Genomic DNA, 55,598 nt, shown 5'->3' with positions numbered 1-55,598 from the left:
CGCGCTGGCCAGGCCAGCTTTGGCGTTCTGCGGGGTGTAATCGCGGTCGGCGTTGATCACCTTGGCGGGGTACTTCTGCCCGGCGGCGTAACCGGCCAGGGTCTTGAAGGCGGCGGGCCCAAAGCGCGGGTTGCATTCCACAACGTAGTTGATGCTGCCGTCCACGACCATCTGCACGGCTTCCTTGCCGCCGTCAATAGACAGCACGATGATGTCCACGCCGGGGCGTTTGCCCGCCGCCCGGATGGCCGACACAGCGCCAATCGCCATTTCGTCGTTGTGGGCGTAGATCACGTTGGCGGTGGGGTTGGCCTGCAGCAGCGTTTCGGCGACCTGTCGGCCCGTGTCGCGGGCAAAGTTGCCGGTCTGGCTGGCCAGAATCTTGAACTGCGGGTTCTTACGAATCACGTCGTCAAAGCCCTTCTTGCGGTCGTTGGCGGGGCTGGAGCCGGTGGTGCCTTCCAGCTCAATGATGTTGGTCTTGCCCTTGGCGTTCTTGACCAGCCAGTTGGCGACGCGCTGCCCTTCCTGAACAAAGTCCGACCCGATAAAGGTGACGTAGTCGGTGCCGGCTTTTGCCAGCGCGGGGTCAATGTTGCGGTCGAGCAGAATCACCGGAATGCCTGCTTTGGCGGCCTCTTTGACCACGGGGGCCAGCGGCTTGTCTTCACGCGGCGACAGGAAGATGGCGTCCACCTTCTGCGCGATCATGGAGCGCACGTCGGCCACTTGCTTGGCCGTAGAACCAGCGGCGTCGGTGTACACCAGCTGATGGCCCAGGCGCCGGGCCTCGTCCTGCATGCTCTTGGTCTGGGCCAGGCGCCAGGGGTTGTTGCTCTCGGTCTGGGCAAAGCCCACGCGGTAGGTCTTCTTGACCGCCAGTTTGGGCAAGCCCTGGGCCAGCACCGTGCCGGTCAGGAGGAGGGCCACGCCGCCCAGCACCATGGTGGTTCGTTTCATATGTCCTCCGGGCAGGGGCACGCCGAAGCCGTCAACAGATGCACGCCAGCTGCGCGTCCTGCGATTACAGATTGTGGAACAATAAAAACGTACCAAAACAGCTGATAAGAGTCAAATAAATTGGTGGGTTGTCTAAGTGTGCTGGAAGCCCTGTAGCTTTGATGTGTCCAGCCCAACGCGATTTGCCCATCAGGCCGCTCTTGAAAACCCACCACTAAACTTGTAGTTTTGGTGGGTATTTTCTGGAGGTTTCATGCCTATTGCCGGACGCCGCACCCTGATTGTCGAGGGCGAGGAAGCCCTGCGCGTGGCCCGCGCGGTGGACAGCGAGACCCGCATGTCCATGTTGAGCCTGCTCTCGCACAGCCCCATGAACGTGACCGCGCTGACGGCCGCGATGGGCCTGCCAGCCTCGACCGTTAACTTCAATATCAAGACCTTAGAAGACGCGGGCCTGCTGGACGTGCAGTTCATGCCGGGAACGCGCGGGCGGCAGAAGCTGATCAGCAAGCGCTACGAGGAGATTCTGATTAAGCTGCCGGGCGCAGCGGTCAGCGCCCAGAGCAACGTCGTCGAGATTTCCATGCCGATTGGCAATTACCGCCGTTCGGACGTGCAGCCCACCTGCGGCCTGGCCACCGAAGCCAAGCTCATTGGCATGGTGGACGATCCGCGCTCGTTTTTCGAGCCTGAGCACGTCTTCGCGCAGATTATCTGGATGCGGCACGGCACCCTGGGCTACGACTTTCCCAACAACCTGCCCCACGGCGCCGAGGCCACCGAGCTGGAAGTTTCGATGGAACTGTGCTCTGAAGCCCCGGAACACGACCTGGACTGGCCCTCAGACATCACGGTGTGGGTCAATGGCACCGAACTGGGGACCTGGACCAGCCCCGCCGACTTTGGTGGCGTGCCGGGCAAAGTTACGCCGCGTTGGTGGCCACTCAACCACACCCAGTACGGGGTTCTCAAACGCTTCAAGATCAGCCGCGAAGGGACGTTTATCGATGGGCGGCAGGTCAGCGCCACCACGACCATCGACCAGCTGGCTCTGGGCGCCCAGCCTCTGATTGAACTGCGGGTCGGCGTCAAGGACGACGCGCGCCACAAAGGCGGCATGAACCTGTTTGGCCGCCGCTTTGGTAACACCGAGCAGGACATCGTCATGCGCGTGTGGTACGAGTTCCGGGAAGGCGAGCGGCCCTACGTCATCAAGTAGAGGGCGCGGGAAGAGGTCATGAGCACTCCGGCAAACGCTGAAATCTAAGCGGGGCGAGAGAGCAAGCGGACGAGCGGGCGTAGAGGTGACCCAGCCTTGACCTCCCAATTTGTCAGCGGTGCAGCTGGATTCTGTCTGATGCGAACTCCGATTGAATTGTTTACAAAAACGATTCAATTCGAGCGGAGCGAGTGGGAGAAAAACGGGTTCCGGGCGTGGAGTTGGCAACCCAGTGGGATGCTGGGTTGTTGGCGTTACAGAGGGAATCCGTATGAGGCGCGAGTCTCGTTCTCTCGTCTACCGAAGAGAAAAGTCCCCAGCCAATTGGTCTGGGGACGAAGGCGAGCTGCCTCTCAGCGGTTCATGATGTGAATGGCCTGCTTGTGGACGGCCTCGGCCGCTTCCAGCACGCTCTCGCCCAGGGTGGGGTGCGCGTGGATGGTCAGGGCAATGTCGGACGCGGTGGCGGCCATTTCCAGCGCCAGGCCCGCCTCGCCCAGCAGGTCGCTGGCATGTGGCCCCACAATGTGCACGCCCAACAGCAGGTCCGTGTCTTTTTCCACGACCATTTTCACGAAGCCGTCGGTCTGCTGCAGCGTCATGGCGCGGCCCGAGGCCGACAGGGGGAACACGCCGGTCTTGACCTCATAGCCCTTGTCTTTCGCTTCCTGCTCGGTCAGGCCCACCCAGGCCAGTTCGGGGCTGGTGTATACCACGCCGGGAATAGCCACGGCGTCCTGCTCAGCGGGCTTGCCGGCAATTACTTCAGCCGCCACCAGTCCTTCTTTCATGGCCTTGTGCGCCAGCATGGGATTGCTGGCCACGTCGCCGATGGAGTAGATGTGCGGCACGTTGGTGCGTTGCCGGCTGTCGGCGGGAATAAAGCCGCGCTCGGTCACGGTGACGCCCGCTGCCTGGGCGTTCAGGCCGTCGGTGCGCGGGCGGCGGCCTACGGCGACCAGCACGCGGTCAAAGACCTCCACGGTCTTGGCGCCGGTCTTGACGTCTTCCAGTTCGACATGAATGCCGTCGGCCTTTTTCTCGGCTTTGTTGGCCTTGGTCTGCACGGCAATCTCGATGCCCTGCTTTTTCATGGCCTTCTGAAATTCCTTGACGGCGTCGGCGTCGGCGCCCGGAATGATGGCGGGCAGGAACTCGATGACTTTGACCTTGGTGCCCATGTTGTTGTACACATGCGCGAACTCAAAACCAATGACCCCGCCGCCCACGCACAGCATGCGGGCGGGCACCGGGTCCGGCATGACCAGGGCGCCCGTAGAATCCACGATGGCCTGCTGGTCCACCTCCAGCCCCGGCAGTTTGGCGGGTTCTGAGCCGGTGGCGATGATGATGCTGCCCGCCGTGTAGGTTTTGTCCCCGACCTTGACGGTGTGGTCGTCCACGAAGCTGGCCTGGCCCTGCAGGTGCGCGACCTTGTTGGCCTTGAACAGGCCGCCCACGCCGCCCGTGAGCTTCTTGACGATGCCGTCCTTCCAGCCGTTCAGCTTGGCAATATCCAGCTTCTGTTCGCCGAAGGTCAGGCCGAAGTCGGCGGCGTGGCGAGCGGCGGCAATCTGCTCGCCCGCGTGCAGCAGCGCCTTGGTGGGAATACAGCCCACGTTCAGACACACGCCGCCCACGGCCTCGCGCTCGGCGCAGGCCACTTTCAGCCCCAGCTGAGCGGCGCGGATGGCCGCGTGGTATCCGCCCGGCCCCGCACCGATGACCAGCACGTCGTAGTCATAGGATGTCGTCATGGGGCCAGTCTAGCGTCCAGCTGACCCACCTGCCCGCATAGCTGGACGCGGGCGATTCACAATTCCCGGTGGTCAGTGATTAGGGGCTGCCTCTAGGAAGTCCGTCACCACGCGGTTCAGCACCCACCAGCCCTGCGGTGTGGCCCGCAACTGGGAGCCGTCCAGGGTCAGCAGGCCACGCGCCACATTGGCCGCCAGAGGCGCGGCGTACAGCCCAGCCACATCCACCCCGCTGCGCCGCGAAAGGTCGGCCAGATTGAGGCCATCCCGCAACCGTAAGCCCATGAACAGAGCGTCGGTCACGTAGTCGTGTGGGTGAATCGGCTCGGCCTCGCCCGTCTCGCCCGCCAGCCAGTCGTGCAGGTGGGGAGTGGTGCGGCGCAGGGTGAGGGGGGAGTGGTGAGTGGGAAATGGTGAATGGGACGTGGACTTTGGAGAAGCCCGTCCCTCCCCGGTTCCTTGGCCCCTTGGCCCCTCAACCCGCACTTCGCCATCCGCCACCCCGCCCCTTCCATCACCCATCAACCTGCGACCATCAACCCCCGGCAAAGCCGGGTAATGCCCCGCCGCCCCCGGCCCCAGCCCCAGATACGTGCGGCCCTGCCAGTAGGCGAGGTTGTGCTGCGATTCCTGCCCAGGGCGCGCGTAATTGCTGATCTCGTAGCGGGTCAGGCCGGCGGCGGTCAGCAGCGCCTCGGTGCGTTCAAAGCCGGCGCGCTCGTCATCCTCGTGCACCGTGACGCCCCGGCGGGCAAACTCGGTGCCAGGTTCTATGGTCAGGGTGTAGGCGCTGACATGGCCCACCCCCAGGTCCAGTAGGCCCTGGATATCGGCGTCCAGCGGTTGTCCGGGCACCGCCGTAATCAGGTCGCCGCTGACCCGCATTCCCCGGCCCACCAGGGTGCAGACGGCCTCTCTGGCCTGCGCGGCGTCGTGCTGGCGGCCCAGGAACTTCAGGGTGGGGTCATGTAGGCTCTGCACGCCCACACTGGCGCGGTCAAAGCCCAGCGCCTGCCAGTGGGCCGCGCGGGCGGGCGTCACGGTGCCGGGGTTGACTTCCAAGGTGTTTTCCCGCCGGCCCCAGCCCAGGTGCCGTCTCACGCTGCCCACCAGCGCGCGCAGTTCCTCGTCCCGCAGAAAGCTGGGGGTGCCGCCCCCCAGGTACACCGTGTCCAGGTCCACGGCGTAGGTGCCGGCGAGGCGCGCGGCGTCCTCGTCCAGTTTCGCCAGGTACTGTTCCACCAGCCCGGCCCGCCGCGTCAGGACATGAAAGTCGCAGTAGGGGCAGATGGTGGGGCAAAACGGCACGTGCACGTACAGGTGGCGCACCACCGGGTCCAGATGGGCAGGGGAGGGGCCGGGCGAACTCACGCGCGGCAGTGTAAAACGCGGCGCGCACGCCAACTGTTCCGGGCGGTCCTCTGCCGATGGCGTCGGTTACGCCACTCCATCGGGAACGGGCTGGCGTGCATACGCTCCGCCCAGAGGAGCGCTGTTCTCCTCTTGGCCACTGGTGGGCTCGGGGGCCTTCTTACCGGCCGTGCGGGGTGCGGTCCATCCAGGCCATCAGGGTCTGGGCCACCTGGGCCGGTGTGGTCACCACCACCGGCAGGCCCAGCAGGGCGGCGGCACTGGCTGGGGCACATTCGCTCTGAGGGCCCTCGGTGCCGGTGTCGCCCGTCCAGGCCGGAAACTCGCCTCCTTCCTGGTAGGCCGCGCCGTCGCCCGCTACATAGCGTTCGGGCACCGTCATCGCTGGCCCGCCGGCCAACGCCTGCCCAGCCACCACGACCACGCCGCGCGGCTGTTCTTCATTCAGCGCGGCCAGCAGGGGCGTCAGACCGTCGTGGACCACCAGCGCCACGCGGCCCTTGCCGTCCACACGCGCCAGGGCCTCGGCTAGCGGGGCGGCCAGGTCGGGGGGCGCGGCGACCAGCCAGGCGTGCCCCCCGGCGCGGCCTTCAAACAGGGCGCGGGCGCTGCCATACACGTCAGACCAGGTGCGGGTGTGCTGCATAAGGTGCAGCATAGCGGCCCCATGCGGCAGACTGGGGCCCATGACCGCCCCCGAACCGCATCCCCTGGACGCCCCCAAGCGGGAGGCGGCGACCGCCGACCTGGCCGCCGTGCGCCGCGCCTTGGCCGACTTGCCGCCCGCGCCCCTAGACCCGCAGGGCTGGGCCGCCGGCGCCGAGGAGACCCTGCGCGCCGCCATTGGCATGGAGCGCAAGATCCAGATGGAGATGCGAATTGGTCTGGAAGGCCGGCTGGACGGCCTGCCCCTGCGCACCACGGCGCCTCTGGCCGGGATGACCCTGCCCGAGCTGCTGGCCGAACATCAGGCGGGCCGCGCCATGCTGCTGCGGGTGCTCGACCAGCTGCTGGCGGGCGAGCAGGGCGGGGTGCGGGCCTGGACCTACGGTGAGGAGGTCCCGCCGCCCGTCTACCTGCTGGCACTGCGGGGCCGCCTGGAACGGCTGTCAGGCCTGATTGCCGCGCAGCGCCTTTAATCGGTGAACCGCAGCAGGTAGCCGTCGGGGTCCTGAACCAGTAGCTGCCGCACGGTGTGCAGGGTGTCGCCCTCGGCGTAGGTGGCGGTGTGCAGGGGCTGGAACAGCGGGTAGCTGGCCGCCGTCAGCCGCTCATGGAGGGCGCCCAAGTCCGGCGCCTGAATCTGAAAATTGATGCCGCGTCCGTAAGGCCTCTCTAGCGGGCCTGTCTGCCACGCCTTGTCCGGCTCCGCCTGTTCCAGCATCCACTGCACCCGACCCAGGCTTAGGTAGGCAAAGCCGGGCCGGGTGTAGTGCAGGGTGAAGCCAAAGAGGCGCGTATAGAGGTCCAGGCTGCGGGCCAGGTCGCTGGTCATCAATTCGGGCACCAGCGGGGCCCATTCGGTGACGGGCACCAGCGAGACGGGGTCGGTGGTCACAGGGTCACCCTACCGGCCGCTCCCTCTGGTCCACATGCGCCGGGTGGCTTGCTCTACGCCCCGCGCCGGTGCGGCTTGGGAACGCGCACCTTGATCCGGCCCGTGCGCCCGCCATTGCAGCGATTGCCGTACTTGACCCGCCATTCCACCTTCGCCTGCCGGAGACTCCGAAAGCCAGGGATTCGCATTGCCTCTAGTGTGTACCGGCGTTCTGACAGCGGCCTGTCAGGCCCGCAAGCTGACCAAAATAAAAAACCCGCCTTCTTCGGCGGTGATAAAACTAAGATAGCGCGGTATGCAGCCGGGGTCAAGTCCAGCCAGACAACCTGAAAAAGCGTGTCCAGCAAGGCATTGAACTGACTGTTGAGCAAGAAGTGTATGCAGGCTGCTTCTATGGCAGGTTCCTGTCCAAGCTGGCCGCCAGAGACCCATAACGAAAAAGCCGCCCTTCTCGGACGGTGATAAGAAAAGAATAGCGCGGTATGCAGCGCACGTCAAGACTCAACCAAGGGGTCGGAAAACCCTGTGCTGGACGGCCATCCTCAGTTCTCTGCGGCGCGCTTATGCATTGCTTTTCAGTTCAGGCGGGGCAGCAGGGCCACCACCCCGGCCACAGTGGGGAGACTCAGTAGGGTACTCAAAAAGGCGGCGCGCGCCACCGTTTCGGCGTCGCTGCCATATTCGCGGGCCATCAGCAGGGCATTGACCGCCGTGGGCATACTGGCCGACAGCACCAAGACCGCCAGCGCCTGACCATCCAGGCCACACAGCCAGCCGGCCCCCAGCGCCAGCAGCGGCCCGCCCACCAGCCGCGCCGCGACTGCCAGCCACACACGGCGGGTCAAGCGGGGCCAACCTCCCGCGCCCAGTTGCAGGCCCAATGACAGCAGGACCACCGGCAGCGTAGCCTGGGCCAGCAGTTCGACGCTGCGGGCCAGACCCGTAGGCAGGGTCACGTTCAGGGCCCGCAGCACCACCCCCAGGCCGACCATCCAGACCGCCGGCAAGCGCACCATATTCAGCAGCCCGGCGCCCAGCCCAGCGCGCGGCTGACCCTCGGTCCGCACGCCAGCGCTGTACACCAGTGGCGCGACCAGATACACCGTCACAAAGGACATCAGAAACAGGAGGGTCGCTTGGGCAAAGCCAGTCTGGCCAAAGGCAAACAGGGCGATAGGCAGGCCCATGTTGCCGCTGTTCCAGAGGCTGACACTTGCCATCAGGCCGCGCCGCTCGGCTTGCGGCGCACCCAGACCGCACAGCCAGCCCAGCGCCAGGCACCCGGCCACCGTCAGGGCGTAGGCCGCGCCTAGGGCCAGGATTTCGCCCGCCTGGATGGGCGTGGTGAGTAGCACGTTCAGCACCAGCGCCGGAGACAGCAGATACAGCGTCAGGCGGGCCACCGTGGCCTGGTCTATGGGCAGCCGGCTGGACAGCAGCGCCCCCAGCCCCGCCACCACGAAGACGGGCAGCAAGACGGTTCCCAGGGCGTTCAGCATCCGGCCCATGCTGGCACGGGGTCGCGTGCTGGGGCACTAGAGCGTGCAGGCAAGTGGCACTGATCAAGGACGGCGCAGACGGTCACCTCCCGGTTGCGCCGTCATATCGCGGCATCCCTACGCTCTCTCACTCGCTCGGCGGGTCTGTCTCAGCCGGCTGCGGCCAGCTTTAAGCGGGTGGGACAGGGGGTGCCCACCAGCCCGGCCCAGTCGCGCATCACGGCGGCCTCGTCAGCGCGGCGTTCCAGCAGGAATTCCTGCACGCGGGCCATGCTCAGCAGCCCGCCCGGCACGCGTGCGGCCAGGGCGTCCACCTGTTCGGCGCTCCAAGCGGGCCAGAAGCGGCGCAGCATCCCGGCCACCTGGGCGGGCGAGGCGTTGCCCAAGTGCAGATGCCGGTCGGCGCGGCCGGGCCGAATCAGGGCCGGGTCCAGTCCGGCGAGGTCGTTGGTGGTCATAAAGGTCACGCGGCCCTCGCCCGCCGCTACGCCGTCGAGGGCATTGAGGAGGCCATTGAAAGACAGTTTGACGGTCGGCGCGCGTGCCTCGCGGCCCAGGAACACGGCGTCAATGTCTTCCAGCAGCAGCAGGGCGCGGCGGGGCAGGTTTCCCAGCAGGGTGTTCAGGCGGTCGTCGGTCAGCTCTGGGGTGGCCAGATTGAGCACGCAGACGTTCAGGCCGTAAGTGCCGGCCAGTGCCGCCACCAGGCTGCTTTTGCCGTTGCCGGGCGGGCCGTGCAGCAGGTAGCCGCGCCGGTAAGGAATCCCCATATCGGCGTACCACTCGCGGTCCTGAAAAAAGCTGTGCAGGTCGCCCTGCAGGCTCTCCAGCAGCGTGCCGTCGTACATCAGGCTCCCCAGCGGCCGGGCCAGGCGGCGTTCGGCCAGGCTCCAGCTGTCGTAGCTGGGCACGTGGATCTCAATGCGGCCGTCGCCCTGCCCGGCGGTGGCCTGGTAGGCGTCGCGCAGCAGGTCGGGGATGAGGTGGCGCGCGCCCGACAGCAGCCGGAAGGTCAGGCTGTGGTCAAAGCCACCGGATGCTCGGCCCTGCGCCTGGCGCTGGGTGCGGGCTGGGCGCGCCAGCAGCCAGTGGCCCCGGTAGCGCAGCAGCACCTGGCCGCTCAGCGGCACCAGGCGCACGTTGACCTCGTCGCCGTCGCGGTCGGTGCCCAGGCAGAGGTTCTGGCCGCCCATCTGCTCGTTGAAGCGGGTCACAACGCCCAGATGGCGCAGGTGCCGCCCCACCGGCTGCGCCGCCAGCCAGGCGGCCAGCCACGGAAAGGCGGGGTCGTCGCCCTGCACGTCCAGCGTGACGGTAAAGCGGCCCTTGAGCCACCCAACCGTCTGTGCCGGCACGCTGCGGGCCTGCACGGCAACGGCGCTGAGCAGAGCGATCAGCAAGCCGCCCTGAGCCAGTTCATTGTGGGTGAGGGTGTGGCGGACGGCGGCCTCCAGCTCTCGCCAGAGGGTCAGCGGGTCGGGGATGTTCATGGCAGGCCGGAAGACAGGGGCGTGGGGCGGCGGCGCCTGTCCGGGCAGGCGAATCAGCGGAGGCCGCGCAGGGGCTGGAGCGAGCCGGGTCGGTTCGCCAATTGAACCTCGGGGAGGTCGTATGTTCAGCATAGTGACGCTCTGCGCGCCCGTCCTGCGCCAATTGGCCCAGAGGTGCCCCGCCCACTGGCCTGTTTGCAGCGCACCGAGGAACGATTCAGACACCCACCTGCTGGCTCTGTGAAGGCCATGCACCCGGCTCTGGTGCATGGTTCCCGCTTCATCCACAACACACAGAAGCTGGATTGAACAGCGTCGTGTTCGTACTGACCTATTGCCCGTTCGGTCTGCTGTTCTTCAGCAGTACCTGCCTATTCATTTGCCGCAACAAACAACGCGGCCAGTCCGCCGCGTGTCTGTTCCATATGCTTGCCGCGCTTAACTCAGGTGAAGGGGCAGGGTAGGCGCCAGCCACACCCGGCCGGTGCCCCGGTAGGCCTGGACAAAACCCTCGCCGGTTTTGCCGCTGCCCAGCAGGCCGCGCGCGCTGCGTTCCACCTTGAACTCCAGGCCATCGGTATAAGCCACCACCAGATTGCCGTCCACCTTCAGGGTCTCGTTGTTCAGCTCCAGCACCTGAAATTCTTCGGGCGGCACGGGGCTTTTCAGGGCAAACAGGCCGCTGCCGGTCAACTTGGGCTGCACCCGGCCCTCGCCGCTGCCCACCGCCTGAGCAAAACCGTGGTTGATGTGGCGGCCCACCTGCACGTCGCCCACACAGGCCACGAAGGCGCCGTCATCCACGATCAGCGACTCGCCGCGCAGTTCGCCCAGCAAAAGGTGCAGGCGCGTGGGCTCGGTGTACAGGATGCCGCTACCCTTATACGCGGTCTTGTACAGCCCTTCGCCGGTGGCGGCGGCCGTTACCGCCCCGCGCAGGAACCCACCCAGACCGCTGCCGCCGCCTGCGTTGACCGCCTGTATGTCGAGGTCGCCACGCAGGTATTGCAGCGCGCCGGGTTCCAGCACGGCGCTCCCAGGTTGTCCTGTCACATGCACGGCCAGCTGGCGCCAGCGTCCGGGGCGCGAAAGGGGCTGATGGTAGCCGTTCACTGGCGACTCCATCGGCGCGGCGCTGTACTCCAGCACTTGCAGCTTGGACCCTTGTGCGTCCAGTTCCCGTTCCGTGCTGGCTGTCCAGGTAAATTCCATGCGGCCAGGTACGAAACCCTCTAGTCAGAAGTTCCCTGGCCGCCTTTTTCAGCGGGGCCGCAGGGGGTGTAGACCCTGGCAGGTGGCAGGGTGTTGACCCTCAGGCCAGGGTCTGGATCTGCACTTCATGCAGCTGAGGCACGCTCAGTTCGGCGCGGTCACGGCCACTGCTCTTGGCGACATACAGCCGGGCGTCAGCAAGTTTCAGCAGTTCGCCCACGGTGCCCACCTCGCGCAGCGCCGCGCCGCCCAGGCTGACGGTCACGGTCACGCCGCCGGCCATGGGCGCGGCCCGCACTGCCTGACGCAGCGCCTGTCCGGTGGCCTGGGCCGACGCGGCGCCGTCCAGCAGAACCAGAAATTCCTCGCCGCCCCAGCGGGCCACCGCGCCGTGCGTGCCCACGGCCGCGCGCAGCCGCCGGCCCACCTCGCGCAGCACCTCGTCCCCCACATCGTGTCCCAGGCGGTCATTGATGCCCTTAAAGCGGTCAATATCCAGCAGCAGCGCCGTGACCGGCTGCCCGGTGTGCGCGGCTTTCTGAAGGCGGGCCATCATGGCGCGGCGGTTGTCCAGCCCCGTCAGGGGGTCGGTCAGAGCCAGGCGCTCGAAGGCCTCGGCCTCGGCCCGCTCGGCCGAGATGGTACGGCCAAAGGCCGACAGGTACGCGCTGAGGAGCCCGGCCAGGCCCAGCTGCCACAGGGCCGTCAGGTCACCGCTGCGCAGCAGGACGGCGCTGTAGACTGCCAGCACGCCCCCGGCATACAGTGCCCCCCAGCCCACCGGCAGCACGATAAATCCAGTCAGGAACAGAAAGACGCCAGCAAACTGCACGCTGGGGGGCAGCGGCGCGCCCGTGTCATGCGTTAGCAGCTGGCCCCCCACGCTCAGGGTGGCGGCCACCAACAGCCCGATATCCACCCAGCGCCACGGAATGCGCGAACTGGCCACCAGCGCGCAGGCCACGGCACACAGGACCCCGCCCAGCAGCGGTTCCCATATCTGCCCCGACCCAGCGCGGCTGAGCAGCAGGGCCGCGCCGAGTTGACCGGCGCTGGCCAGCCCGGTAATCCACAGCCGTGCGCGGCGCCGCCCACTTTCGGTCAGGCGCCAGCGGGCCGGGTCAGGGGTCGCCATACCTGATGCTACGGCGGCGCGCCTTCCAGTTTCCTCACGGGGTTAGTCAGGCCCGCGCGTGAAGAGTCAATCACAATAAAAAAGCCGCCCTTCTTGGACGGTGATAAGAAAAGGATACCCCGATATGCACGCGGCGTCAAGCCCAGTCGACCGGGCACGGTGTGTTCCTCTGGGACGGCGCTGGGCGCCGCTTTTGACGTGGCTCTCCTGGCCATGTGCGTCACGCCTTTGCATAAAGCACAGCGCCCCCAGTGCTGGAGGCGCTGTGCTGAAGAGCGGGGGTTAAACCGCCAGCACCTGACGGCCGTCGTAGTAGCCGCAGCTGGGGCAGATGTGGTGGCTGAGCTTCTTGGCGTGGCACTGGGGGCACTCGCTCAGGTTGGGGGCCACCAGGGCATGGTGGCTGCGGCGCATGTCGCGCTTGCTCTTGCTGGTCTTCTTCTTGGGAACGGGGTGCTTGGCCATTTTGGTCTCTCCTGGGCCGCACGGCGTTTCTCGCCGGGGCGCGATTCTCGGACCGCCCCCACTACTGGGACAGGCGCGAGACAACAGCCGGGAGTATATCACACTGGACGCTGTAGGGCTTCAGGCCACCTGATCCTGCCTGGACTGGCGCGCGCCAGGGCTACAGTGGGCAGCGTGCATGAGCTGGAATGGTCACCTGTGACCCTGGAAGCGGGGCTGCGCGCCCTGGACCTGATTGGGGTGCTGGCGTTTGCGCTGTCCGGCGCCTTGCTGGGGATTCGCAAGCGCTTTGACCTGCTGGGTGTGATGGTCCTAGGTTGCGTCACGGCGGTGGGCGGCGGGGCCATCCGCGACACCCTGACTGGACAGACGCCGCCCCTATTTCTGCGCGATGAAACGTACCTGTGGGCGGCGCTGCTCGGGTCCGGGCTGGCCTTCCTGTTTGGCGCGCGCCTGGCCCGCTTTGAACGCACCCTGAGGGTGTTTGATACGGCGGGGTTGGCGCTCTTTGCTGCGTCGGGGGCCCTGGGGGCCATCAACATCGGGCTGGGGCCGCTGGGCGTGGTGTTTGCGGGCATGCTGTCGGGCGTGGGCGGCGGCGTGATTCGGGACCTGATTGCCAACGAGGTGCCGGAAATCATGTACCGCAGCGAGCAGCTGTATGCCACGGCAGCGGCGGCGGGCGCGCTGACGGTCTGGGCGCTTCACCCGCATGTCACGCCGTTTCAGGCGCAGTGTGGCGGCGCGCTGGTGGTCGTGGCGCTGCGCTGGCTCTCGCGCCGGGGCTGGGTCAAGCTGCCGGTGCGCCAGTTGCCCGACAATTAGGGGGCGCTGATGCGGCGGGGCAGCCTCGGGCCAGTGATGGCGTTTTGAAGAGAAAACTCTGTACGAGAGCCTAGAGCGGCGCTGAGGGAGGTGGTGTCCAGCGCCGCAGCGTGGGTCTTTGCTACAGCCGTTTGCAGGGAACATCGGAGCACGGTTGCGGACCTCCAGAGTCCAGCCACAACACCAAAACGAGGCCGCCCACCGGAGAAGGTGGGCGGCTGGCGTGTGGGGTTCAGCAGTGGGAGAGAGGCCCAGCACCTGTGCCGTTCACGCTGAAGTTGCGTTGGTTTAGAAGTCCATCCCGCCCATGTCGGGGCCACCGGCCGGCGTAGGGGCGGCCTTCTCGGGCTTGTCGCTGACGATGGCTTCGGTGGTCAGGATCAGCGCGCCGATGCTGGCGGCGTTCTGCAGCGCGGTGCGGGTCACCTTGGCGGGGTCCACGATACCAGCGGCGACCATGTCGTCCACGTACTCACCGGTCGCGGCGTTAAAGCCGTAGCGGGGCTTATCGCTGTTGATCACGGCGTTCACGATGACGCTGCCTTCTTCGCCGGCGTTGGCGGCGATCTGGCGGGCGGGCTCTTCCAGAGCGCGGATCAGGATGCGCGCGCCGGTCGCTTCGTCGCCGCTGAGGCTTTCCGCAGCCTTACGGACAGCGGGGATGATGCGCAGCAGCGTGGTGCCGCCGCCGGCCACGATGCCTTCTTCCACAGCCGAGCGGGCGGTGGAGAGGGCGTCCTCGTAGCGGTGCTTCTTCTCTTTCAGTTCGGTTTCGGTGGCGGCCCCGACGCGGATCACGGCCACGCCGCCGGCCAGCTTGGCCAGGCGCTCCTGGAGTTTTTCCTTGGCGTAGTCGCTGTCGGTGGTGTCCAGTTCGCCCTTGATGGCGTTGACGCGGGCGTCAATGCCGCTCTGCTCGCCTTTGCCGTCCACAATGGTGGTTTCGTCCTTGGTGATGCGGATGCGCGCGGCGCGGCCCAGCATGTCCATGGTGACGTTTTCCAGCTTGTGGCCCAGGTCTTCGCTGACGACTTCCCCGCCAGTCACGGCGGCAATGTCGCGCAGCATTTCCTTGCGGCGGTCACCGAAGCCGGGCGCCTTCACGGCGGCGATGTTCAGGGTGCCGCGCAGCTTGTTGACGACCAGGGTGGCCAGGGCTTCGCCTTCTACATCTTCAGCGATGATCAGCAGGGGACGGCCGGTCTGGGCAACCTTTTCCAGAATGGGCAGCATGTCTTTGAGGTTGCTGACCTTCTTCTCGTTGATCAGGATGTAAGCGTCTTCGAGGACGGCTTCCATCTTCTCGGGGTTGGTCACGAAGTAAGGGTTAATAAAGCCCTTGTCGAACTGCATGCCTTCGACGACGTCCACTTCGGTGTCAAAGCCCTTGCTTTCTTCGATGGTGATGACGCCTTCTTTGCCCACCTTGTCCATCGCGGAGGCAATTTCTTCGCCGACCTGATCGTCGTTGGCCGAGATGCCCGCGACCTTCTTGATGGCGTCGCTGTCTTCGACCGGCACGGCCAGCGCCTTGATTTCTTCAATCGCAGCGGCCACGGCCTTGTCAATGCCGCGCTTCAGGGCCAGGGGATTGGCGCCGGCGGCGACATTGCGCAGGCCTTCTTTCACGATGGCCTGACCCAGCACGGTGGCGGTGGTGGTGCCGTCCCCGGTGATGTCGTTGGTCTTGCTGGCGACTTCTTTCAGCAGCTGGGCGCCGATGTTCTCCAGCTTGTCTTCCAGCTCCACTTCCTTGGCGACGGTCACGCCGTCCTTGGTGATGGTGGGGCTACCGAACTTCTTCTCGATCACCACGTTGCGGCCACGGGGCCCCAGGGTCACTTTGACGGCGTTGGCGACGGCATTGACGCCGCGTTCCAGGCTGCGGCGGGCGGCTTCATCAAACACGAGTTGTTTAGCCATGATGGGTGCTCCTTAAAGACTTCAGAGAGGGAAAAAGGGCCGGAAGCTGAGGCGAGCCGGTCAGGGCCCGCGCCCGCTTACTCGACGATGGCGAGGATGTCGCGTTCAGCGAGGATGGAGTAGTTCTTGCCTTCCAGGCTGACTTCCGTGCCGCCGTACTTGGCGAAGTACACGGTGTCGCCTTCCTTGACATCCAGCGCCACGCGGGTGCCGTTGTCCAGCACCTTGCCGTTGCCCACAGCGATCACTTTGCCGCGCTGGCTCTTTTCTTTGGCAGTATCAGGGACGTACAGGCCGCCCGCCGTCTTCTGCTCGGCTTCCTCGATGATTTCAACCAGAACGCGGTCACCTAAAGGTTTCAGCATGTTGTGTCCTCCTGAGAGATGGGATATGGGGCGCACCCGGCCGGACATTCCAGCGAGTTTTTGCCGTTCCGCACGCAAGAGTAGTCCTCTCGTAAGAAAATTGTCAAATCTTTGAATCTGGGAATCTGAGTGTGGTGCGCTCAAGGTGCGCTGGGAGGGCGGTTTCGCATATGCGCTTGCATTCTATAGCCTGAGACATATATATGTAGCTTAGATATATAAGCTCTCGTCCGGCCCTAGGCCAGGAGGTTCATGATGGCTGCACGCCCCGCCACCCTTAGCCGCATTGCCTTTGAAGACGCCTTTCACGCCCTCAGAGGTGCGCCTCTGACTCTGGCGGTCCTTGACCTTGACCACTTCAAGACGCTGAACGATACGCTGGGCCACAGTGAGGGTGACCGGGTGCTACGCAGCGTGGAGCGCCTGCTGTCGGGCAGCCTGCCTAGTGGCAGTGTGGTGGGCCGGATTGGAGGGGATGAATACGCCATCATCCTGCCAGAGACGGCGGCCGAAACGGCCCTGATTCTGTTCGACGAGGTCATCAAGCATTTTCATATTCACCGTGACCCCCAGTGGCCCAGAAGCCTGGGCCTGAGCGTGGGCCTGGCCGCCCGCCCCGCCCACGCGACCACCTACGACGACCTCAAGCGCGCCGCCGACGAAGCCATGATCCGCGCCAAGCGGGAAGGGCGCGCCCGCGCCTGCATTTACGTGGAAAGCAAGATGGTGCTGAAAAGCAACTATTACCCCAAAAGCCAGCTGGAGCGGCTGGCCAAGCTGTCAGGTGCGCTGGGCCGCACCGAGGCCAGCCTGCTGCGTGAGGCACTGGATGAACTGATAGAGAAGAACAGGAGTGCCCTGTGACCCGCTGGGAGCATCTCTTTTACGGCGAATTTGCGGACCGCCGGACCCTGCTGGCTGGCCTGACCCTGGCCCAGGTCACCGCCAGACCGGGCCGCGCTCCTCACTCTATTTATGACGAGCTGTGGCACGCCGCGCTCTGGCAGGACATCATGGTGGACCGGGACGAGGCGCTGTATGAGGGCGTCTGGCAGACGGGTGAGCGTTACCCTGGCCGGCCCCCCACTGACCTGGCCGAGTGGACGGCGCTGGTGGACCGGTTTTTCTCTGGGCTGACGCGGGCCCTCGCCTGGACTTCCTCAGCGGAACAGCTGGAACAGGAGGTCAATCCCGGCGAGACCATGGCGGATCTTCTGCGCGCCCTGGCGGTTCACAACACTTATCACCTGGGCAAGATTGTGGCCCTGAGGCAGGTGATGGGTGCGTGGCCGGCGTAACTCCGGACACTGGTTGGCACGCCGCACTCTCTGAAGCCTGGGCCGCTTATCTGCACGGCTCGTATCCGATTGGGGCCGTCGTGGTGGACGCCGGGGGACAGATTCTGGCGCGGGGGCGCAACCGGCTGGGCGAAGCGCGGCGGGTGGACGGGGTGATTGCGGGGCATGACCTGGCCCACGCAGAAATCAACGCGCTGCTGAACCTTGAAGCCACGCCGCGTCCGGCGTGCTACAGCTGGACCCTACTGACCACCGTGCAGCCCTGTCCGCAGTGTGCCGGCGCAATCGCCATGAGCGGCCTGCGGGCGGTGGCCTACGCGGCCCCTGACCCCTGGGCCGGCTGCACCCGGCTGCTGACGGACGACGAGTACGTGGTGAAGAAGAGGATTCGGGTGGAGCGGGCGCCGGAGGGGGTCGCGCGGCTGGCCCTGCAGCTGATGCTTCAGGCGCTGCTGGAAGAAGGGCGGGTGCGGGGAACAAGCGCTGTTCTGGACAGCTTCGCCGCGCAAGACCCGGAAGCTGTGGCATTGGCCGAGCGGCTTCATCAAGCCGGCCCCCTGAGTGCTCTGCGGCAGCGCCGCGCACCCCTTGCCGACGCCCTGGCGGTGCTGGCATGAGCCGCCCAAAGTTTGTGAACCTCTCGGCTGACACGGACCGTGTGGGGCGCGCCTGTGCCTGGATTGAGCGGGACGACGGCGCCGTGCTGATGACCGGCCTGGACTGGGGCGGCTGGACGCTTCCGGGGGGCGGGGTCCAGCCAGGGGAAACCTCGGCTGAGGCGGCGCTGCGGGAAGCCTGGGAGGAAACGGGGGCGCGCTGTGAGGTCAGGGGCGAGCCGCTGCCTCTGCGCGGGGCCCACGGTGAGCCGGCCGACTGCTGGCCGCTGCGGCTGCTGAGCCTGGACCCCAGCCCGGAAGGGCGCCCGGTGGCCTGGGTCAATCCCCGCGCCCTGCCCTGGGCCGACGACGTGCAACTGCGGCAGGTGCTGGCTGCCAGAGGTGAGCTGCCGGCGTGTCTTGACCTGCCCCCTCTGGTTTCGGTGGCGCGGCAGGAAGCTGGTCGCCTGTCTTTTGACCGCTCGTGCTCGCTGGAAACGGGGCGGCTGCTGCGCACCCTGGCCGCCAGCAAACCGGGAGGCCGGCTGCTGGACCTGGGCAGCGGGGTGGGGGAGAGCGCGGCGTGGCTGCTGGCGGGGATGGACGGGGCCGCGCGCCTGCTGACTGTGGAGGCCGACCCTCTACTCGCCGAAACGGCCTGGGAGGTGCTGGCGCCCGACCTCCGCGCTGAGGTGCTGCATGGAGATTGGCGGGGCGCCCTGGAGCGGGGCCCCTTTGACCTGACCTTTGCGGATTGCGCTCTAGCCAAAGAGACGGCAGCCGTGGCTGAACTGGTGGCCAGTCTGAAGCCCGGCGGCCTGCTGGCGATGGACAACTTCAGCCCGCCAGGGCGACTGCCTGAAGCGTTGTATGGGGGCGACCCCCGACGAGACGCCCTTTTTGGCCACCCACAGCTGACCTGCACCGAACTCGAAGTCAGCCGCCGCGAGCGCGTGGTGCTGGCGGTGAAGCGGTGAACCCGGCGCTGCCCGTCTTCCGCTATCACCCGGACCCTCTGGCTACCGGCATGATTGAACCCTTTGACGGCGAGTGCCCATGTTGCGAGCAGGAACGGGGCTACCGCTACACGTCCGCGCCCTTCGCGGAAGAGGAGTGGCCGGACCTGTGTCCCTGGTGTATTGCTGACGGCTCTGCCACCGAGCGGTTCGACGCCGAGTTCACCGACGCGGCGGGCGTGGGCGGGTATGGCCGCTGGGAGGAGGTGCCCGGGGCAGTCGTCCGGATTATTTCAACCCGGACACCTGGGTTTTCCGGCTGGCAGCAGGAGCAGTGGTGGACCCACTGCGGCGATGGAACGGCCTTTCTTGGCCGTGCTGGCGCAGCGGAATTGGCCCGCTTCCCCCAATTTGCGGCAGCCCTGCGTGAACCCCTGGCGCTGCCTGCTGAGGCGTGGGCGCGCTTTTCCCAGGCGCTCGACAAAGGTGGCAGCCCTACGGCTTACCTCTTTCAGTGTCTGCACTGCGGCGCTTACGGGGGATATATGGATGCTGACTGATACAGACTCCTATTGAATCGAGCGGAATGCCGGGTACAATCCGAGCGAACTTGGAAAGCTGAGCAGCAGACTTGAAAAGCTCCGCAGGCGAGAAGGAGTAGATGCGGAGTTCGCGCTCTGGAAGCGCAGACGGTGCCTGTCTTTGCGGTGCGGCAATTCAGCGGCATCCGTATGACTCTTGCCGCTGATTCTCCTGCGTCACGGCCGCAGCCAGGCTGACGACGAGGGCGTGCATGAGGGCTGTTACGATTTGCCGCTGAGTGCCTCAGGAACAGAGGCAAGCCTACGCGCTGGCGGCGTCCTGGCAAGCCCACCCACCCGGCTTTGACCGCGCGGTTGACCCTGACGCGGGCACGTGAGACGGCGCAGGTGGTCACGGACGCGCTGGGCCTGCCTCTCACCCCCACCGTCCTCCTACGGGAATGGGGCAACGGGCCCTTGGCCGGTATGAAACGAGCCTTGGTCCGCTCCCCGGTGCGGGCCTTCCAGCATGACCTGGAGGCGTTCACCACAGGAGTGGAGAGAGTCAGGCGGCCCTCCGTGCGCGCCCTGCTGGCCCTGGATCTGGTCTGGCGAGGCGGGGAGACCGCGTTACTGGCGGTCACGTATGGAGGCTTTGGCAAGTCACTGCTGCGCGAACTGCTGGGCCCGGCCTACCCCTGATTTGCCTTAGGGGACGCTGCGTTTGCCACCATGCCCCTCAGCCGGACCAGCCACCGTGCCTTATGACGGGGGTGAAGCTCGCGCCGCACCTAAAAGAAGCAAGGCGCTGAGGCTTATCCCCTCAGCGCCTTTCCTTTCTCTCTTTACGGCAGAGTGAAGTCGGCTCGGCCGTCGCCTGCGATCAAGGTGTACGTGCCGGGCAACAGCTCAGGCCGGACGGTCCCGAAAGCGTCCCCTATCCAGGATTGCAGGCGCTCGTTTGGAACGGTCACGGTCACGCGCCGGGTTTCGCCCGCTTTCAGGTCGGCCTGCAGGACCGCCACCGGACGGGCCACTGCTTGCAGCGCCCCACTGGCGGGCAGAACCGCGCGCACCACGAACGTGACGGTGCCTGAGCGGCTGCCGCTGTTGGTCAGGGCCGCGCTGAGGGTAACGCCGCCTGGCCCAGGGGTGGCGGTGACCTCCCGCGCCGCCGAGGTTGTGTAATCCAGCCCATAACCCAGCGGGTAAAGCGGCTGCGGCGCCTGTCCTGCGCCCTCCGGCGGGCGGTCGGCGGTCAGGCCCGCCTGCACCGCCGTCTCGGGCCAGGAAAACGGCAGGCGGCCCGGAAAGCCTGTGCGGCCGTACAGCGCGTCGGCCAGGGCCGCGCCGCCCTCGGTGCCGGGCAGGTAAGCCATAACCAGCCCCGCCAGCTCGACCTGCACGTCGGCCGGCAGCACAATGGGCCGCCCAGCCATCAGGACCGCCACGACTGGTTTGCCGGTGCCCACCAGGTCACGCAGCAGCGTCAGTTGCTCGGCGGGTAGAGTCAGGCTGGGGTTGTTCGCTTCCCACTCGGCGGCGGGCGGCTCGCCCAGCGCCACGACCACCACATCGGCGCCCTTGGCGGCAGCCAGCAGCTGCGGGCGTTTGCCTTCGGGCAGTGCGCTGACAGTCACGCCCGCCGGCGCAGTCGCCTTCAGGGCCGGAGCCAGCGTGGTCACGCGCGGCACCTCCCGGACATTGCCTTTGCCCACGCCCTGCCAGTTCACGCTCCAGCCGCCCAGTTGAATGGCGGGGCTGTCCATCGCCGGGCCGGTGACCAGGACCCGGCCGGTTTTCAGAGGCAGCGTGCCGCGTGGGTTGTCCAGCAGGGTCAGAGTGGCGGCCGCCGCCTTTTTCGCCAGGGTGCGGTGGTCCTCCAGTACGCCACTCCCTGTCAGTGGTCCGTCCAGCAGCCCCAGCCGCGCCTTGAAGGTCAGGAGGCGCAGGGCCGCCTCGTCCAGGCGGGCGGTACTGACTAACCCAGACGTGACCGCTTCTTTCAGCGCCGCCTGATACGCCTCGACGGTATTGGGCACCATATACACGTCAATGCCCGCATTCACGCTGGCCGCCGCCGCCCGCACCAGGTCCGGTTGGCTGCGGAAAGTGCCCACCAGACGGTCAATATCGTTCCAGTCGCTGACCAGCAGGCCGTTAAAGCCCAGTTCGCCGCGCAGCACATCGGTCAGTAGTGATTTGGAGGCGTGAACGGGCACGCCGTTGACGCTGCCACTGTTGGCCATAACGCTCAGGGCGCCAGCGCGAATGCCCGCCTGAAAAGACGGCAGGAAGGTTTCGTGCAGCGCCCGCGCGCTGATCTCGGCATTGCCCCGGTCCAGACCCAGCGAGGGTAGGCCGTAGCCCGTGAAGTGCTTGAGGGTTGCGGCCACGCCCTCGCCCTGGAGGCCCGTGACCGCCGCCGCCACCTGATCGGCCACCAGCCACGGCGCCTCGCCGAAGGTTTCGTAGTAGCGGCCCCAGCGGGGGTCCCGGCCCACATCGGCCACCGGGGCAAAGGTCCAGGCGGTGTTCAGGGCGCGCAGGTCGCGGGCCGTGGCCTGCTCCACCTCGCGCGTCAGGGCCGGGTTAAATGCTGCGCCCAGGCCAATATTGTGAGGAAACAGGGTGGCGGCGGGCACGTTGTTGACCCCGTGAACCGCGTCGGTGCCGAAGACGGCGGGGATGCCCTGCGGAAGGTTGGCGCGGCCCAGGGTGTCCAGCCCCGCCAGAAAATCCGCCCAGCCGCGCGGCGTGTTGGGCTGCGGGGTGTCGCCGCCGCCGTTCAGGAGGCTGCCGGGCTTCAGGGCGCCGAAGGTCTGCGCGGCGTTCGCTGCTATGGGCGCGCTGCGGCCTCCTTCGGTGAAGCGGAAAAAGTGGGCCATCGTGACCTGCCCGATCTTCTCGTCCACGCTCAGGCGGGCCAGGAGGGCGCGGGCCTGGGCTTCGGCGGTGGCCTGGTCGGTCAGGGCGGCGGCTGAAGACGCCAGAGCAGTGGTAAGGAGCAAGAAAGCAGCGCGTCTCAAGGCGTCTCCGTATATTCAGCCCAGTGAAAGGTCGCAGGCTGGCGCTGGCCGCTGAGGTCCTGACAGGCCAGGGCCAGAAAGGTGCCCGTAAAGCTGAGGCCGCCGCAGTGCTCGTCGGACAGTAGACCCGCAGAGAAGGGCGGCCCAAGGTCGGCCCAGTCCCGGCCGGCCTGCCGGTAGGCAAAGGCAAAAGTGGGGCCGCTGTACAGGACCTGCATTTCGACAGTGCCTGCCTCGACTGGCACTTCCTGAGGCAGATGTTCGCGGTATGTGCCGTTCTCGCACGACACCACGTTGAGGGTGCGGCCCAGCGCCTCGTCACAGCTGAGGCGCAGATAGACCCAGTTGCGGGTGTCGTAATAGGCGCACACCCCGGCCATCTGCTGAAAATCCTGCGGATCAAAGTCAAGCGAGGTGCGCAGGCGGGCGTGCAGGCTTTGTAGGCGCCGCCCCACCAGTGCCGTGTGGTGGCGGCTGTTCAGCGATTCGCGCCCCAGCAGGCGCAGGCCGTCGCCTGTAAGCTCCACCCCCAGGTCGGCGGCCGGCACGCGTAGGGTCAGCCACTCGGAGCGCAGGGCCCCGCTCTGAAAGTCATCACGTTCGGGGACCGTGGGCCAGGGGTGCGGCGGCAGGGCGGGCAGCTCGGCGGTCTGCGCCGGGTGGTGCCCGCCCCCGGCTAGGCGGGGCCACCCATCCTCGCCCCAAACCAGGGGTTGCAGCGCCGTTTCGCGGCCCAGCGGGCACTCGCCTTTCTCGGTCAGCGGGCGGCCACACAGGTGGGCCAGCAGCCACTGGTTGTCTGGTGTCTGCGTGAAGCTGCTGTGCCCCGCCTTCTGAATGGGCAGGCTGGGATCGTCGGCCGCAGTCAAGATGGGATTCTCAGGGTGCACCTCGTAGGGCCCGTGCAGCGAGCGCGAGCGCGCCACCGTCACCGCGTGGTCGTAGCTGGTGCCGCCCTCGGCCGTCACGAGGTAGTACCAGCCGCCGTGTTTGTAGACGTGCGGCCCTTCGGTCACGCCCAGCTCGGTGCCTTTAAAGATCAGGTCGCGGGGGCCGACCAGCCGCTGCTCGGCCGGGCTGTACTCCTGCAGCACGATGCCGGCAAAGGGGTTACGGCCAGGGCGGTGGTCCCAGACCATGTTCAGCAGCCACTTGCGGCCGTCGTCATCGTGAAAGAGGCTGGGGTCGAAGCCGCTGCTGTTCAGGTAGACGGGCGCCGACCATGGTCCCTCGAGCTGCTCGGCGGTGGTGAGGTAATTGGGGCTGTCCTTAAAAGCCTCCTGCATGCCCCAGGCTTTGACGTCGGTGTAGATCAGGTGAAAGCGCTCGCCGTCGTGCGACAGGCACGGCGCCCAGATACCGCCCGAATCGGTGTTGCCGCGCATGTCCAGCAGGGCCGTGCGGTCCAGAGGTCGCGCCGCCAGCCGCCAGTTCACCAGGTCGCGCGAGTGGTAAATGGCCACGCCAGGAAACCACTGAAAGGTGCTGGTGGCGAGGTAATAATCCTCGCCCACCCGCAGGATGCTGGGGTCGGGGTGAAAGCCGGGCAGGACGGGATTCTGAACGGTCACGGTGGCTGGGGTAGGCGGCCGGACCTCAGCCGTCACACGCCCACCGCCGCGCGCGTCTGCGCCAGAAAGTCGCGGTAGTAGCGCCCCGACGCCTTGAGGGTCCGCGCCTGGGTTTCAAAGTCTACGTGCACGATCCCAAAGCGCTTGTCGTAGCCCTCGGCCCACTCAAAGTTGTCCATCAGCGACCAGGCGAAGTAGCCGCGCACCTTTGCGCCGCGTCCCATGGCCTCTTGCATGGCGGCCAGGTGGCTTTCCAGGTAGCGGGTGCGGCCCTCGTCGTGCACGGTGCCGTCCTCGGACACCGTGTCGGGGTAGGTCGAGCCGTTTTCGGTGATGTACAGGGCCGGCGGGTTGTAGTCCTCTTGCAGGCGCACCAGCAGGTCGGTCAGGCTCTCGGGGGCCACTTCCCAGTCAAAGCCGGTGTAGTCGCTGCCCTCGGGCCGAATCTGACGGGCGTGCAGCCAGCCGTCGCCAGGGGCGTCTTCCATGACGGCGCGGGTGTACATATTGATGCCCAGAAAGTCGGTCGGGGCGGCAATGGTGGCCTCGTCGCCGGGGTGCACCAGCCCGCGCGCCTGGGGGCTGGCTTCGCCCAGTAGCGCCACCATGTCCTGTGGGTAGCCGCGCCCGTACACGGGGTCCAGATACCAGCGGTTCTGAAAGCCGTCCGAGCGCCGGGCAGCGCCCCGATCCGCGTCGGTGTCCTGGGCGGGGTAGGCGTGGTGCAGATTCAGGGTGATGCCCACCTGCGCTTCCGGCGCGTGCTCCCGGATGCGCGGCACAGCCAGCCCGTGGGCCAGCAGCAGGTGGTGCGACGCCGCGAAGCTGTCGGCCAGGTCGGTGCGGCCCGGCGCGTGCACGCCGTTGCCGTAGCCCAGGAACGCCGAGCACCACGGCTCGTTCAGGGTAATAAAGTGCCGCACCCGGTCGCCCAGCGCTTCGGCCATGACGGCGGCGTACTCGGCAAACGCTTCGGCGGTGCTGCGCACGGTCCAGCCGCCCTCGTCCTCCAGGGGTTGCGGCAGGTCCCAGTGGTAGAGGGTGGCCCACGGGGTGATGCCGCGCGCCAGCAGGCCATTGACCAGGCGGTTGTAAAAGTCCACGCCCTCGGCATTCACCTCGCCGCGCCCCTGCGGCAGAATGCGCGGCCAGGCAATGCTGAAGCGGTAGGCGTTGACGCCTAGGCTGGCGATCAGGTCCAGGTCCTCGTCCAGGCGGTGGTAGTGGTCGCAGGCCACGTCGCCGGTGTCGCCGCCGCGCACCTTGCCGGGCGTGGCGCAGAAGGTGTCCCAGATGCTGGGGCCCCGGCCGCCTTCGCAGGCAGCGCCCTCAATCTGGTAGGAACTGGTGGCCACGCCCCAGGTAAAACGGGCGGGAAAGCGGTCGGGGGTGGGGGTGTGGTTGGTCATGTGGGGCTCCGGGGGAGGGGGAAAATGGTCCGTGAAAAAAGCCTGAGCAGTGGGGTGACGGTGGACCGCCGGGCCTGAGCCCTGCCTACGGCTGCGCTTTGAACACCAGCCGGGTCAGGCTCAGGGGCGGCAGGGCCACCGGGCCGCGAATGTTTAGCGCGCGCGGTGGGCGGTCAGCGTTCACGTCTTCGTCGGTGACGGCCTTGGCGCCAATCAGGCTCAGGCCCGGCAGCGTGGCGGTCAGGGGAAGGGGAGAGGCAGCCGTATTGAGGGCAAAGAGCGTCACCACTGCGCCTTGCTGGGCCGCGTGGACCCACACGCGCGGGTCGTCGCTCTGCACGCTGAAGGTCTGGCCCCGGTAGTGCGCCAGTTCGTGAAAGGCGCCGTAAGCAAAGCGCGGAAAACCGGCCTCGTCCAGCAGGCCGTGGTTGCCGGTGCCCATCAAGGCGAAATAGGCCGTGCTGGCGCCAGCAGCCGAAAAGCGCAGGGTGGCTTCGGCCGCCCACAGCCCGCCCACGGCATCCGAGAGATGCCGGCCCTTGTTGGTGCGCCACGACAGGCCGTATTCGGTCACGGCCATGTTCAGGGGCTTCAGGTGGCCCAGCGGATTGGTTGCCGGGTCAGCCCACAGCGCCCTGACCTGCTCGGCCGAGGTGGTGGCCTGCTCGGCACTGGCCAGCGCCGCCTCCGGGGCCGCGCTGCCGTCAGTGGGGTACAGGTGCCAGGTCACCAGGTCCAGCACGTCGCCGCATCGGCGAATGACCTCGTTCAGGTACTCGCCGGGGTTGCTGACGGCCGGGCCGGCGATCCGGGCGGCGGGGTCCACCGCCAGAATGGCGGCGCGCTGGGCCCGCACAGTGGCGCAGTACTTCTCGGGGGTCCAGCTGGGGTCGCTGCGGTTGGTGGCGTAGAGGTTCGGCTCGTTGCCAATCTCCCAGTAGGCCACGCGCAGGCCCTTCTCGCGGGCGTCGCGCACCGCCTGGGCTGCGTCGGCGGGGCTGGCTTTGCCCACGCCAGCACGGGTAAACACCCGCGTCTGCACGATCAAGGTAGGCTCGCCCAGCAGGGTCCAGTTGGTTTTCAGGGTCTGCAGGCCCGCCGGGGTCAGGTCGTTTTCGTCGCCCACGTTGCCGCCGGGCCAGCGCAGCAGCGCGGTGTCTAGGGCGCGCAGCTGGGGCAGCGCCTCCACAACCGGCATCCAGTTGCCCAGATTGAAGCCGCTGACCGTTTCTGGGCGAATAGGGCGCGGAGCGTCTGGGCCAGGGGTCACGGTGACGGCCCCGGCCTGGGCCGCCAGCAGCAGAGTCAGCACAGACCGGGCCTTCATCCTCAGTCCTTCACCGCGCCGCTCGTCAGGCCGCTGATCACCTGACGGCTGGCCAGCAGAAACAGAATCAGCAGCGGCAGCACCGTCAGCACCACCATCATCAGATTGGCGCCCCAGTCCACGTTGATGTTGGTCGCGCCGCCCGTGATTTTGCGCAGCGACAGCGGCAGGGTCATGATGGGCCCGTCGCTGAGCTTCATAATCAGCGCGCCTTTGAAGTTGTTCCACGAGCCCACGAACGTCACCACGCCCAGGGTGGCCAGGATGGGCCGGATGAGCGGCAAGACGACCCGCCAGTAGATGCCGAATTCGGTGGCGCCGTCGATACGCGCGGCCTCGACCAGTTGCCGGGGCAGGGCTGAACCGATGTACTGACGCATCAGGAAAATGCCGAAGGCGTTGGCCATACCCGGCACCCACAGCGCGCGCGGTTCGCCCACCCACTGCAGGAAGTTGTTCATCACCAGAAAGCTGGGAATGTCCATGACCAGCGGCGGAATCAGCATGGTCAGCAGGATGAAGCCGAACAGAAACCGCTTGCCCCGGAAGTCGTACATGGCAAAGGCAAAGCCCGCCAGAGAACAGAAAAACAGCGTGGTGAGGGTGGACATGATGGCGATGTACAGGCTGTTCCAGAAATGGCGCAGCGCCAGCCCGCCGGTCGCGTCCATCATCTTCTGGAAGTTGCCCACCAACTGGTCGCTGAACCAGAACTTGGGCGGCACCGAGAACACCTCGGCGCTGGGCAGGGTCGCCCAGACGAACATCAGGTAAAAGGGAATGACCGACAGGAAGCAGGCCAGGCCCACCAGCAGCCACAGCCCGGCGCGGCCCACTGGCAGCCGCAGGCGGGGGCGGCGCGGGGCGGGAACGGCTGTTTTCAGGGGTTGCGTGGTCACGAGCGGCCTCCGTCACGCGAGAAGAGGTAGTTGTTGACCATGCTCAGCACGAAAATCGCCAGGAACAGCAGCCAGCTCATGGCCGAGGCGTAGCCCATGTCCAGGTCGCGGAAGCCGGTGTTGAAGATGTGCATGGCGCTCGTCAGGGCCGCGCCGCCGCTGCCGCCACCCTGGCCGGTCAGAATGAACGGTTCTTCGAACAGCTGCATGTTGCCCACGATGGTCAGCGTGAAGGCGTAGAACATCATGGGGCGTAGCAGCGGCAGGGTAATGAACCGGAATTTCTGCCACGCGCTGGCACCGTCCACCGTGGCGGCCTCGTAGACATCCTCGCTGATGGCCTGTAGCCCCGAGAGATACAGAATGACGTTCCAGCCCACGTAACGCCAGAACACCACCGTCGCCACCGAATACGGCACCAGTTCCGGCTGTGCCAGCCAGCGCACCGGGTCCAGGCCCACCAGGCCCAGCACGTAGTTCAGCAGGCCCAGGCGCTCGCTGTACAGCATGCCGAACACGATGGTGATGGCCACCGCGCTGGTGATGTACGGCAGAAACAAGACGGTGCTGATGGCCCCCTGCCAGCGGCGCAGAAACTGGTGAATCACGAAGGCCAGGGGCAGCGCCACCAGATGCTGCGGCACGCCGGACAGCAGGCCAATCCAGACCGTGTGTTTCAGGGCCACCCAGAACTGGTCGCGGGCGTCCAGCGCGAGCTGAAAGTTCTCGAAGCCCACGAACTTCCAGTTCCCCAGCCCGTCTAACGGATTCCACAGGTGAAAGGCCAGAAACAGGCTGAACAGCAGCGGAAACAGGCCGAAAATGGCGAACAGGATGAAAAAGGGGCTGGTAAAGACGTAGGGCGCGAGGCGCTGCTGAAAGCGGGTGTAACTCCAGCGCCGACGTTCCGCAGGGCGGGCCAGCGGGGCACGGTATGACATGGGGCATTCCTTTGATAACAGGGGTGGGGGCCAGACCAGCGCCCCCACCTTGACGTGTTCCTGCACTCCGCCGGGTCAGGGGCGGTGCGGCCTGGCGCGGCTTAGCGGGCGCGGCGCAGAATCTGCACGCGGGCGTCGGCCAGGGCCTGCTTGATGTCCTTGCCCTGCTCCAGCACGTTGGTCAGCTCGGTCTGCATGATCTGGTCGGCCACACTGTCGTACTTGTTCACGTCAATCGGCTGGGTCTTGGCGGCGGCGTCGCGCCAGATCACGCGGGCCTTCTGGCCGCCCAGGAAGTCCACGGGCTCGCTAAAGGCCTTGTCCTTTTGCGCGGCCAGCAGTGCGGGGAAAGCGCCGTTGTCACGGAAGGCCGTGATCTGCGACTGCTGGTTCAGGGTCATGAACTTGATAAATTCCCAGGCCCAGGTCTTGTTCTTGGCCTTGCTGGGAATGGCGTAGAACGAGCCGCCCCACGAGGCAAAGCCGCGCTCGGGCAGGTTCTGCACGCGCCACAGGCCCTTGGTGTCCGGCGCCATCCAGTTTTGCAGCGCGCCCTGCAGCCAGGCGCCGCTGAACTGCGTGGCCACGGTGCCCTTCTTAAAGGCGTCGTACCACTCGTTGCTCCACTCGCCGATCTTGGCGTCCAGGCCGGCGTCGCGCACCTGCTTGCTCAGGGTCATGGCGCGCACGAAACGGGCGTTGTCAGGGCCGACGAGCAGGTTGTTGTTCTTGTCGAAGTAGATGCCCTCGCCGCTCTTGAGGTTGGTGCGGATAATCACGTTGTAGACCGAGGCGGCGGTGTTCACCAGGTAGGCGCCGGTCTTGGCCTTGATGGTCTTGCCGGACGCGATGTATGACTCCCACGAGCGCTGCATGTTCACGGGGTTGACGCCAGCCTTGTCCAGCACGTCCTTGCGGAAGAAGAAGGTGCCGGGGCCGATGTCGGTCGGCATGGCGATAAAGCGGCCATCGGCGCTGGTGGCCTGCGCAATGGTGAAAGGCGTGAACAGCTTCTTGGAGGCCACCGCGCTGTAGGGCGCCTTGTTCAGGTCCTCCAGGCCCTGGCCTTCCGCGAACTTGCCCACGTAGCCGATTTCCAGCGCCATCACATCGGGCAGCCCCTGGCCGGTGGCCAGCGCGGTGGTCATGGCGTTGTGGTGGTCGGCGAATTCCTGCGCCTGCAGCTTAATGGTGACGTTGGGGTGCAGCTTCGTCCACGCCGGAATAATCGCCTTGATGGCGCTGTCCAGGCTGGGGAAGGCGGCCACCGTCAGCGTGACTTTTTCCTGGGCATTGGCCTGACCCAGCAGCAGGGCGGCGGCGAGAGCGGACACAAGGGCTTTTTTCATGGGTGACCTCCGGGGTCGTGAAAGCGCTTTCAAATGAGGGGCAGGTTTAGGCGGAAGGGCAAGATGAAAAGGCAAGGGCGCCGCCAGCGGAAAGCAGGACTAACCAGCGGGGCCGGTCATGCCTGGGCCTCCGCCGGAGATGGGGACGGTGACGGCGCGGTCGAGTCACGCACCACCAGTTCGGGGGTAAAGAGTTGACGGTTCACCGGCTGACCGGCGAGCAGATTCAGCGCCTCGCGGGCGGCCACTGTCCCAATGTCGTAAATGGCCTGGCGCACGGTGGTTAGGGGCGGAGTCATGAGGCTGGAGGTCACCACGTCGTCAAAGCCGGTCAGTGACACGTCCTCGGGGACCCGGAGACCCGCGCGGTACAGGGTCAGGCGGGCGCCCAGGGCCATCTGGTCGTTGGCGCAGGCCAGGGCGGTAAAGGGCAGCCCGGTGTCCAGCAAGCGCTGGGCGGCCAGTCGCCCGCCGTCTTCGGTGTAGTTGCCCACCTGAATCAGGCCGTCTGGGACCGTCAGGCCCGCCGCCTGCAGCGTGCCCAGGAAGGCGTGGCGGCGCTCCAGGGCGTCACTCTGGCGCTCGGCGCCGCTGATGTAGGCGAACTGACGGTGGCCCAGCGAGAGCAGGTGCTTCGCCACCAGCCGCATGCCCGCCGCGTTGTCCAGCACGATGCAGCACTCGGACAGGCCCCGCACCTCGCGGCCCACAGCAATCAGCGGCACGCGGCGGGCCACATGCTGCAGGATTTCGTCGTCCAGAATGCCGCCCAGCAGAATCACGGCGTCCACCCGGCGGGCCAGGAGCACGTCCAGCGCCTCTTGCTCGCGCTCGGTGCGCCACTGGCCGCTGATCACCAGTGGGTGGTAAGGCGTGTCGTCCAGCGCCGCCTCGATGCCCGCCAGGGCTTCGCCGTAAAAGGTGGAGTGCAGGCTGGGGGTAATCACGCCGATGCTCAGGCTGCGCCCGCCGGCCAGCGCCTGGGCCTGCGGATTGGGCCGGAAGTTCAGGCGGGCAATCACGGCTTCAACCCGCACCCGTTTTTCTGGCGTCACGTTGGCCGTGCCGTTCAGAATGCGCGAGACGGTGCTGGGCGAAACGCCCGCTTCACGCGCCACATGCGCCAGGGTGACAGGTTCGAGCATAGACACAGGGCTGCTCCTTCAGTTGCAGGCCACAGTCGCCTGCACTTCATGGGTCTTTAAGGTGCCTGAAGCGTAAACCTATCTGAAAGCGCTGTCAAGCTGATTCAAGACGGCAGGTGAGTGGAAACTAGGGTGAAAAGGGCGGATTTTGCCTCCGAAACAGTGTTTTTGACCTGTAGCTCGCTCTGTGGTTAAAAGCTGTTCGTAGATCGAAAATACAAAAGTGCAAAGAGACCTTATTTGTGAGTCGGCGGGCAAGGGGCAGAAATGCTCGGAGGTTGCAAGCGGTGTTCTCCGAACTCAAGCGCTAGCAGCACGGCTCAATTGCTCCGAGACCAGGAATGGTCATTCTCCTTTTGCTTCTCCCTCTTGACGGGCATTCACCAGCCCTTTACTCTCCTGTTGGTTAACTCTTTTTACTTTCGAGCCCACTGGAGGCTTTATGTCCGTGATGCCCACGGGCGGCGATCAGCCGTACCTCAAACACTTAAACCGTTCGGCCATCTTGAATCTGTTGCGGCGCACCCCAGGCCTGAGCCGCGCCGACCTCGCGCTGCGCACCGGCCTGACCAAGGTGACGGTGGGCAGCCTGGTGGGCCAGCTGCTCGCTGAAGGCTGGCTGCACGAAGGCGACCTGCAACAGGGGCTGGTGGGCCGCCCTGGGCGCCAGTTGCGCCTGAACGACAGCGGGCCGGTGCTGCTGGGAGCCGAGGTGGGCGTACTGGGGGTGCGGGCGGTGGCCTGCACCCTCTCGGGCGATATTCTGGCCTCGGCGCAGCATCAGGTGCCCACCAGCACGGCGCAGCAGGCCGTAGAGACCCTGGCCGAGCTGCTGACCACACTACGGGCCGACCCCGCCGTCCAGGGCCGCCTGCCGCTGGGGCTGGGGGTGGCGCTGCCCGGGCCAGTGGACCCCAGCGGCGAGCGCCTGCTGTACGCCCCCAACCTGGGCTGGGAAGACGTGCCGTTTCTGGACCTGTTGGAGCCGCATCTGCCCCCGCTGCCGGCCGGCTGCACCTTGGACAACGAGGCCAACGCGGCGGCCTTTGGCGAAAGCTATCTGCGCGCGGGGCCCGAACCCGAACTGCTGGCATACATCAGCCTGGGCAGCGGGGTCGGCGCGGGCCTGATCGGCCGTTTGGGCGGCAGCCCCGACGTGCTGCGCGGCGCGCACGGGCTGGCTGGCGAATTGGGGCACACGGTGGCGCAGCCGGGCGGCCTGTACTGCCACTGCGGTAACCGGGGCTGTGTGGAAACCCTGCTGGGCGGCTGGGCCATTCGCGCGGCGCTGGGCTTGAACGTGCAAGAAGCCTTGGACGTGGCGCTGGCCCCCCGGCTGCGCGAGGCGGCGGTGGGCGTCACCCTGCAGCGCGCGGGCGAAGCCCTGGGGCTGCTGCTGGTCAACCTGCACCACACCCTCAACCCCAGCGACATCGTCATCGGCGGGGCCCTGACCCGGCTGGGCGGGCCCCTGATCGACACCGCGCTGGACTTCTACGCGGCCCACCGCCGCCGCCCAGGGTCGCCGCCCGTCCGGATAGAAGTGCGCCCCGACAGCTTGCTGCTGCCCGCCCGCGGCGCGGCGGCGCAGGTGCTGGCGCGCGCCATTGCGGCTTCGGCCCCAGCTGTGGGGGCCGCGTAATGGCCGCCCGGCTCGCTGTGACCTTGGGCGCCGACCTAGGCACCAGCGGCGTCAAGGTGGTGGCTCTGGGGGCGGGGGGCGAGGTCGTCGCTGAGCGCACCCATACCTACCCGCTGCTGACCCCGCGCCCTGGCTGGACCGAGCAGCGCCCGGAAGACTGGCTGGCGGGTACCCGCGCTGCCCTGCGCGAGCTGGCCGACGATCTGCGCGCGCTGGGTGCCGAGCCGCTGGCCCTGGGCCTCAGCGGCCAGATGCACGGTCTGGTGCCCCTGGACGCAGCGGGCGACGTGCTGCGGCCCGCCCTGCTGTGGAACGACCAGCGCACCGGCACGCAGGTGGAGGCCATAGAAGCCCGTCTTCCCCGCGCCGAGCTGGTGGCGCGCACTGGTAACCGCGCCGTCACCGGCTTTCAGTTGCCCAAACTGCTGTGGCTGCGCGACGAGGAGCCCGGGGTGTTTGCCCAGGTGCGGCGCGCGCTGCTGCCTAAGGATTACCTGGGGTACGCCATGACCGGCGTGCCGACCACCGAGCCCAGCGACGCCAGCGGCGTGGGCGCCCTGAATCTGGCGCGCGGCACCTGGGACGCAGACGTGCTGGCCGAACTGGGCCTGGACGCCGCGCTGTTTCCAGAGGTCCGGCGCTCGACCGACGTGGTGGGCCACCTGCGCGCCGACTGGGCCGCCGCCACTGGGCTACCCGAAGGCCTGCCTGTCGTGGCGGGCGGCGGCGACAACGCCGCGGCGGGCGTGGCTCTGGGCCTGACTGCCGCGCGGCCTGGCGTGGGCAGCCTGAGCCTGGGCACGTCCGGCGTGGTCTTTGCGCCCCTGGCCCAGCCCACCCCCGACCCGGAGGGCCGGGTGCACCTGTTTGCCCACGCCGATGGCGGCTTTCACCTGCTGGGCGTGACCCTCTCGGCGGCGGGGTCGCTGGAGTGGCTGCACGGCAAGCTGGCGCCAGAAGTGCCGATTGCCACGCTGCTGGACGAAGCCGCCGCCGTGCCCCCCGGCGCCGAGGGCGTGACCTTCCTGCCCTACCTGGCGGGCGAGCGCAGTCCCCTGATGAATCCGGCCGCCCGCGCGGCGTTTACGGGCCTGAGCCTGGCGCACGGGCGGCCCCATCTGGTGCGGGCAGTGCTGGAAGGCTCGGTGGCGGCGCTGGCCGACGCCTACGCCGTGATGTGCGACCTGGCGCCGCTGGACACGCTGCTGTCCACCGGGGGCGGCGCCCGCAGCGACCTGTGGCTGGGCCTGGCCAGCGGCGCGCTGGGTCTGCCGGTGCAGCCCACGGCCGCCCGCCCCGGCGCGGCCCACGGCGCGGCCATTCTGGCGATGCCTGCCGCCGGCCTGCACCCCACGCTGAACGCGGCTCTGGACGCCACTCGCCCAGCGGCACTGCCGGCTGTGCCCCCTCTGGAGATGGGGGAGGCCCTGGCGGCCTACGCCCACACCCGGACCGCCCTGTATCCCTGACCAGCCCACCACACTCCACCCCTCTGCACTCTCCAGGAGCCCCTATGCCCAGCTATACCCCCACCTCCGCTGACCGCTTTACCTTTGGCCTCTGGACCGTGGGCAACCCCGGCCGCGACCCCTTTGGCGAGGCCACTCGCCCGGCCCTGAATGCCCCCTACCTGGTACGAAAACTGGCCGAACTGGGCGCCTACGGCGTTAACCTCCACGACAACGATCTAGTGCCTATTGACGCCTCGGCGGCGCAGCGGGACGCGATTGTGGGGGACTTCAAGGCGGCGCTGTCAGACACAGGCCTGGTCGTGCCGATGGCCACCACCAACCTCTTTTCCGACCCAGCGTTCAAGGACGGCGCCTTTACCAGTGCCGACGCCCGCGTGCGGGCCTACGCCCTGCACAAGACGATGCACTCCATGGACCTGGGCGCCGAGCTGGGCGCGCAGACCTACGTGCTGTGGGGCGGGCGCGAGGGCACCGAGGTCGATGCTGGGGGCAAGCTGCTGGACGCCCTGGCCTGGTTCCGGGACAGCCTGAATTACCTGGCCGAATACAGCGAGGCCCAGGGATACGGCTACCGCTTCGCCCTGGAGCCCAAGCCCAACGAGCCGCGCGCCGACATCTTCCTGCCCACCGTGGGCAGCGCCCTGGGGTTTATTGCCACGCTGGACCAGCCAGACCTGTTCGGTCTGAACCCCGAGTTTGCCCACGAAACGATGGCAGGGCTGTCGTTTCCGCACGCCGTGGCGCAGGCGATTGACGCCGGGAAACTCTTTCACATTGACCTGAACGATCAGAAGATGGGCCGCTTTGACCAGGACCTGCGCTTCGGCGCCGAGAATCCCAAGGCCGCCTTTTTCCTGGTGAAACTGCTGGAGGACACGGGCTACGCCGGGCCCAAGCACTTTGACGCCCACGCCCTGCGCACCGAGGACGAGGCCGGCGTCTGGGCCTTTGCGCGCGGCTGCATGCGCACCTACCTGATTCTGAAAGAGAAGGCCGCGCAGTTTGCCCAGGACGCCGAGATTCAGGCAGCGGTGGCGGCCTACCGCGTAGAGGACGCGGAGCTGAGTGCCCTGACGGGTACCTTTTCCCCGGAAAACGCGACGGCCCTCAAGGCGCGCACCTTTGACCGCGCAGCGCTGGGGGCGCGGGGCCCTGGCCTGGAAGCTCTAGACCAGCTGACCATAGAGCTGTTGCTGGGTGTACGCTAGGCGCAGATGAGCGCCGCCGGCACACTGGACACGCGCCGCTGGGGCGTGGCGCCCGGTGGGCAGGAGGTGTGCCTCTACACCCTGCGCTTGCCTGGCGGCGCACAGGTCACCCTGACCAATTTCGGCGCCACCCTGGTGGGGGTGCAGGTCCCGGACCGTGAGGGCGTGCTGGGCGACGTCGTGCTGGGCCACGATCGCCCCGAAGGCTACTTTTCCCACGACACCTCGCCGTACCTGGGGGCCACGGTAGGCCGCTACGCCAACCGGATTGCGGGTGGCCGCTTTGTGCTGGACGGCCGGGTGGTCGAGTTGCCCCTCAATGACGGGCCCCATACCCTGCACGGCGGGCCACACGGTTTCGACCTGCGGCTGTGGCAGGCGCGGCCTGTCCTGACGCCGGAGGGCCCACAGGTGACGTTTTCTCGCCTGAGCCCGCACGGTGAAGAAGGCTTTCCCGGCACCCTGCGCGTGTGGGTGACGTACAGCCTGACTGCCGACCCGCACCCCACCCTAAGCCTGACCTACCGCGCCGAGACCGACGCGGCCACAGTGGTCAATCTGACCAACCACACCTACTGGAATCTGAGCGCCGCCCCACAGTCACTGGTGCTGGACCACGACCTGACCCTGCACGCCGATCACTACACCCCGGCCCTCGCCGGCGGTATTCCAACAGGCGAGGTGCGGGCGGTGGGGGACACGCCGCTGGACTTCCGCGCCGGCCAGCGGCTGGGCGAAGCTATGGCGCGTCATGCGGCTGAGCTGCCCGGCGGCTACGACCACAACGTTGTGGTGCGGGGACCGGCTGGGACGTTGCGCCCAGCGGCGGTGCTGCGTCACCCGGCCAGTGGCCGTGAACTGACCGTGGCCACCACCGCTCCAGGCCTCCAGGTGTATACCGGCAATTTTCTGGACGGCGCCGTGACTGGCAAGGGCGGTCAGGTGCATGCCCGGCACGGCGCCGTCTGCCTGGAAACGCAGCACTTCCCCAATTCGCCCAACCAGCCCCATTTTCCCTCGACCCGCCTCGCCCCCGGTGAGGTCTACGAGTCGCAGACCACCTTCACCTTCCGCACGCGCTAACAGTGGTCTTCATGTACAGGGCTGGGGGGCTAGTCGCACCATCCAATCCAAGAAAGCCGCTGTTCGCGGAAGTCTGCTCGGCCCACCACAGAGGAGAAGGAATAGGGCGGCGATAGGCTCTGCTGGAAGGGCTACAGTCGGCCTATGCGGCACGACCTCACGTTCAGCAGCGGGCCCTATACCCTGCGCCCCTTACAAGAGAGCGATCAAGCGCCGCTGATGCTGCTGGCCCAGGCCAACGCGGCCGAGTACGCGCAGATGATCACGCCGCCCACGCTGGAGCGCTACTACCTGAATGCCCTGAACGCCGAGGACCAGCAGCCGTTTGTGGCGCTCGTCGGCGGGGCTTACGCAGGAGCGACCCGGTATATGGAGATGCGCCTGGCCCACCGCCGCCTGGAAATCGGCAGCACCTGGCTGGCGCCGGCCCACATGTGTACGCCCGCCAACCGCACCTTCAAGCGGCTCTTGCTGGGCCACGCCTTCGAGACCCTGGGCGCGTTGCGCGTGGAAATCAAAACCGACCTCCTGAATCTCCGGTCTCAGCGGGCCATCGAGGGCCTGGGGGCGGTGCGCGAGGGGGTGCTGCGCCAGCACATGCCGCGCCTGGACGGCAGCCAGCGCGACACGGTCCTGTATTCCATCGTGGCGGCCGAGTGGCCAGCGGTCAGGGCGCGGCTGGGGGGGTAAGGGGCGCGCAGGTGGCGGTCTCGGCGCCGGGGGTCAGGACGGCTTGACAGGGGGGGCGGCTCGCCTCTTCTTCGGTGACCTGCACGGTCAGCGGCGCGCTGAAGGCAGGCACCAGCGCCCAGCCATCGTCGTCTGTGGTGGGGCCGCCGGTCAGGGTCAGCTGGGCGTATTTCAGCGGCGTGCCGTCGGGATGGAGGAGGCGCACCCAGGCGAAGCGCTCGAAGTTCTTGCTCCAGTCCAGCACAGTCACGCCGTGCGCGGCCAGGGTCAACTCACGGCGTTCCTCACGCACGCTGACCGTGACGGGCAGGGCCTCAAAATCGGGCGTGACACTGACAGAACGCAGGCCGGCCCCCAGGAGCACCAGCGCCTCGCCGCGCGCATCGGTCACCACGCGCGTGTTGTTGACCAGAAGCGGCACACCCGGCGACCCTACGCGCACCAAAACCCCAGGCCCTGGCTCGTCTGGCGTGATGTACACGCGGCCTCCGACCCAGGCGACGCCGGCGTCGCCGGACACGCCCCACTCGCCAGCGGTGGAAACGTTGGCCGACAGCCGCACCTGGCCATCGTAGTCGTAGCCCAGCCGGGCAAAGCGCTCTTGAGCGGTGGTCAGCTGCGCCGCTGCACTGATCGTGTGCTCGGGCGTCGGCTGATAGCGCACCTGGGTTCGCACACCGCTCAGGCCTGTGCTCTGAGAGCCGCCCTGTGATTCGGCCGCTGTGATGACATTGACGGTCGAGATCGGGTTCCAGGTCACGCCGAGTCCAACTTTCCACCCCACCTGGCCGCTGGACGAGGTGACGCTGCCGTCCAGTGCCGCCGCCCACTGGTCGTTGATCCGGTTATTCACAGTCAGGCCCGCCAGATACTGGGCATTGCCCGGCACCGCTTGCAGCCGCCCCGAAACGCTGTAGCGGGGTTGTGTCCAGGTCACCTGAGCCCCCAGCGCACTGGCCCTGAGGTTCAGGGGCAGGGCCCGCACAGTTCCGGTGACCCGCCAGGCGTCACGAACATAGGTGGCGTCAGCGTTCAGGGCGGCCTGGTCCGGCTGGCTGGCGTCGTATTCAGCGCCTAACCCCGCATTGAGCTGCGGCTGAACGTACCGGGTGGCCACCTTCGCCGTCCAATTTTCACGGGTCACCGTGGCTTGCCCTGAGAGGCTCCAGCGGTCAGATAGCCCGTAGACCGCAGTGGCACGTGCGGCGGGCTGGGTGCCCAGTAGCCCAGCTTCAGCCTGCGCCGCCAGGGCGCGGGCCGTGACGACCACCTCGGCGGCTGTGTAACGCCGGAGCTCGGTGCGCAGGCCGGTGCCGTCGCGGACCGTGAATTCCAGGACGCCTTCGGGGGCGCTCACGGGAATGTTGCGCAGCGACAGGTTGCCTGCGCGGGCCCGCAGTCTTGGCAGGGCTTCGCCGTTAATGACCAGATCCACATCGGCATCCAGGGGCAGGGCCAGCACAACTTCGGGCAGGCGGTAGGCGCGCGTGTCACCCACCGTCACCCGCAGGCCGCTGATGCGCTGCGGGTCCAGGGTCGTCTCACCTCCGTTCAGGTGGGCGTAGGCTTGCAGGCCCGCCGAGAGGTGCTCGCTGAAGTCATAGGTGGCCTGGACCTCGCCCTGCCACTGCGACTGGGTCTGGCCGTCTGTCACCGCGCCCACCTCGCTGACCGCCGCGCTGGCCTGCACCTGCCCCACCTGCACACCAGCGCGCACCGCCGCGTTATGACTGATGGTGGCCGGCACGCCCGTAAGCCCGGCCGGCGCGGGAAAGCGGTTCACGCCGCCACGGGCACTCAAGGTGACCAGAGGCAGCGTGGGGTCCGTCGCGCCGGCCACGCCGGCCTGTGTCCCCAGATCCAGGGTGTTGCCCGGCAGGAGGTCCAGACGGGCCCGGATATCCAGGGTCAGTTCGGCGGCGTTGTACCGACTCTCCAGGCGGGGATCGAGACGCACGAAGGGGCCGTCATCGCAGGTCACCTGCTCGGCGATGTAGCCCGCTTCTGACTCACTCAGAATGGATGGCGTCACCCACAGGTCAGTGGGCCGGACCAGAATGAGCGCGCCGCCACGTGCCTCGCCGTTGACAATGGTGTCCACGAAGATCGGCGGTGTAGCACAGGGGGAACTGGCGGCCTGGTCAGTGGTCTGGGCGCCGGCTTGAGCCGAGAGCGCCGCAGTCAGCAGCCAAGAAGCGCGCCATCCCTCAGGGAATCGAAAGCGTTTCACTCCATTCCTTGTCGTTGGTGTCGGTGTAACGCAGTTCTAGAGGCCCGCTGACGACACCTTTTAAAGGCAGGCTCAGGGTGGTGCGGCCCAGGACGGCGGTGCTGCCCAATTTGATTTCCTGGCCGCCAGTCACCACCGACAGGGCCCGGAACGTCTGATGTTGATTGCCGCTGTTTATGACGTCTAGTGTTAGGGTGCTGCCATCTTTGCGTGCGCGGAAGCTAATTTTGGGGGCGCTGTTTGCGGGCGTGACATACACCGGGAGCGACAGCTGAACCAGCTGTGCCAGATTCATGTTGGCTGCGCCGCTACTGACCTGCTGGGTCGCTGTGCCTTCGGCCGGCACCTGCTTCACGAAGACCCGGTAGGTCAGTTCGTCGGCCCCTGCCTTTTTCAGCAGGCCCAGGCGAATGACCTGAGACTCTCCTGGCCCCAGAGTGAACGTCGCCGGATTGACCACCACGTCCCGCGTGGAGGAGTAGGCATGCTGGCCATTTTCGGTGGTCCACTTGCGCACCTCGACCTGAAACTTCAGTGTCACTTTGCCTGGGTTTTGCAGGCGCACCTGCGAGGTGTTGGTACGGGCTGGGTCCAGGTTGAACGCCGTGGGGCTGAGGCTGAAGTTCTGCGCCGTGGCAGTGCCCAAAAGGACCAGTGCGGCAAGGGTCAAGCGCTTCATGGTGTTTCTCCTGCGGGGGCAGCGTCCAGTCGGGTGGTGCTGACCGTAAAGGGCAGTTCGTAGTCGCCCCCTGCCAGTCGCCACTGCCCAGGGGCGACCTGCACATTCAGATCAAAGGTCCGCGACCCCGAGACGGTCAGGTCCAGAGGAAGGGTCAGGTGCGCCTGCGCTTCGCCCCAGTGCCCCCGCAGCCGCAGGGTGGCCACGGGGCCACTCAGAGGACCGTCTGGGGTACTCAGTGCCACCACGTAGCGGCCAGCAGCCGGACAATTCACCCGGAAGTGAACCGTGCCGCGCGCGCCCGTCGGGGCGCGGTAGGGCGCCAGATTGGCCGTCAGCTGAACAATCTGGCAACTGGCGGCCGGGCTGCTGGGGCTGGCGCTGGCCGCCGTCCAGAGCAGCAGGAGAAGCAGGGGGCGAATACGCATAGGGGCTCCTTGAGAAGACGCACAACCTGGCAGCGTAGGCCAGGTTGTGCGTCAGGATAGGGTGGGATTACTCGTTGTACTCGAACTTCACTTCCAGGTTGCCGGTGTAGCTGCCGCCGGGGATGGACCAGGCGCTGCCGTAGCCGGTGCCAGGGCCGCCCAGTTTGAAGTCAGCGCTCCAGGCGTAGTACTGGTAAGGGCCGTAGCCCCAGTTGGGGGTGTAGCTGCCGGCTTCGCGGAACTGCACCGACAGGGGGTTGCTCAGGCTCCAGACATCGTTGTTGATGCTGAAGGTGTCACCATTTTCGTTGGTCAGGGTGATGGAGGTGGGCTGAATGACGGTCAGGGCCGTCTTGTAGTTGCAGTCCACGGCCAGCACCTGAGCGGACGAGGTCACGCTGGACACAGCGTTGATCTTGCCCAGGTCGAGGGTGCCCCAGGTGTAGTTGCGCGAAGCGCCGTCAAAGCCGCTGTACGCCGTGACGCAGACGTTGTCGACTTTCAGCTTCAGGGGGGTGGTCTGGGTGTTGGTGGTCACGGCCGAAGCGGTGCCGAGAACAGCGGTCAGGGCCAGCAGTGCAATGTTCCTCATGATCTTCCCTCCAGGGATGGGGCCTACGGTGTGGCCCAGTGATGACTGAATTGCAGGGTCATGCGGCGACCCCCTTCCGTCGTGCGGCCTGCCGGCGACTCGCACCCGATCTCAGCGGTAAGGCTTCCGGCTTCAGGCTCCAGATGGCTTCGGCGCTCCCTCGCTTCTGCCTTCCTTTTCCTGTGACATCACTGTATAAAACCTCACGTTAACGAAGCGTTAATGGCCTCAAACGTCGTGCTGAACGGATAAAATTCTCTATGAGCCCGCCGTGACCTCTGGCTTAAGGCTTCTTAAGCGCTTAACACTTGCGCCGTGCGTTATTGCTGCCGGAGTAGCCCGAACGGATTGATGGCCCCTTGCCCCGTGTAGATGCCGTAATGCAGATGGGGCGGGGTACCGCGCGCGTTGCCGCTGTCGCCCACATAGCCCACCACGTCGCCCGCCTGCACCCAGTCGCCGCGTTTCAGGTTGGGGTACCGCTCTAGGTGCGCGTAATAGTGCCGCTGTCCGGCGGGCCCCAGCACCATGACGGTGCGGCCACCGAGATTGTTCGCGCCCACATTCAGCACCAGGCCGCGCGTGACCGAGCGGATAGGGGTGCCGTGCGGCGCAAAGATGTCCACGCCTTCATGCCGCCGGCCCTCGCTGCGCGCCGCGCCCCAGGTGTCCACGAAGCGCTGGCCCGGCAGCGGATTGGGCAGACTGCCCGCCACCGGCGCGGGGGCGGACAGGAGGGCGGATATCCGCCGCGCCTGCTCAAGCAGCGGCCACAGGAGAAACAGCGCGCCGCCCAGCACGGCCAGTGTTAGTACCACTCCGATGACCCGTCGCATTCGGCTGAGCATGCCGCGTCCCGGCCTCAGGCCAAAACCGGCAAAAGTTGCAGAGTGGGTGCCGCCTTCAGGGCAGATGATACGGATTCCGCTGAATTGCAGCACGGTAAAGACAGGCACCATCTGCGCTTCCAGAGCGCGAAATCCGCATCTGTTCCTGCTCGCTCGCCTGCGGCGCTTTTCAAGTCTGCGGCGCCGCTTTCCAAGTTCGCTCGGATTCCACCCGGCATTCCGCTCGATTCAATCGGAGTCCGTATGAGCTTAAACTTAAAGAGAAACTAAAGGCAGGCCTACTGGCGCCTGCCTGGCCGGCGCCGAGGAGACCTACATGCTGGAATACACCCCATACGTTGTGCCCTTTCTGGTCTCGTTGGGCCTGACCAGTGCGCTGGCCCTGGTGGCGGTGGGTCGCCCCAGTCCAGCGGCCCGCACCTTTGTCTGGCTGATGCTGGGCCTGTCGATCTGGACGCTGTGCTACGCCCTGGAACTGTGCAGTCCTACCCTGGCCGGCAAACACGCCTGGCTGGTGGCCAAGTATGTGGGGGCCGCGCCGACGCCGCTGCTGTGGCTGGTGTTCTGCCTGTACGCCACGGGCCGCGAGGCGTGGCTGACGCGGCGGGTGCAATGGACGCTGGCCGGGTGGGCCGCGCTGACCTTCGCCGTGGTCTGCACCGACAGCGTTCATCACCTGATGTGGACCGAACTGCGCGTGGTGCCCGGCGAACCGGAATTGCAGGCGGGCCACGGCCCTTTCTTCTGGCTGTACGCCGCCGCCATCTACGCCTCGATTCTAACCAGCGTGGTGCTGTTCACGCGCTTTTACTGGACGGCCCAGCCGCTGTTCCGGCGCCAGGGGCTGTTGCTGACGCTGGGCGGATTTGCGCCGCTGGCCGGGCGCATGTCCGAAGACCTGTTTGGCCTGGACCTGCTGCCCCGTGTGGACGAGGTGATTTTCTTCTTCCTGGTCTCGGCGGTGCTGTTTGCCCTGGCGCTGTTCCGTTACAGCGCCCTGCGGCTGGTGCCGATCGCGCACCACCTCGTGGTCCACAACATCCGGGCGGGCATCGTGGTGCTGGACCTGAGTGGCCGCGTGGTGGACCTTAACCCCTTTGCCCGCGAACTGTTCGGGCTGACTGGCAACGCGGGCGTGGGCGCGCCGTCCCATACTGTCCTGCCCTACCTGGCTCCGCCGGACGCCCCCCAGACCACCGATGAGGAGGTCACGCTGCTTAGCCGGGGCCAGCCGGCCTACTTCACGGTGCAGCGCTCGCCCATCCGGGGGGCTTCGGGGCGGCTGAGCGGGCAGGCCGTGGTGCTGTTTGACGTCACCGCGCGCCGGGAAGCCGAGCAGCAGCTCCGGCAACTCGCCCAGAGTGACGCCCTGACCGGCGTGCATAACCGCCGCCATTTCGTGACCCTGGCTGGGCAGGCGCTCGCGCAGGCCGGGCGAAGTGGGCAGCCGTTTGCCGTGGTCATGATGGACATCGACCGCTTTAAAGGCATCAATGACACCTACGGCCACCCGGCAGGCGACGAGGTGCTGCGGGCGGTGGCGCAGACGTGTCAGGCCAGGCTGCGCCGCACGGACCTGTTTGCGCGCTACGGCGGCGAAGAATTCGTGGCGCTGCTGCCCGCCACGTCGGCCCCCGAGGCCCAGCAGGTGGCCGAGGCGCTGCGGGAAGCCGTCGAGGCTTTGCGGCTGGAAGACGCGGGGCGGCCTATTCCAGTGACGCTCAGCCTGGGGCTGGTCGCCGGGCAGACGGCCCAGACCACACAGGACCAGACCCCGCAGGACCTGGACCTGCACGCCTGGATTGCCCAGGCCGACGCCGCGCTGTACGCCGCCAAGACGGGCGGCCGCAACCGCGTCACGCTGGCCGTCTCCCAGGGGCGGGGTGTGGGCATGGCGGTGGGGTAGCCCTGGGGCGCCGGCGCCTATCCCCCGCCGGACGCGCGAAAAAAGGCCGGCGCGGGGTAGAATGGCCGGATGCCTGCTGCTCCTCCCTCCGCCCACCTGTGGACGCTGCCCAGCGGCCTGCGCGTCGCTTTCGAGCGCCGCCGCAGTCCGGGGTTTGCCTTTGACCTGCGGCTGCCGGTGGGCAGCGCCCACGACCCGGCCGGGCAGGAAGGCGCGGGCGGTGTGCTGGAAGAGTGGCTGTTCAAGGGCGCCGGCGGCCGCAGCGCCCGCGCCCTGCAAGACGCCTTTGATGACCTGGGGGTCCGGCGGGGCGGCGGGGTCGGCCCCGAGGCCACGCGCCTGAGCGTCAGCGGCCTGCAGGCTGACCTGCGGGCGGCGCTGGCCCTGTGCGCCGATGTCCTGATGCGCCCCGACTTGCCCGAGAGCGAGGTGCCGGTCCTGACCGACCTGGCGCGGCAGGACCTCGATGGCGTGCAGGACAGCCCGGCCGACCTGCTGGCCCTGGAGGCCCGCGCCGCCGCCTTTCCCCGGCCCCTGGGGTCGCCGTTTGCCGGCTACGCCCACCCGGTCAGTGGCACGCCCGGCGGCCTGACAGCGCTAAGTCCAGCGGCCCTGCGGGCTCACCTGACGCGCTACGGCCAGGCCGGAACGGTGCTGGGGCTGGTGGCTGACCTGGACCCAGCCCAGGCGCACGCCCTCGCGCAGGAGGTGCTCGGTGACCTGCGCCCCGGCGCGGCCGACGAAGTGCCCGCTGATTTTCAGGCAGGCGGGCAGCTTCAGGTAGCGCACGAGGACGCCGAGCAGACCCACCTCAGCGTGCTGTGTCCGGGGGTGGCGCCGCACAGCCCTGACTGGCTGGCCTGGCAACTGGCTGTGGGCGCCCTGTCGGGTGGCAGCGCCAGCCGCCTGTTTCACTCGGTGCGTGAGGAGCGCGGCCTGGCCTACGCGGTCAGCGCCTCGCCGCTGGTCCTGGGGGGGCAGGGCTTTCTGAGCCTGTATGCGGGCAGCACCCCGGACCGCGCCCCCGAAACCCTGGAGGTTCTGCTCTCAGAGCTGGCGCGGCTGCCACAGGGCCTGACGGCCGCTGAGTTTGGCCGCGCCCGCGCGGGCCTGAGCAGCAGCGTGGTCTTTGGCGCCGAGAGCCTGCGTGGCCGCGCCCACGCCCTGACCCGTGACACGGCCCTGTTCGGTTCCCCCCGCGCCCCCGCCGACCTGCGCGCGGCGGTGGAGGCCCTGAGCCTGGACGGGGTGAACACCTTTCTGGCCGGGTACGACCCCGCTGCGCAGGCCACCGTCGTGACCCTGGGGCCAGTGGGCAACACGGTGCCCCCGCTGTCGACACCTCTGGAGACCACCCATGTCTGAGACCCAGCGCCACAACCTGCCGGGCGGCCTGACCCTGCTGCTTGAACCCGACCCCGAGGCTCAGACGGTGGCGGCGGGCTATTTCGTGCGTACCGGCAGCCGCGAGGAAGAGGCCGCCGAGCAGGGCGCCAGTCATTTTCTGGAACACCTGATGTTCAAGGGCAGCGAGGCCGTGGGCGCCGCCGAACTCAATGAGCGCCTGGATGAACTGGGCGGGCACGCCAACGCCTTTACCAGCGAAGAAGCGACCGTCTACCACGCCGCCACCTTGCCCGAGCAGGTGGGCGAGCTGCTGGCCATCCTGACCGAACTGATGCGCCCGGCGCTGCGCCCAGCCGACGTTGACACCGAGCGGGGCGTGATTCTGGAAGAAATCGCCATGTACGCCGACCAGCCCGCCGCCCGCCTGGCCGACGAACTGCGCGCCGACTACTGGGGGGCGCATCCGCTGGGAGGCTCCATTCTGGGGACGCCCGAGACGGTTGGGGCCCTGACCCCCGCCGTGCTGACGCGGCATCACCGGGAGCGCTACGGCGCGGGCCGCGTCACGCTGGCCGTCACGGGGCAGTTTGACGCGGCGGCGGTGCTGGCCTGGGCGCAGGGGGCGCTGGCGGCCTGGCCCGCTGGCCAGCCAGACGCCACCGTCTTGCCCCTGCCGGCCTGGCCGGAGCACACCCGCGTGCTGCACGACCCCGACCTGGCACGGGTGCATGTGGTGGCCGCCTGCCCAGGCCTGGCCACCACCCATCCGCTGCGCGAGGCCGCGCAGGTACTGGCCGACCTGATCGGCGGCGAGAACGGCGCGCTGTACTGGGCGCTGGTGGACACCGGCCTGTGCGACAGCGCCGACCTGGGCCACCTGGATTACCAGGGCGCCGGCACCTTTGAAGGCGGCCTGACCTGCGACCCGGAACGCCTGGACGGCGCGCTGGCGACCTTCCGGGACGTGCTTCAAAATGCCGGAACGCTCATCACGCCGCAGGCGGTTCAGCGGGCGGCGCGCAAGCTGGCCGTGGGGACGCTGCTGCGGGCCGAGACGCCGCAGGGGCGGCTGTTTGCGCTGGGCATGGAATATCTGGCCACCGAGCGGGTGCTGGACACGGCCGAACTGGTGGGGCGGTACGAGCGGGTGACGGTGCCGGACGTGCAGGAGGTGCTGCGGCTCTGTCCGCTAGATCGGTTGACGGTGGTGGTGTTGGGGCCGGTGGGGGAAGAGAAGTAGGCTCGGTTGGCCCCACCCCCCAGCCCCCTCCCCAGAGAGGCAGGGGGAGCAGACGTTGGCACTGGGCAAGAGTTCTTACTAAAGTTGGCTAGCTCGTTCTGTTCATTGATGGGTCTGGCTTCGACGCCATCCGCTGCTCTCGCGAAAGGGCCTGCGCGCTGCGCGCACAATGGCCTCGCCTGGACCTGGGCAATACGGGGCAGGAAGCCTTGGTGCCGCCCGCAGGTTCTACTTTTCAAAAGATGCGGGGATGACTCTCATCCCTTGCCTTGTCTTCCTCTAGCCCACAACCCACGCCCTCTTTTCACCTCTGCCCGCTGCGCACTTCCTCTCGGCGGCCGGGCCTTGGCCCAAAGGTCAGTTCGGCGTGGCCTGGCACCGCCTTGGCGGCGAACTCGTGCAGGCCCAGGCGGTCGGGGGCTTCCAGGTGGTAGCGGAAGTTCCAGAGGTAATGCTGCACCACGCGCTCGGGCAGGCCCAGGCGGGCGGCGTGTCTCTGGGCCACGGCGGCCAGGTGGCCAATCCCTTCGCGCCGCGCTTCCCGCATCGCCTGAATCAGGTCAGCTGGGGGCGGGTTATCTTTGCGGTAGGCCCACACCGCAAACGTAAAGGGGTGACCCGTCAGGTCAAACCACGCGCAGGCCAGGTCGGTCACGGTAATGCCGCGCCCCGTGTTGGGCAGGCTGGTCATGGTGGTCTGCGGGGTCAGGGGCCCGGCGACCCCATACCATTCCCGCAGAGCGCTGTCGCCAATGCGCAGCACGCCGTCGTAGCCCTGGTTCAGCAGGCTCTCGGCGTCGCCCTCGGCGCGTTCCAGCACAGGGGTCAGGCCCCACTCGCGCAGCAGCACTTCCAGCAGCGCCACGCTCATGGCGGACTGCGCGGTCAGGGCGATGCGCCGCACCCTGGCCAGCGACCGCGTATGAAAGAGGTTCACCGAATACACCGGCCCCAGCACCGCCACACTGAAGTCCGGCAGGGCTTCCAGGATGTCGGCGTGCCGGATGAATTCCACCGCGCTGATGTTGGCGATGTCCACCTGGCCTGAGAGCAGTGCCGCGTTCATCTCGGTGGGCACACCCGTAATGGCGGTGACGCTTGGCGGCAATTCCAGGGAATCGAGAATGGGCGCCACGTTCGTGTAATGAATCCAGCCCGCGCGGTAGGTCATGGGCGCTCCGCGTGCGCGTGGGGTGTGGGGCGTGGGGTGTAGGAAGTAGGAACAGCGCGGTACTGGCTAAAGCCAAAAGCAAAAGCTTCTACACCCCACTTCCCACTTCCCACTCCCCCCTTCACGGCACCACCTGCACGCTGACCGCTTGCCACTGTCCCGCCCGCCGGGCATACACGCGCAAAAAGCTCTGCACACGCTCGCCGCCGGCGTACAGCGTGCCGCGCGTGATGGCCGCGTCACCAAACACACGGCTGGCGTGGCGCTCGAACATCAAAGTGGGCGGGGGGTCGCGGCGCATGTTGGCCAGCAGGTCGGCCCTGAAGACCGCCGTACCGTCGGGAAAAAAGGCCAGCCAGTCCTCGGCCAGAACGGCGGCCATACGCTCGGGGTCGCCGTGGTGATACGCAGCATTCCAGGCGTCGTCCAGGGCCAGCACGGCGTCCAGGTCGGGGGCGCTCACGGCGTCAGTCCGCCGCTTCGGTAACGTGGGGAAAAGTGTCCAGCTCGTTGTAATAGGCGTCGCGCAGCACCGGCACGCGCCCGGCGTGCTGAATCATGCGGATCATCCCAGCCTGCGACAGGGCCATAGGGGACGTGGCCCCGGCCGCGTGGGCAATGTGCTCCTCTTGAATGGTGCCGTCAATGTCGCTCACGCCCCAGTCCAGGCTGACCTGCGTCAACTCGCTGCCAATCATGACCCAGTAGCCCTTGATGTGCGGAAAGTTATCCAGGTAGATGCGCGCCACGGCCAGGTTGCGCAGGTCGTCCAGGCCCGTCGTGAAATCGGTCTTGCCCAGGTTCTGCGCCAGGGTATTGCCCAGCGGCTGAAAGGCCAGCGGAATAAAGGCGTGAAAGCCGCCGCCGTAGCGGGCCAGCGAATCGTCTTGCAATTCACGTAGGCGGTGCATATGGTCCAGGCGCTCTTCCAGCGTTTCGATGTGGCCGTACAGCATGGTCGCGTTGGTCCGCATGCCCAGCGAATGCGCCTCGCTGTGAATCTGCAGCCATTTCTCGGCCTTGACCTTGTTTTTGGCCACCTGCTTGCGCACCCGGTCAGCAAAAATCTCGGCGCCGCCGCCGGGCATGGCGCTCAGGCCCGCCGCCTGAAGGTCGCGCAGCACCTCTAGCGTGGGCTTTTTGCTGATCTTGCTCAGGTGTTCAATCTCGGCGGCCGTGAATGCCTTGACCTGGAGGTCGGGGTAGGCTTCGCGCAGGCGCTGCACCATTTCTGGGTAATAGGCCCACTTGTGGTTGGGGTGGTGGCCGCTGCTCATGTGCAGTTCGGTAATGCCGGGCAGGTAGCGGCGGCCCACCTGAGCCACGACCTGTTCGGGGTCGTAGTCCCAGGCGCGCTCCTCGGTCTTGCGCGCGGCAAAGGCGCAGAAGGTGCAGCCGACGTAACAGATGTTTGTAAATTCCAGGCGCATCGAGTGCACGAAATACACCTTGTCGCCGTGCAGGGCCCGCTTGCGGCCGTCGGCCAGGCGCATCAGGGTATTGAGGTCGCGCGTCTGAAAGAGCGCCAGGCCTTCTTCAAAGCTCAGGCGCTCGCCGGCCTCGACTTTCTGCGCGATACCGACCAGCGCGGGATCGGAAATCCACTTCATGCCGCTCAGCATACGGCGTTGAGCTGGGCAGGAATGTCCCCGGCAGGGCGGGCGGGGGCAGCCGCCGGGGGTGCGGGGGTACAGGGGCCGGGCCCCCGGCGTGCCACAATAAGGCGCAAGGTGACCACGTCCACCGCCGATGCCCAGCGCCAGATTGCCCGGTACCGCTCGCTGGTACAGGTGACGGCGGCGCTGGCCCGGCACGCCCGCACGCCGGACCTGCTGCGGACCATGCACGCCCAGGTGCAGGCGCTGTTTGCCACGCCCGTAACTCTGCTGGCCCGGCGCCTGCCGGGGGGCGGCTGGCACTGCCTGACCCTGGAAAGTGACAGCCTGGACGAACAGAATCTCCCCCCGCGCACCGACGGCTTACTTGAGCGTGTGCTAAGCGGCCAATTGAGGCTCCAAAACGACCTGCGGGCTTATGTGGCGCGCGAGGGCCTCAAGGTGGTGCGTGTGCATTTTCGCCATGACCTGCCGCACACCCTGTCGTGGATGGGCGTGCCGCTGCATGTGGGCGACGAGGAAGTCGGTGTGCTGTCGGTGCAGAGCTACGACCTGGACGCCTTTACAGATGAAGACCTGGAGTTTCTGGAGTTGCTGGGCGTTCACCTGAGCATCGCCCTGGAAAATGCCGCGCTGCACGAACAGGTGCAGCGGGAAGCCAACACCGACCCCCTGACTGGCCTGCCCAACCGCCGCACCCTGACCGGGCGGGTGCAGGACGCGCTGGGGAGCGGTCAGCCGCACACCCTGGCGGTCATGGACGTGCAGGACTTCAAGAGCATCAATGACGGGCATGGGCATCCAGTGGGCGACGAGGTGCTGATCGGCGTGGCCTCGCTGCTGGGCGACCTCGTGCGGACAGCGGGCTTTGTCTGCCGGCTGGGCGGCGATGAGTTTGCCGCGCTGCTGCCCTGGCCCCTGACCGAAAGTGAGGCGCGGCTGGCCGATTTTCTGAACCGGGTGGCCGCCTTCAGCTGGCCGGTGCCGCAGGCGCCGCGCCTGAATGTGGGGGCCGTGGCGGCCTGGCCGGGCGCGACCCTGAGCGACTGGCTGCGGCAGGCCGACGCCCGCATGTACAGCGCCAAGCGCCAGCGCGTGCAACTGCTGCGCCAGAGCGCCGACTGAGAGCGGCCCCCAGAGGGGCCTATGGTGGTGCGCTTCAGCTGCTGCTCAGGCGAACGAAGTGAGCTTCTATCACCGACACCAGTGCCCACGGCATTGAGAGGCGCCCTGGTCCTGGGGTGTCCCCACACCTGCCCGGCGGCGCCCTGCGCTACGCTGTGGGCAGATGAACAGGGAAGGCGCCCAGGCAAAAACAGAACAGGCGGAGGAGAACTGGCCCGAACGCTGGACCGTGGACGGCCTGGAACCCACGCCGCGCGGCGTGGTGGCTCGGCTGGAGCGGCCAGACGGCACCACCGTGACCCGGCCTCTAGCCGACCTGCCTGCTGGGCTGGAAGAAGGCGACGTGCTGGCGGTGCAGGACGGCCCTGACGGGGTGACGTTGGTGCGGCTGCCCAGCGTCACGGCCGAGCGGCGGGCCGAGGCCCAGGCGCGGCTGGACGCCCTGAACACGCAGGGACAGGCGGCGCTGCCTCTGAACGACGACGGCGAGGTGACGCTGTGACGGGCGGCAAGGGCAAGAAGAAGCCGGGCGAGAAACCTGCGGCGCCGCGTAAAGCAGGGAGCAAGTCGGGGCCAGCCGCCAGGAAAGTCAAGGCGGCCCCTGCCCGCAAATCGGCCCGTAGCGGGCGCCCACGCGGCCCCAGCGCCTCAGATGTGCTGGGCGTGCTGGTGCTGCTGGGGACCGTGTCGCTGGCCGCCTGCGGCTGGATGCGTCAGCAGGGGGGCGGCGGGGAAGAGGGGGCCCCCACTGGGCCAGCCGGCGAGGTCATCATCCGCTTTCTGGATGTGGGGCAGGGCGACGCCATTCTGGTGCAGAGCCCGGAAGGCAAGAGCCTGCTGATTGACGGGGGCCGCAGCGCCGAGCGGATGCGGGGTCACCTGGAAGCGCTGAATCTGACCGCCCTGGACCTGATGGTCGCCAGTCACGCCGACGCCGACCACATTGCCGGCCTGGTGCCGGCTGCGGCGCTCAAACCCCGGCTGTTTCTCAACAATGGGCTGGGCGGCACCACCCAGACCTGGGAGCGGCTGGTCTCGGCGCTGCAGGACGCAGGCACCACCTTTGCCAAGGCCAGCAATCAGACGGTCAATCTGGGCAGCGTCAAGCTCAGGGTGATTGCGCCGCCCCCCGGCGTGGGCGACGAGCAGAACGAGAACAGCGTGGGGATCGCCCTGCAATTCGGGGACTTCCGCGCCCTGATGACCGGCGACAGCGAGACCCCCGAGACCGAAGGCTGGCTGGCCCAGGACCGCGCCGACCTGCGCGGCCCCTTTCAGGTGTACAAGAGCATTCACCACGGTGCGGCGAACGGCGACAGCGCCGCGTGGCTGGCCAACGTGCGCCCCGAGAATGTAGTGGTCAGCGTAGGGACTGGCAACACCTACGGCCACCCGACCGCCCAGGCGCTGAACCTGTACAAGCAGGCGGGCGCGCGGGTCTACCGCACCGACCGTCAGGGCACCGTGACCTTCCGGGGCCGCGCTGACGGCACGTATACGGCTGAAACCGAGCGGTAAATGGGCAGGGCAGGGCTTTAGAGGTCTTCCAGAAGACGGCAGGTTCACTCGGGTTGTCGCACCGGTAGCGGGGTGCGTGCGGCGCGCCACGTTGAGTTGCTGGCGGAAAAAGGCGCGTCGTCCCCGTTGCTGGCCCGTCAGGCAGAAATCCACGCGGGTTTTTCCATGAGTACGCCGACCTGATGATTAGGCTGAGAAAGTCCCCGTTCAGCTCTGCAGGTCGTTGCCTAGAACCAAAGCCTCGGACGTGTGCGCTGCTCTCAGCGACATTCGGTCTCTTACTGCAGCTCTGGCGGCGGTTCGGCCTCCACCATCATGTGCTGCCCACTCACCGGATGCCGAAACCCCAGCGTCCAGGCGTGCAGCCAGTAGCCCAGGTCGCCGGGCAGTCCAGGTAGGTCAGGGAGAGGGAGGCCGCCAGGGCCGTATAGCGGGTCGCCAACCAGCGGATGCCCGATGCTGGCCAGGTGAATCCGAATCTGGTGGGGGCGCCCGGTGGCAATCTGCACGTCAAAGAGGGTCTGGCCGGGCGGGCGCCGCCTGACCTGTGCCCGGCTGACACTGGGTTTGCCTTCCGGCTGGGCCGCGTACACCGTGCCCAGCCGGGGATGCGGCACCGGGCCAATAGGCGCGGTGATGTCGTAGGTATCCTGCGCGGCCTCACCGCTGCTCAGGGCGCGGTAGACCTTGGTGACTTCGTGGTCGCGCCAGGCGCGGGCCAGGGCCGACCCGGCCTCGCCAGTCCGGGCAAACAGCACCACGCCGCTGGTGCCGCGTCCCAGGCGGTGCAGGGGAGTGGCCCCCGGATACTGCGCGCGCACCAGACTCAGGAGCGTGTGGGCCAGAAAGCCTCCGCCCGGCAGCGTGGGCAGCCCGGAAGGCTTGTTCACGGCCAGCAGGGCGCTGTCCTCGTGCAGCACCCCAAAGTGCAGGGGCGCGGTCTCTTCGCGCCAGGGGGGGCGGTGCCACACCACCACCTGCCCGGCGCGCACGCACTCGTCCCCCTGAGCGCGCCGGCCCTGAACCTCTACCTCACCCGCCGCCAGTCGCTGAGCCCAGACCTCCCGCGCCGAGTGGGGGTAGTGCACACTCAGAAAGTCCAGCAGGGTGCCGGCCTGCCGGACCACCGCCCGGTAGGCGTAACCGGCGTTGCTGGGGGCGTCCTCAGGGGGCATCCCGACAGCATACGGGGCGCCGTGTCCTGGCCCTGCGCCGGTTTCTCACCCTAGACTGCGCCCTATGTTTGGCCCCGCCTCTCCCCGAAGCCGCCCGCAACCTGGGCACCTGTACGACGTGGCCGTCGTGGGCGCGGGCCTGGCCGGCACCGAACTGGCGTGGCGGCTGGCCCGCGCCGGGCAGGACGTGCTGCTGGTGTCGCAGGCCCTGGACCACCTGGGCAACCTGTACCAGCCCACCACCGCTGGCGCCGTATTCGCGCCTGGCAGCCTGTTTGAAGAGGTGCGCCTGGCCCTGGCCCCCGACACTGACGGCTGGACCTTTCACCGCCATGTCAAGGCGCGCATCGAAGAAACCGCCGGTATTCACCTGCTGCAAAGCACCGTGACGGCGCTGGATGAGGACGAGGCGACCGTGACCCTGTCCACCTGGGAAGGCCCGCCCCTGCGCGCCCGCCTGTGTGTGCTGGCAGTGGGCGCCTTCCTGAAGGGCCGCCTGCTGGTGGGCGACACAATGGAAGAGGCCGGGCGGCTCTCGGAAGTCGCCTACGATTTTCTAGCCGATGACCTGGCGCGCAGCGGCGTCTGGCTGGTGGGCGCCGAGCGCCGCGCCGAGGGTGAAGGCGTGGAGCCCCCCTATGACGTGCGTTTTCTGACCCCCGCGCCGGGCGAGCTGGACGGGTTTCGTGTGGGCCGCTTGGACCGGATACGGATGCTGGGCCAGTGCGTGCCCGGCGACCACTCCTATGCCAGCGTGCTGACCGACGCGGCCCGCCTGGCTACCGACCTGGTGACCGAGGCGGGCGCATGATTCTTCGTCTGGGTGATTTCCAGTTTCCCGACGACCCGGCGCGCCTGTATCCGGACACGCCCGGCCACCCCTGGGTGCTGGAGGTGGGGTTTGGCGACGGCCGCTTCTGGCCGCACTTTGCCCGCACCTTCCCCGAGGCGCCCAATTACCTGGGTGTGGAACTCTCGGGCGTGTCGCTGCTCAAGGCGGCGCGCCGCCTCAAAGACGCTGGCCTGCACAACGCCCACCTGACCAAACTGCCCGCCGACGTGCTGGTGCGCGAGGTCATTCCCCACGCCGGCCTGGACCTGATGGTGGTCAATTTTCCTGACCCCTGGCCCAAGGCTGGGCACACCGACCACCGCCTGCTGCGGGCGCCGTTTTTCCGGCTGGCCGCCAGCCGCTTGAAACCCGGCGGCGCCATTCTGCTAACCACCGACCACGATGAGTATTTCGCCTTCGCTTGCGCTGAGGCCGCCTCAAGCGGCGTCATGCGCGTGGAACAGGGCGAGCCGCCCGCCGCCGCCCTGGAAACCAAGTACGCCCTCAAGTGGCGCGACCTGGGCCTGGGTGTCAACCACGCCCGCTTTGTGCCCACCGCCCACGCGCTGGTGCCACACGGCCAGACCGCGCCCTATCCTGCCGACCCTCTCTCTGCCCCGGAGACCGCTGTGCCCCACGCTGTGTTGACCCTGCCCGCCGACTTTCACCCCGCCGCTTTTGACAAGGTCACGGACCGCCGCCCCCCTGGCCGTGATCCCCAGGACGCGGGCTGGACCGTGGTGCTGCTTGAGCTGTATCAGGCGCTGCGGCGTGACGGCTGGGTGGCGCTGGCGCATGTCGTCGAAGGCGAGCTGACCCAGGAAGTGCTGGTGGGTATCACGGCGCGGGAAGACGGCACCCATCTGGTACGTCTGGCCAAGTTCGGCGGCCCGATTATCACGCCGGGCGTGAAAGCCGCCGTGGGCACGGTGACGCAGTGGCTGGAAGGGCAAGGCGCGGTGGTCAAGCACCGGGGGTATTGAGGTCAGGCGAGGCTAACGCTCTGGCCTGCCGTCTGGAGCACTCGCTCTCATAGCGGAACTCAGGAGGGTTGAGGGTGATGATTCTCAACAACCCTGAGGCGAACACAGTGAGTCTCCGGAAGAGACGGAGTTGAGGGGCGTTGTTGGTCCCTCAATGGAACTGGCAGCCGCTGTCAGAAGAACATGGCTGGACCTTGTTCGCCTGCTTGAAGGGCAGTGCCGCTTTCCGAGTCTGCTATAGGGACTCCGATGAAATCCGAGTAGAGCGAGAGAGAAGGTACGAATGCCGCGATATGGAGGCGCAGACGGTACCATTCCGGCTTTGCCGTAATGAAGCGGCATCCGTATCAGGCGTGCTCATGGTCGGGTTGGCGTCCGTCTCACAGAGGGGGTGCGTGGCGCGGATGTGGGGTGACCATCATCCTTCAGGCCAGAGCGGGTGGCCGTCTCGACTGGGGGACTCTGGGCGACGCCTTCAGTCTTGAATCGTATCGGTGGCCTGTGACCAGAGGCAGCGCCACACACCATCTTGGGCCTGCGTGTAGAGATCCAGATGCCAGCATTCCAGGTGGTTGTTCGGGCCACCCTGGAAGGACACGTCGATCACCGAGCGGTACCGGACGGCACCCAGTCCAGGCACCTGCTGCACCTCCAGGGGCGTCACGGGTTCAAAGCGGTGGTACTGAAGAGAGCCGTCCAGCAGGCCCGAGAGATAAAAGGCTCTGGTCCAGACGGCGCCGCTGGGCGTGCACAACTGAAAGTCAGGGTGATGAAGCGCCTCCAGGGTGGCCTGCTCGGCGTGCAGGATTGCCTGAAGTCGCTGCCGCTCCAGCTGCCGTATATCCATCTGCGAAGTCTAGGTCCTGGGTGCGATCAGGCCGTTTCCTCCCGGTACGCCGCCTGAACCAGTTTCAGGCCGGGTGCCAGCGCCAGGGCACGCAGCAATGGGCCTTCAATCCGCAGCACGCCTGCCGTCATGGCGGCCACCGGGTT

General features: G+C 67.3%; 54 protein-coding genes (1 of these 54 running past the window's edge). 23 read left to right on the top strand and 31 right to left on the bottom strand.

Going from position 1 to position 55,598, the window contains the following annotated elements:
• Positions 1 to 960, bottom strand: partial view of an ABC transporter substrate-binding protein gene (locus GO986_RS13465; RefSeq protein WP_157459813.1) — the 5' portion only. 6 nt of this gene lie to the left of the window's left edge; 960 of the gene's 966 nt are visible here — the first part of the coding sequence; its start codon is at positions 958 to 960; its stop codon lies off the left edge, out of view.
• Between the two features lie 253 nt (positions 961 to 1,213).
• On the opposite strand from GO986_RS13465, the gene GO986_RS13460 reads away from it, so the two are divergent.
• A complete protein-coding gene (locus tag GO986_RS13460; protein ID WP_157459812.1) occupies positions 1,214 to 2,179 on the top strand; it encodes an ArsR/SmtB family transcription factor in 966 nt (321 codons plus the stop codon).
• A gap of 353 nt (positions 2,180 to 2,532) precedes the next feature.
• Here GO986_RS13460 and lpdA read toward each other — a convergent pair whose 3' ends face one another.
• The 3 genes from lpdA to GO986_RS13445 all read right to left on the bottom strand — a co-directional run bounded on the left by lpdA (position 2,533) and on the right by GO986_RS13445 (position 5,953).
• Positions 2,533 to 3,936: a dihydrolipoyl dehydrogenase gene (gene lpdA / locus GO986_RS13455; protein ID WP_157459811.1), complete on the bottom strand. Its 1,404-nt coding sequence runs from the start codon at positions 3,934 to 3,936 to the stop codon at positions 2,533 to 2,535.
• Between the two features lie 72 nt (positions 3,937 to 4,008).
• Positions 4,009 to 5,307 (bottom strand): radical SAM family heme chaperone HemW, encoded by a 1,299-nt coding sequence (gene hemW, locus GO986_RS13450; protein ID WP_369409360.1) that lies wholly within the window; start codon positions 5,305 to 5,307, stop codon positions 4,009 to 4,011.
• A gap of 160 nt (positions 5,308 to 5,467) precedes the next feature.
• Positions 5,468 to 5,953 (bottom strand): hypothetical protein, encoded by a 486-nt coding sequence (locus GO986_RS13445; RefSeq protein ID WP_198170673.1) that lies wholly within the window; start codon positions 5,951 to 5,953, stop codon positions 5,468 to 5,470.
• 40 nt (positions 5,954 to 5,993) lie between these two features.
• Between GO986_RS13445 and GO986_RS13440 the strand changes: the two genes are divergently transcribed.
• Positions 5,994 to 6,446, top strand: a complete 453-nt coding sequence (locus tag GO986_RS13440) for a hypothetical protein (RefSeq protein WP_157459810.1) — start codon at positions 5,994 to 5,996, stop codon at positions 6,444 to 6,446.
• Here the strand turns inward: GO986_RS13440 and GO986_RS13435 are convergent.
• The 7 genes from GO986_RS13435 to rpmF form a co-directional block, all read right to left on the bottom strand.
• A complete protein-coding gene (locus GO986_RS13435) occupies positions 6,443 to 6,865 on the bottom strand; it encodes a bleomycin resistance protein (RefSeq protein WP_369409359.1) in 423 nt (140 codons plus the stop codon). The two genes, GO986_RS13440 and GO986_RS13435, sit on opposite strands and share 4 nt — an antisense overlap.
• A gap of 53 nt (positions 6,866 to 6,918) precedes the next feature.
• Positions 6,919 to 7,053 (bottom strand): hypothetical protein, encoded by a 135-nt coding sequence (locus tag GO986_RS23240; RefSeq protein ID WP_255449350.1) that lies wholly within the window; start codon positions 7,051 to 7,053, stop codon positions 6,919 to 6,921.
• A 387-nt stretch (positions 7,054 to 7,440) separates the two neighbouring features.
• Positions 7,441 to 8,364 (bottom strand): AEC family transporter, encoded by a 924-nt coding sequence (locus GO986_RS13430; RefSeq protein WP_232337786.1) that lies wholly within the window; start codon positions 8,362 to 8,364, stop codon positions 7,441 to 7,443.
• A gap of 149 nt (positions 8,365 to 8,513) precedes the next feature.
• Positions 8,514 to 9,854, bottom strand: coding sequence for an AAA family ATPase (locus GO986_RS13425; RefSeq protein ID WP_198170671.1), 1,341 nt, complete (start codon positions 9,852 to 9,854; stop codon positions 8,514 to 8,516).
• 438 nt (positions 9,855 to 10,292) lie between these two features.
• The gene (locus GO986_RS13420) at positions 10,293 to 11,066 is read right to left on the bottom strand and encodes an AIM24 family protein (protein WP_157459807.1); all 774 of its coding nucleotides are present in this window, start codon (positions 11,064 to 11,066) and stop codon (positions 10,293 to 10,295) included.
• 100 nt (positions 11,067 to 11,166) lie between these two features.
• Positions 11,167 to 12,201, bottom strand: coding sequence for a GGDEF domain-containing protein (locus GO986_RS13415; protein ID WP_157459806.1), 1,035 nt, complete (start codon positions 12,199 to 12,201; stop codon positions 11,167 to 11,169).
• Positions 12,202 to 12,483: 282 nt separating this feature from the next.
• A complete protein-coding gene (rpmF, locus tag GO986_RS13410; RefSeq protein WP_107137128.1) occupies positions 12,484 to 12,666 on the bottom strand; it encodes a 50S ribosomal protein L32 in 183 nt (60 codons plus the stop codon).
• A gap of 174 nt (positions 12,667 to 12,840) precedes the next feature.
• Between rpmF and GO986_RS13405 the strand changes: the two genes are divergently transcribed.
• Positions 12,841 to 13,491: a trimeric intracellular cation channel family protein gene (locus GO986_RS13405; RefSeq protein ID WP_224572599.1), complete on the top strand. Its 651-nt coding sequence runs from the start codon at positions 12,841 to 12,843 to the stop codon at positions 13,489 to 13,491.
• A gap of 288 nt (positions 13,492 to 13,779) precedes the next feature.
• Here the strand turns inward: GO986_RS13405 and groL are convergent, their stop codons facing one another.
• Positions 13,780 to 15,414 carry a chaperonin GroEL gene (gene groL, locus GO986_RS13400; protein WP_157459805.1) on the bottom strand — a complete coding sequence of 545 codons (1,635 nt, stop codon included), beginning with the start codon at positions 15,412 to 15,414 and terminating at the stop codon, positions 13,780 to 13,782.
• 77 nt (positions 15,415 to 15,491) lie between these two features.
• Positions 15,492 to 15,779 (bottom strand): co-chaperone GroES, encoded by a 288-nt coding sequence (gene groES / locus GO986_RS13395; RefSeq protein WP_157459804.1) that lies wholly within the window; start codon positions 15,777 to 15,779, stop codon positions 15,492 to 15,494.
• 255 nt (positions 15,780 to 16,034) lie between these two features.
• On the opposite strand from groES, the gene GO986_RS13390 reads away from it, so the two are divergent.
• From GO986_RS13390 to GO986_RS13370, 7 genes are all read left to right on the top strand, one after another.
• Entirely contained in the window at positions 16,035 to 16,643 is a 609-nt protein-coding gene (locus GO986_RS13390; protein WP_198170685.1) for a GGDEF domain-containing protein, read from the top strand.
• Positions 16,640 to 17,077 (top strand): DinB family protein, encoded by a 438-nt coding sequence (locus GO986_RS22970; protein WP_157459802.1) that lies wholly within the window; start codon positions 16,640 to 16,642, stop codon positions 17,075 to 17,077. The genes GO986_RS13390 and GO986_RS22970 overlap by 4 nt, the downstream gene beginning before the upstream one ends.
• Positions 17,065 to 17,694, top strand: a complete 630-nt coding sequence (locus GO986_RS22965) for a nucleoside deaminase (RefSeq protein ID WP_369409358.1) — start codon at positions 17,065 to 17,067, stop codon at positions 17,692 to 17,694. The genes GO986_RS22970 and GO986_RS22965 overlap by 13 nt, the downstream gene beginning before the upstream one ends.
• Positions 17,691 to 18,650, top strand: a complete 960-nt coding sequence (locus tag GO986_RS22960; protein WP_232337785.1) for an NUDIX domain-containing protein — start codon at positions 17,691 to 17,693, stop codon at positions 18,648 to 18,650. Before GO986_RS22965 ends, GO986_RS22960 begins: the two co-directional genes overlap by 4 nt.
• Complete coding sequence (locus tag GO986_RS13375; protein WP_198170669.1) at positions 18,647 to 19,189, top strand: CbrC family protein; 543 nt, start codon at positions 18,647 to 18,649, stop codon at positions 19,187 to 19,189. Before GO986_RS22960 ends, GO986_RS13375 begins: the two co-directional genes overlap by 4 nt.
• 229 nt (positions 19,190 to 19,418) lie before the next feature.
• On the top strand, positions 19,419 to 19,517 hold the full coding sequence (locus tag GO986_RS23235; RefSeq protein WP_369409364.1) for a hypothetical protein: 99 nt from the start codon (positions 19,419 to 19,421) through the stop codon (positions 19,515 to 19,517).
• Entirely contained in the window at positions 19,514 to 19,852 is a 339-nt protein-coding gene (locus GO986_RS13370) for a histidine phosphatase family protein (protein ID WP_255449348.1), read from the top strand. Before GO986_RS23235 ends, GO986_RS13370 begins: the two co-directional genes overlap by 4 nt.
• A gap of 143 nt (positions 19,853 to 19,995) precedes the next feature.
• Here GO986_RS13370 and GO986_RS13365 read toward each other — a convergent pair whose 3' ends face one another.
• The 8 genes from GO986_RS13365 to GO986_RS13330 all read right to left on the bottom strand — a co-directional run bounded on the left by GO986_RS13365 (position 19,996) and on the right by GO986_RS13330 (position 30,820).
• Positions 19,996 to 22,179, bottom strand: a complete 2,184-nt coding sequence (locus tag GO986_RS13365) for a glycoside hydrolase family 3 N-terminal domain-containing protein (RefSeq protein WP_157459801.1) — start codon at positions 22,177 to 22,179, stop codon at positions 19,996 to 19,998.
• Complete coding sequence (locus GO986_RS13360; RefSeq protein ID WP_198170667.1) at positions 22,176 to 23,786, bottom strand: glycoside hydrolase family 43 protein; 1,611 nt, start codon at positions 23,784 to 23,786, stop codon at positions 22,176 to 22,178. Before GO986_RS13360 ends, GO986_RS13365 begins: the two co-directional genes overlap by 4 nt.
• Positions 23,783 to 25,159, bottom strand: coding sequence for a GH1 family beta-glucosidase (locus GO986_RS13355; RefSeq protein WP_157459800.1), 1,377 nt, complete (start codon positions 25,157 to 25,159; stop codon positions 23,783 to 23,785). The genes GO986_RS13360 and GO986_RS13355 overlap by 4 nt, the downstream gene beginning before the upstream one ends.
• A gap of 85 nt (positions 25,160 to 25,244) precedes the next feature.
• A complete protein-coding gene (locus GO986_RS13350) occupies positions 25,245 to 26,486 on the bottom strand; it encodes a glycoside hydrolase family protein (RefSeq protein WP_157459799.1) in 1,242 nt (413 codons plus the stop codon).
• Between the two features lie 2 nt (positions 26,487 to 26,488).
• Positions 26,489 to 27,385, bottom strand: a complete 897-nt coding sequence (locus GO986_RS13345) for a carbohydrate ABC transporter permease (RefSeq protein ID WP_369409357.1) — start codon at positions 27,383 to 27,385, stop codon at positions 26,489 to 26,491.
• Positions 27,382 to 28,326: a carbohydrate ABC transporter permease gene (locus GO986_RS13340; RefSeq protein ID WP_157459798.1), complete on the bottom strand. Its 945-nt coding sequence runs from the start codon at positions 28,324 to 28,326 to the stop codon at positions 27,382 to 27,384. The genes GO986_RS13345 and GO986_RS13340 overlap by 4 nt, the downstream gene beginning before the upstream one ends.
• 101 nt (positions 28,327 to 28,427) lie before the next feature.
• Positions 28,428 to 29,675 carry an ABC transporter substrate-binding protein gene (locus tag GO986_RS13335; RefSeq protein ID WP_157459797.1) on the bottom strand — a complete coding sequence of 416 codons (1,248 nt, stop codon included), beginning with the start codon at positions 29,673 to 29,675 and terminating at the stop codon, positions 28,428 to 28,430.
• A 116-nt stretch (positions 29,676 to 29,791) separates the two neighbouring features.
• Positions 29,792 to 30,820, bottom strand: a complete 1,029-nt coding sequence (locus tag GO986_RS13330) for a LacI family DNA-binding transcriptional regulator (protein ID WP_157459796.1) — start codon at positions 30,818 to 30,820, stop codon at positions 29,792 to 29,794.
• A gap of 442 nt (positions 30,821 to 31,262) precedes the next feature.
• On the opposite strand from GO986_RS13330, the gene GO986_RS13325 reads away from it, so the two are divergent.
• The 5 genes from GO986_RS13325 (at position 31,263) to GO986_RS13305 (ending at position 36,915) form a co-directional block, all read left to right on the top strand.
• Positions 31,263 to 32,462, top strand: a complete 1,200-nt coding sequence (locus GO986_RS13325; RefSeq protein ID WP_157459795.1) for an ROK family transcriptional regulator — start codon at positions 31,263 to 31,265, stop codon at positions 32,460 to 32,462.
• Positions 32,462 to 33,931: a xylulokinase gene (xylB, locus tag GO986_RS13320; protein ID WP_157459794.1), complete on the top strand. Its 1,470-nt coding sequence runs from the start codon at positions 32,462 to 32,464 to the stop codon at positions 33,929 to 33,931. The genes GO986_RS13325 and xylB overlap by 1 nt, the downstream gene beginning before the upstream one ends.
• 44 nt (positions 33,932 to 33,975) lie before the next feature.
• Positions 33,976 to 35,142 (top strand): xylose isomerase, encoded by a 1,167-nt coding sequence (xylA, locus tag GO986_RS13315; protein ID WP_157459793.1) that lies wholly within the window; start codon positions 33,976 to 33,978, stop codon positions 35,140 to 35,142.
• A 6-nt stretch (positions 35,143 to 35,148) separates the two neighbouring features.
• Entirely contained in the window at positions 35,149 to 36,225 is a 1,077-nt protein-coding gene (locus tag GO986_RS13310; protein ID WP_157459792.1) for an aldose epimerase family protein, read from the top strand.
• Positions 36,226 to 36,369: 144 nt separating this feature from the next.
• Positions 36,370 to 36,915, top strand: coding sequence for a GNAT family N-acetyltransferase (locus tag GO986_RS13305; RefSeq protein WP_157459791.1), 546 nt, complete (start codon positions 36,370 to 36,372; stop codon positions 36,913 to 36,915).
• On the opposite strand, the gene GO986_RS13300 is transcribed toward GO986_RS13305, so the two are convergent.
• The 5 genes from GO986_RS13300 to GO986_RS13280 all read right to left on the bottom strand — a co-directional run bounded on the left by GO986_RS13300 (position 36,893) and on the right by GO986_RS13280 (position 41,680).
• Positions 36,893 to 39,016, bottom strand: coding sequence for a fimbria/pilus outer membrane usher protein (locus GO986_RS13300; protein WP_157459790.1), 2,124 nt, complete (start codon positions 39,014 to 39,016; stop codon positions 36,893 to 36,895). The genes GO986_RS13305 and GO986_RS13300 overlap by 23 nt on opposite strands.
• A gap of 106 nt (positions 39,017 to 39,122) precedes the next feature.
• A complete protein-coding gene (locus tag GO986_RS13295) occupies positions 39,123 to 39,824 on the bottom strand; it encodes a fimbrial biogenesis chaperone (protein ID WP_157459789.1) in 702 nt (233 codons plus the stop codon).
• A complete protein-coding gene (locus GO986_RS13290) occupies positions 39,821 to 40,252 on the bottom strand; it encodes a hypothetical protein (RefSeq protein WP_157459788.1) in 432 nt (143 codons plus the stop codon). Before GO986_RS13290 ends, GO986_RS13295 begins: the two co-directional genes overlap by 4 nt.
• 67 nt (positions 40,253 to 40,319) lie before the next feature.
• Entirely contained in the window at positions 40,320 to 40,844 is a 525-nt protein-coding gene (locus GO986_RS13285; RefSeq protein ID WP_157459787.1) for a hypothetical protein, read from the bottom strand.
• A gap of 320 nt (positions 40,845 to 41,164) precedes the next feature.
• Entirely contained in the window at positions 41,165 to 41,680 is a 516-nt protein-coding gene (locus tag GO986_RS13280) for a M23 family metallopeptidase (RefSeq protein ID WP_157459786.1), read from the bottom strand.
• Between the two features lie 328 nt (positions 41,681 to 42,008).
• Here GO986_RS13280 and GO986_RS13275 point away from each other — a divergent pair, with 328 nt between their 5' ends.
• The 3 genes from GO986_RS13275 to GO986_RS13265 all read left to right on the top strand — a co-directional run bounded on the left by GO986_RS13275 (position 42,009) and on the right by GO986_RS13265 (position 46,185).
• Positions 42,009 to 43,598 carry a histidine kinase N-terminal 7TM domain-containing diguanylate cyclase gene (locus GO986_RS13275; RefSeq protein ID WP_157459785.1) on the top strand — a complete coding sequence of 530 codons (1,590 nt, stop codon included), beginning with the start codon at positions 42,009 to 42,011 and terminating at the stop codon, positions 43,596 to 43,598.
• 69 nt (positions 43,599 to 43,667) lie between these two features.
• The gene (locus tag GO986_RS13270; protein WP_157459784.1) at positions 43,668 to 44,963 is read left to right on the top strand and encodes a M16 family metallopeptidase; all 1,296 of its coding nucleotides are present in this window, start codon (positions 43,668 to 43,670) and stop codon (positions 44,961 to 44,963) included.
• Complete coding sequence (locus GO986_RS13265) at positions 44,956 to 46,185, top strand: M16 family metallopeptidase (protein ID WP_157459783.1); 1,230 nt, start codon at positions 44,956 to 44,958, stop codon at positions 46,183 to 46,185. The genes GO986_RS13270 and GO986_RS13265 overlap by 8 nt, the downstream gene beginning before the upstream one ends.
• A gap of 304 nt (positions 46,186 to 46,489) precedes the next feature.
• Here GO986_RS13265 and GO986_RS13260 read toward each other — a convergent pair whose 3' ends face one another.
• The 3 genes from GO986_RS13260 to mqnE form a co-directional block, all read right to left on the bottom strand.
• A complete protein-coding gene (locus tag GO986_RS13260) occupies positions 46,490 to 47,356 on the bottom strand; it encodes a menaquinone biosynthetic enzyme MqnA/MqnD family protein (protein ID WP_157459782.1) in 867 nt (288 codons plus the stop codon).
• A 121-nt stretch (positions 47,357 to 47,477) separates the two neighbouring features.
• On the bottom strand, positions 47,478 to 47,819 hold the full coding sequence (locus tag GO986_RS13255) for a nuclear transport factor 2 family protein (RefSeq protein ID WP_224572547.1): 342 nt from the start codon (positions 47,817 to 47,819) through the stop codon (positions 47,478 to 47,480).
• A 4-nt stretch (positions 47,820 to 47,823) separates the two neighbouring features.
• Complete coding sequence (gene mqnE / locus GO986_RS13250) at positions 47,824 to 48,966, bottom strand: aminofutalosine synthase MqnE (RefSeq protein ID WP_157459781.1); 1,143 nt, start codon at positions 48,964 to 48,966, stop codon at positions 47,824 to 47,826.
• 120 nt (positions 48,967 to 49,086) lie between these two features.
• Here mqnE and GO986_RS13245 point away from each other — a divergent pair, with 120 nt between their 5' ends.
• The 3 genes from GO986_RS13245 (at position 49,087) to GO986_RS13235 (ending at position 51,615) form a co-directional block, all read left to right on the top strand.
• A complete protein-coding gene (locus GO986_RS13245) occupies positions 49,087 to 50,097 on the top strand; it encodes a GGDEF domain-containing protein (RefSeq protein ID WP_198170665.1) in 1,011 nt (336 codons plus the stop codon).
• A gap of 163 nt (positions 50,098 to 50,260) precedes the next feature.
• Positions 50,261 to 50,599 carry a DUF3006 domain-containing protein gene (locus tag GO986_RS13240; RefSeq protein WP_157459779.1) on the top strand — a complete coding sequence of 113 codons (339 nt, stop codon included), beginning with the start codon at positions 50,261 to 50,263 and terminating at the stop codon, positions 50,597 to 50,599.
• Positions 50,596 to 51,615 (top strand): ComEC/Rec2 family competence protein, encoded by a 1,020-nt coding sequence (locus GO986_RS13235; RefSeq protein ID WP_369409356.1) that lies wholly within the window; start codon positions 50,596 to 50,598, stop codon positions 51,613 to 51,615. Before GO986_RS13240 ends, GO986_RS13235 begins: the two co-directional genes overlap by 4 nt.
• Before the next feature lie 278 nt (positions 51,616 to 51,893).
• Here GO986_RS13235 and GO986_RS13230 read toward each other — a convergent pair whose 3' ends face one another.
• Positions 51,894 to 52,790, bottom strand: a complete 897-nt coding sequence (locus GO986_RS13230) for an RluA family pseudouridine synthase (protein ID WP_157459778.1) — start codon at positions 52,788 to 52,790, stop codon at positions 51,894 to 51,896.
• Between the two features lie 64 nt (positions 52,791 to 52,854).
• Between GO986_RS13230 and GO986_RS13225 the strand changes: the two genes are divergently transcribed.
• Together GO986_RS13225 and trmB are read left to right on the top strand one after the other, a co-directional pair.
• Positions 52,855 to 53,601 (top strand): FAD-dependent oxidoreductase, encoded by a 747-nt coding sequence (locus tag GO986_RS13225; RefSeq protein WP_157459777.1) that lies wholly within the window; start codon positions 52,855 to 52,857, stop codon positions 53,599 to 53,601.
• Positions 53,598 to 54,605 (top strand): tRNA (guanine(46)-N(7))-methyltransferase TrmB, encoded by a 1,008-nt coding sequence (gene trmB / locus GO986_RS13220; RefSeq protein WP_157459776.1) that lies wholly within the window; start codon positions 53,598 to 53,600, stop codon positions 54,603 to 54,605. Before GO986_RS13225 ends, trmB begins: the two co-directional genes overlap by 4 nt.
• Before the next feature lie 475 nt (positions 54,606 to 55,080).
• Here trmB and GO986_RS13215 read toward each other — a convergent pair whose 3' ends face one another.
• The gene (locus GO986_RS13215; protein ID WP_157459775.1) at positions 55,081 to 55,452 is read right to left on the bottom strand and encodes a nuclear transport factor 2 family protein; all 372 of its coding nucleotides are present in this window, start codon (positions 55,450 to 55,452) and stop codon (positions 55,081 to 55,083) included.
• Positions 55,453 to 55,598: the final 146 nt, after the last annotated feature.

It is taken from the genome of Deinococcus arboris, from assembly GCF_009755355.1.
GTDB classification, from domain to species: domain Bacteria; phylum Deinococcota; class Deinococci; order Deinococcales; family Deinococcaceae; genus Deinococcus; species Deinococcus betulae.
The sequence above is the reverse complement of the archived record's forward strand: the minus strand, read 5'-3'. Positions and strand labels throughout refer to the sequence as shown.

Coding starts and splice junctions, on each gene's coding strand:
- GO986_RS13460 (WP_157459812.1), top strand. CDS start 1,214: ATGCCTATTGCCGGACGCCGCACCCTGATTGTCGAGGGCGAGGAAGCC.
- lpdA (WP_157459811.1), bottom strand. CDS start 3,936: ATGACGACATCCTATGACTACGACGTGCTGGTCATCGGTGCGGGGCCG.
- GO986_RS13445 (WP_198170673.1), bottom strand. CDS start 5,953: ATGCAGCACACCCGCACCTGGTCTGACGTGTATGGCAGCGCCCGCGCC.
- GO986_RS13440 (WP_157459810.1), top strand. CDS start 5,994: ATGACCGCCCCCGAACCGCATCCCCTGGACGCCCCCAAGCGGGAGGCG.
- GO986_RS23240 (WP_255449350.1), bottom strand. CDS start 7,053: ATGCGAATCCCTGGCTTTCGGAGTCTCCGGCAGGCGAAGGTGGAATGG.
- GO986_RS13430 (WP_232337786.1), bottom strand. CDS start 8,364: ATGCTGAACGCCCTGGGAACCGTCTTGCTGCCCGTCTTCGTGGTGGCG.
- GO986_RS13425 (WP_198170671.1), bottom strand. CDS start 9,854: ATGAACATCCCCGACCCGCTGACCCTCTGGCGAGAGCTGGAGGCCGCC.
- GO986_RS13420 (WP_157459807.1), bottom strand. CDS start 11,066: ATGGAATTTACCTGGACAGCCAGCACGGAACGGGAACTGGACGCACAA.
- GO986_RS13415 (WP_157459806.1), bottom strand. CDS start 12,201: ATGGCGACCCCTGACCCGGCCCGCTGGCGCCTGACCGAAAGTGGGCGG.
- rpmF (WP_107137128.1), bottom strand. CDS start 12,666: ATGGCCAAGCACCCCGTTCCCAAGAAGAAGACCAGCAAGAGCAAGCGC.
- groL (WP_157459805.1), bottom strand. CDS start 15,414: ATGGCTAAACAACTCGTGTTTGATGAAGCCGCCCGCCGCAGCCTGGAA.
- groES (WP_157459804.1), bottom strand. CDS start 15,779: ATGCTGAAACCTTTAGGTGACCGCGTTCTGGTTGAAATCATCGAGGAA.
- GO986_RS13390 (WP_198170685.1), top strand. CDS start 16,035: ATGGCTGCACGCCCCGCCACCCTTAGCCGCATTGCCTTTGAAGACGCC.
- GO986_RS22960 (WP_232337785.1), top strand. CDS start 17,691: ATGAGCCGCCCAAAGTTTGTGAACCTCTCGGCTGACACGGACCGTGTG.
- GO986_RS13355 (WP_157459800.1), bottom strand. CDS start 25,159: ATGACCAACCACACCCCCACCCCCGACCGCTTTCCCGCCCGTTTTACC.
- GO986_RS13350 (WP_157459799.1), bottom strand. CDS start 26,486: ATGAAGGCCCGGTCTGTGCTGACTCTGCTGCTGGCGGCCCAGGCCGGG.
- GO986_RS13340 (WP_157459798.1), bottom strand. CDS start 28,326: ATGTCATACCGTGCCCCGCTGGCCCGCCCTGCGGAACGTCGGCGCTGG.
- GO986_RS13335 (WP_157459797.1), bottom strand. CDS start 29,675: ATGAAAAAAGCCCTTGTGTCCGCTCTCGCCGCCGCCCTGCTGCTGGGT.
- GO986_RS13330 (WP_157459796.1), bottom strand. CDS start 30,820: ATGCTCGAACCTGTCACCCTGGCGCATGTGGCGCGTGAAGCGGGCGTT.
- GO986_RS13325 (WP_157459795.1), top strand. CDS start 31,263: ATGTCCGTGATGCCCACGGGCGGCGATCAGCCGTACCTCAAACACTTA.
- xylB (WP_157459794.1), top strand. CDS start 32,462: ATGGCCGCCCGGCTCGCTGTGACCTTGGGCGCCGACCTAGGCACCAGC.
- xylA (WP_157459793.1), top strand. CDS start 33,976: ATGCCCAGCTATACCCCCACCTCCGCTGACCGCTTTACCTTTGGCCTC.
- GO986_RS13310 (WP_157459792.1), top strand. CDS start 35,149: ATGAGCGCCGCCGGCACACTGGACACGCGCCGCTGGGGCGTGGCGCCC.
- GO986_RS13305 (WP_157459791.1), top strand. CDS start 36,370: ATGCGGCACGACCTCACGTTCAGCAGCGGGCCCTATACCCTGCGCCCC.
- GO986_RS13295 (WP_157459789.1), bottom strand. CDS start 39,824: ATGAAGCGCTTGACCCTTGCCGCACTGGTCCTTTTGGGCACTGCCACG.
- GO986_RS13290 (WP_157459788.1), bottom strand. CDS start 40,252: ATGCGTATTCGCCCCCTGCTTCTCCTGCTGCTCTGGACGGCGGCCAGC.
- GO986_RS13285 (WP_157459787.1), bottom strand. CDS start 40,844: ATGAGGAACATTGCACTGCTGGCCCTGACCGCTGTTCTCGGCACCGCT.
- GO986_RS13280 (WP_157459786.1), bottom strand. CDS start 41,680: ATGCGACGGGTCATCGGAGTGGTACTAACACTGGCCGTGCTGGGCGGC.
- GO986_RS13275 (WP_157459785.1), top strand. CDS start 42,009: ATGCTGGAATACACCCCATACGTTGTGCCCTTTCTGGTCTCGTTGGGC.
- GO986_RS13270 (WP_157459784.1), top strand. CDS start 43,668: ATGCCTGCTGCTCCTCCCTCCGCCCACCTGTGGACGCTGCCCAGCGGC.
- GO986_RS13265 (WP_157459783.1), top strand. CDS start 44,956: ATGTCTGAGACCCAGCGCCACAACCTGCCGGGCGGCCTGACCCTGCTG.
- GO986_RS13260 (WP_157459782.1), bottom strand. CDS start 47,356: ATGACCTACCGCGCGGGCTGGATTCATTACACGAACGTGGCGCCCATT.
- mqnE (WP_157459781.1), bottom strand. CDS start 48,966: ATGAAGTGGATTTCCGATCCCGCGCTGGTCGGTATCGCGCAGAAAGTC.
- GO986_RS13240 (WP_157459779.1), top strand. CDS start 50,261: ATGAACAGGGAAGGCGCCCAGGCAAAAACAGAACAGGCGGAGGAGAAC.
- GO986_RS13230 (WP_157459778.1), bottom strand. CDS start 52,790: ATGCCCCCTGAGGACGCCCCCAGCAACGCCGGTTACGCCTACCGGGCG.
- GO986_RS13225 (WP_157459777.1), top strand. CDS start 52,855: ATGTTTGGCCCCGCCTCTCCCCGAAGCCGCCCGCAACCTGGGCACCTG.
- trmB (WP_157459776.1), top strand. CDS start 53,598: ATGATTCTTCGTCTGGGTGATTTCCAGTTTCCCGACGACCCGGCGCGC.
- GO986_RS13215 (WP_157459775.1), bottom strand. CDS start 55,452: ATGGATATACGGCAGCTGGAGCGGCAGCGACTTCAGGCAATCCTGCAC.